58 protein-coding genes (2 of these 58 cut by a window edge) are annotated in these 56,855 nt (G+C 61.4%); 27 read left to right on the plus strand and 31 right to left on the minus strand.

The features are described from left to right. The 6 genes from C163_RS14685 to C163_RS14710 all read left to right on the plus strand — a co-directional run. Positions 1-214, plus strand: the final stretch of a protein-coding gene (locus C163_RS14685; RefSeq protein WP_025339464.1) for an ABC transporter ATP-binding protein. Its footprint begins 1,406 nt before the window's first position; 214 of the gene's 1,620 nt are visible here — the last part of the coding sequence; its start codon lies beyond the left edge, outside the window; the stop codon is at positions 212-214. Between the two features lie 72 nt (positions 215-286). After that, complete coding sequence (locus tag C163_RS14690) at positions 287-1,621, plus strand: LLM class flavin-dependent oxidoreductase (protein WP_025339465.1); 1,335 nt, start codon at positions 287-289, stop codon at positions 1,619-1,621. A gap of 31 nt (positions 1,622-1,652) precedes the next feature. Further along, positions 1,653-2,753, plus strand: coding sequence for an LLM class flavin-dependent oxidoreductase (locus C163_RS14695; protein ID WP_025339466.1), 1,101 nt, complete (start codon positions 1,653-1,655; stop codon positions 2,751-2,753). 435 nt (positions 2,754-3,188) lie between these two features. Then, a complete protein-coding gene (locus C163_RS14700; protein ID WP_025339467.1) occupies positions 3,189-4,751 on the plus strand; it encodes an FAD-dependent oxidoreductase in 1,563 nt (520 codons plus the stop codon). A gap of 19 nt (positions 4,752-4,770) precedes the next feature. Then, on the plus strand, positions 4,771-5,265 hold the full coding sequence (locus C163_RS14705) for a RidA family protein (RefSeq protein WP_025339468.1): 495 nt from the start codon (positions 4,771-4,773) through the stop codon (positions 5,263-5,265). Positions 5,266-5,299: 34 nt separating this feature from the next. Further along, entirely contained in the window at positions 5,300-7,711 is a 2,412-nt protein-coding gene (locus C163_RS14710; RefSeq protein ID WP_025339469.1) for a TonB-dependent siderophore receptor, read from the plus strand. 41 nt (positions 7,712-7,752) lie between these two features. On the opposite strand, the gene chrA is transcribed toward C163_RS14710, so the two are convergent. The 7 genes from chrA to C163_RS14745 form a co-directional block, all read right to left on the minus strand. After that, positions 7,753-9,123 (minus strand): chromate efflux transporter, encoded by a 1,371-nt coding sequence (chrA, locus tag C163_RS14715; RefSeq protein WP_025339470.1) that lies wholly within the window; start codon positions 9,121-9,123, stop codon positions 7,753-7,755. Further along, a complete protein-coding gene (locus tag C163_RS14720) occupies positions 9,116-10,057 on the minus strand; it encodes a chromate resistance protein ChrB domain-containing protein (protein ID WP_155951622.1) in 942 nt (313 codons plus the stop codon). Before C163_RS14720 ends, chrA begins: the two co-directional genes overlap by 8 nt. Before the next feature lie 291 nt (positions 10,058-10,348). Next, a complete protein-coding gene (gene aroE, locus C163_RS14725; RefSeq protein WP_025339472.1) occupies positions 10,349-11,167 on the minus strand; it encodes a shikimate dehydrogenase in 819 nt (272 codons plus the stop codon). After that, positions 11,164-12,396, minus strand: a complete 1,233-nt coding sequence (locus C163_RS14730) for a CaiB/BaiF CoA-transferase family protein (RefSeq protein WP_025339473.1) — start codon at positions 12,394-12,396, stop codon at positions 11,164-11,166. Before C163_RS14730 ends, aroE begins: the two co-directional genes overlap by 4 nt. Next, positions 12,393-12,848, minus strand: coding sequence for a MaoC family dehydratase (locus C163_RS14735; protein WP_025339474.1), 456 nt, complete (start codon positions 12,846-12,848; stop codon positions 12,393-12,395). The genes C163_RS14730 and C163_RS14735 overlap by 4 nt, the downstream gene beginning before the upstream one ends. After that, a complete protein-coding gene (locus C163_RS14740; protein ID WP_025339475.1) occupies positions 12,845-13,243 on the minus strand; it encodes a VOC family protein in 399 nt (132 codons plus the stop codon). The genes C163_RS14735 and C163_RS14740 overlap by 4 nt, the downstream gene beginning before the upstream one ends. After that, positions 13,240-14,187, minus strand: coding sequence for a ketopantoate reductase family protein (locus C163_RS14745; RefSeq protein ID WP_025339476.1), 948 nt, complete (start codon positions 14,185-14,187; stop codon positions 13,240-13,242). The genes C163_RS14740 and C163_RS14745 overlap by 4 nt, the downstream gene beginning before the upstream one ends. Before the next feature lie 93 nt (positions 14,188-14,280). Here C163_RS14745 and C163_RS14750 point away from each other — a divergent pair, with 93 nt between their 5' ends. Then, the gene (locus C163_RS14750) at positions 14,281-15,192 is read left to right on the plus strand and encodes a LysR family transcriptional regulator (RefSeq protein ID WP_025339477.1); all 912 of its coding nucleotides are present in this window, start codon (positions 14,281-14,283) and stop codon (positions 15,190-15,192) included. Between the two features lie 59 nt (positions 15,193-15,251). On the opposite strand, the gene C163_RS14755 is transcribed toward C163_RS14750, so the two are convergent. From C163_RS14755 to C163_RS14770, 5 genes are all read right to left on the minus strand, one after another. Beyond that, on the minus strand, positions 15,252-16,391 hold the full coding sequence (locus tag C163_RS14755; protein WP_025339478.1) for a glutathione-independent formaldehyde dehydrogenase: 1,140 nt from the start codon (positions 16,389-16,391) through the stop codon (positions 15,252-15,254). Between the two features lie 138 nt (positions 16,392-16,529). Continuing rightward, on the minus strand, positions 16,530-18,104 hold the full coding sequence (locus tag C163_RS14760) for a phospholipase D family protein (RefSeq protein ID WP_025339479.1): 1,575 nt from the start codon (positions 18,102-18,104) through the stop codon (positions 16,530-16,532). 198 nt (positions 18,105-18,302) lie between these two features. Beyond that, a complete protein-coding gene (locus tag C163_RS14765) occupies positions 18,303-18,845 on the minus strand; it encodes an AAA family ATPase (RefSeq protein WP_025339480.1) in 543 nt (180 codons plus the stop codon). A 147-nt stretch (positions 18,846-18,992) separates the two neighbouring features. After that, positions 18,993-19,394: a GFA family protein gene (locus C163_RS26520; protein WP_081742280.1), complete on the minus strand. Its 402-nt coding sequence runs from the start codon at positions 19,392-19,394 to the stop codon at positions 18,993-18,995. Positions 19,395-19,755: 361 nt separating this feature from the next. Beyond that, positions 19,756-20,262: a GNAT family N-acetyltransferase gene (locus C163_RS14770; protein WP_025339481.1), complete on the minus strand. Its 507-nt coding sequence runs from the start codon at positions 20,260-20,262 to the stop codon at positions 19,756-19,758. Positions 20,263-20,513: 251 nt separating this feature from the next. On the opposite strand from C163_RS14770, the gene C163_RS14775 reads away from it, so the two are divergent. Both C163_RS14775 and C163_RS14780 read left to right on the plus strand, forming a co-directional pair. Continuing rightward, complete coding sequence (locus C163_RS14775; protein WP_025339482.1) at positions 20,514-21,296, plus strand: SDR family oxidoreductase; 783 nt, start codon at positions 20,514-20,516, stop codon at positions 21,294-21,296. A 78-nt stretch (positions 21,297-21,374) separates the two neighbouring features. After that, positions 21,375-22,379 carry an AraC family transcriptional regulator gene (locus C163_RS14780; RefSeq protein WP_025339483.1) on the plus strand — a complete coding sequence of 335 codons (1,005 nt, stop codon included), beginning with the start codon at positions 21,375-21,377 and terminating at the stop codon, positions 22,377-22,379. A 22-nt stretch (positions 22,380-22,401) separates the two neighbouring features. Here C163_RS14780 and C163_RS14785 read toward each other — a convergent pair whose 3' ends face one another. From C163_RS14785 to C163_RS14825, 8 genes are all read right to left on the minus strand, one after another. Then, the gene (locus C163_RS14785; protein WP_025339484.1) at positions 22,402-23,118 is read right to left on the minus strand and encodes an SDR family oxidoreductase; all 717 of its coding nucleotides are present in this window, start codon (positions 23,116-23,118) and stop codon (positions 22,402-22,404) included. 42 nt (positions 23,119-23,160) lie between these two features. Continuing rightward, positions 23,161-23,646, minus strand: a complete 486-nt coding sequence (locus C163_RS14790; protein ID WP_025339485.1) for a DUF2165 domain-containing protein — start codon at positions 23,644-23,646, stop codon at positions 23,161-23,163. Between the two features lie 181 nt (positions 23,647-23,827). Further along, positions 23,828-24,907, minus strand: a complete 1,080-nt coding sequence (locus C163_RS26525; RefSeq protein WP_025339486.1) for a DUF3592 domain-containing protein — start codon at positions 24,905-24,907, stop codon at positions 23,828-23,830. A 136-nt stretch (positions 24,908-25,043) separates the two neighbouring features. Continuing rightward, on the minus strand, positions 25,044-26,030 hold the full coding sequence (locus C163_RS27145; RefSeq protein WP_218187080.1) for a GNAT family N-acetyltransferase: 987 nt from the start codon (positions 26,028-26,030) through the stop codon (positions 25,044-25,046). Between the two features lie 239 nt (positions 26,031-26,269). Further along, entirely contained in the window at positions 26,270-28,708 is a 2,439-nt protein-coding gene (locus tag C163_RS14810) for a TonB-dependent receptor (RefSeq protein ID WP_025339487.1), read from the minus strand. Positions 28,709-28,785: 77 nt separating this feature from the next. After that, positions 28,786-29,622 (minus strand): FecR family protein, encoded by an 837-nt coding sequence (locus C163_RS14815; RefSeq protein WP_025339488.1) that lies wholly within the window; start codon positions 29,620-29,622, stop codon positions 28,786-28,788. Further along, on the minus strand, positions 29,619-30,143 hold the full coding sequence (locus tag C163_RS14820) for an RNA polymerase sigma factor (protein WP_025339489.1): 525 nt from the start codon (positions 30,141-30,143) through the stop codon (positions 29,619-29,621). Before C163_RS14820 ends, C163_RS14815 begins: the two co-directional genes overlap by 4 nt. Positions 30,144-30,235: 92 nt before the next feature. Further along, a complete protein-coding gene (locus C163_RS14825) occupies positions 30,236-30,622 on the minus strand; it encodes a MerR family transcriptional regulator (protein WP_025339490.1) in 387 nt (128 codons plus the stop codon). 73 nt (positions 30,623-30,695) lie between these two features. Between C163_RS14825 and C163_RS14830 the strand changes: the two genes are divergently transcribed. From C163_RS14830 to C163_RS14840, 3 genes are all read left to right on the plus strand, one after another. Next, entirely contained in the window at positions 30,696-31,796 is a 1,101-nt protein-coding gene (locus C163_RS14830; protein ID WP_025339491.1) for an SDR family oxidoreductase, read from the plus strand. A gap of 160 nt (positions 31,797-31,956) precedes the next feature. Beyond that, the gene (locus tag C163_RS14835; RefSeq protein WP_025339492.1) at positions 31,957-33,468 is read left to right on the plus strand and encodes a sensor domain-containing diguanylate cyclase; all 1,512 of its coding nucleotides are present in this window, start codon (positions 31,957-31,959) and stop codon (positions 33,466-33,468) included. 24 nt (positions 33,469-33,492) lie between these two features. After that, positions 33,493-34,392, plus strand: coding sequence for a DMT family transporter (locus C163_RS14840; protein ID WP_025339493.1), 900 nt, complete (start codon positions 33,493-33,495; stop codon positions 34,390-34,392). A 48-nt stretch (positions 34,393-34,440) separates the two neighbouring features. On the opposite strand, the gene C163_RS14845 is transcribed toward C163_RS14840, so the two are convergent. The 4 genes from C163_RS14845 to C163_RS14860 all read right to left on the minus strand — a co-directional run bounded on the left by C163_RS14845 (position 34,441) and on the right by C163_RS14860 (position 39,647). Beyond that, the gene (locus C163_RS14845) at positions 34,441-35,694 is read right to left on the minus strand and encodes an OprD family porin (protein ID WP_025339494.1); all 1,254 of its coding nucleotides are present in this window, start codon (positions 35,692-35,694) and stop codon (positions 34,441-34,443) included. A gap of 58 nt (positions 35,695-35,752) precedes the next feature. Beyond that, entirely contained in the window at positions 35,753-37,057 is a 1,305-nt protein-coding gene (locus C163_RS14850) for a CitMHS family transporter (RefSeq protein ID WP_025339495.1), read from the minus strand. Positions 37,058-37,180: 123 nt separating this feature from the next. Then, positions 37,181-38,494 carry a C4-dicarboxylate transporter DctA gene (dctA, locus tag C163_RS14855; RefSeq protein WP_025339496.1) on the minus strand — a complete coding sequence of 438 codons (1,314 nt, stop codon included), beginning with the start codon at positions 38,492-38,494 and terminating at the stop codon, positions 37,181-37,183. A 73-nt stretch (positions 38,495-38,567) separates the two neighbouring features. Beyond that, a complete protein-coding gene (locus tag C163_RS14860) occupies positions 38,568-39,647 on the minus strand; it encodes a 4-oxalomesaconate tautomerase (protein WP_025339497.1) in 1,080 nt (359 codons plus the stop codon). A gap of 147 nt (positions 39,648-39,794) precedes the next feature. On the opposite strand from C163_RS14860, the gene C163_RS14865 reads away from it, so the two are divergent. Then, positions 39,795-40,688, plus strand: a complete 894-nt coding sequence (locus C163_RS14865) for a LysR family transcriptional regulator (RefSeq protein ID WP_013972231.1) — start codon at positions 39,795-39,797, stop codon at positions 40,686-40,688. A 60-nt stretch (positions 40,689-40,748) separates the two neighbouring features. On the opposite strand, the gene tcuB is transcribed toward C163_RS14865, so the two are convergent. The 3 genes from tcuB to C163_RS14880 all read right to left on the minus strand — a co-directional run bounded on the left by tcuB (position 40,749) and on the right by C163_RS14880 (position 44,434). Next, the gene (gene tcuB / locus C163_RS14870) at positions 40,749-41,930 is read right to left on the minus strand and encodes a tricarballylate utilization 4Fe-4S protein TcuB (RefSeq protein ID WP_025339498.1); all 1,182 of its coding nucleotides are present in this window, start codon (positions 41,928-41,930) and stop codon (positions 40,749-40,751) included. Further along, entirely contained in the window at positions 41,911-43,365 is a 1,455-nt protein-coding gene (tcuA, locus tag C163_RS14875) for an FAD-dependent tricarballylate dehydrogenase TcuA (RefSeq protein ID WP_025339499.1), read from the minus strand. Before tcuA ends, tcuB begins: the two co-directional genes overlap by 20 nt. Before the next feature lie 148 nt (positions 43,366-43,513). Next, entirely contained in the window at positions 43,514-44,434 is a 921-nt protein-coding gene (locus C163_RS14880; RefSeq protein ID WP_025339500.1) for a LysR family transcriptional regulator, read from the minus strand. A 425-nt stretch (positions 44,435-44,859) separates the two neighbouring features. On the opposite strand from C163_RS14880, the gene C163_RS14885 reads away from it, so the two are divergent. The 6 genes from C163_RS14885 to C163_RS14910 all read left to right on the plus strand — a co-directional run bounded on the left by C163_RS14885 (position 44,860) and on the right by C163_RS14910 (position 49,759). Beyond that, complete coding sequence (locus C163_RS14885; protein WP_025339501.1) at positions 44,860-45,216, plus strand: metalloregulator ArsR/SmtB family transcription factor; 357 nt, start codon at positions 44,860-44,862, stop codon at positions 45,214-45,216. A gap of 30 nt (positions 45,217-45,246) precedes the next feature. Beyond that, complete coding sequence (gene arsH, locus C163_RS14890) at positions 45,247-45,963, plus strand: arsenical resistance protein ArsH (RefSeq protein WP_025339502.1); 717 nt, start codon at positions 45,247-45,249, stop codon at positions 45,961-45,963. Between the two features lie 23 nt (positions 45,964-45,986). After that, entirely contained in the window at positions 45,987-46,991 is a 1,005-nt protein-coding gene (locus C163_RS14895; RefSeq protein WP_025339503.1) for an ArsJ-associated glyceraldehyde-3-phosphate dehydrogenase, read from the plus strand. Between the two features lie 9 nt (positions 46,992-47,000). Then, complete coding sequence (arsJ, locus tag C163_RS14900; RefSeq protein WP_025339504.1) at positions 47,001-48,245, plus strand: organoarsenical effux MFS transporter ArsJ; 1,245 nt, start codon at positions 47,001-47,003, stop codon at positions 48,243-48,245. Positions 48,246-48,809: 564 nt separating this feature from the next. Then, positions 48,810-49,403, plus strand: coding sequence for a GNAT family N-acetyltransferase (locus tag C163_RS14905; protein ID WP_025339505.1), 594 nt, complete (start codon positions 48,810-48,812; stop codon positions 49,401-49,403). Further along, the gene (locus tag C163_RS14910; RefSeq protein ID WP_025339506.1) at positions 49,400-49,759 is read left to right on the plus strand and encodes a cupin domain-containing protein; all 360 of its coding nucleotides are present in this window, start codon (positions 49,400-49,402) and stop codon (positions 49,757-49,759) included. The genes C163_RS14905 and C163_RS14910 overlap by 4 nt, the downstream gene beginning before the upstream one ends. A 217-nt stretch (positions 49,760-49,976) precedes the next feature. Here the strand turns inward: C163_RS14910 and C163_RS14915 are convergent, their stop codons facing one another. Then, positions 49,977-50,927: an IS110 family transposase gene (locus tag C163_RS14915; RefSeq protein WP_025337292.1), complete on the minus strand. Its 951-nt coding sequence runs from the start codon at positions 50,925-50,927 to the stop codon at positions 49,977-49,979. Between the two features lie 432 nt (positions 50,928-51,359). On the opposite strand from C163_RS14915, the gene C163_RS26535 reads away from it, so the two are divergent. Continuing rightward, a complete protein-coding gene (locus C163_RS26535; protein WP_081742282.1) occupies positions 51,360-51,761 on the plus strand; it encodes a GFA family protein in 402 nt (133 codons plus the stop codon). A gap of 151 nt (positions 51,762-51,912) precedes the next feature. Here the strand turns inward: C163_RS26535 and C163_RS14920 are convergent, their stop codons facing one another. From C163_RS14920 to C163_RS14930, 3 genes are all read right to left on the minus strand, one after another. Continuing rightward, entirely contained in the window at positions 51,913-52,398 is a 486-nt protein-coding gene (locus C163_RS14920; RefSeq protein WP_025339507.1) for a glycine zipper domain-containing protein, read from the minus strand. Between the two features lie 348 nt (positions 52,399-52,746). Next, positions 52,747-53,430 (minus strand): DUF2238 domain-containing protein, encoded by a 684-nt coding sequence (locus C163_RS14925; RefSeq protein ID WP_025339508.1) that lies wholly within the window; start codon positions 53,428-53,430, stop codon positions 52,747-52,749. 313 nt (positions 53,431-53,743) lie between these two features. Beyond that, on the minus strand, positions 53,744-53,977 hold the full coding sequence (locus C163_RS14930; RefSeq protein ID WP_004376302.1) for a PLDc N-terminal domain-containing protein: 234 nt from the start codon (positions 53,975-53,977) through the stop codon (positions 53,744-53,746). A 187-nt stretch (positions 53,978-54,164) separates the two neighbouring features. On the opposite strand from C163_RS14930, the gene C163_RS14935 reads away from it, so the two are divergent. The 7 genes from C163_RS14935 to C163_RS14960 form a co-directional block, all read left to right on the plus strand. Further along, entirely contained in the window at positions 54,165-54,668 is a 504-nt protein-coding gene (locus tag C163_RS14935; RefSeq protein ID WP_025339509.1) for a CinA family protein, read from the plus strand. A 24-nt stretch (positions 54,669-54,692) separates the two neighbouring features. Continuing rightward, positions 54,693-55,199 carry a hypothetical protein gene (locus C163_RS14940; RefSeq protein WP_025339510.1) on the plus strand — a complete coding sequence of 169 codons (507 nt, stop codon included), beginning with the start codon at positions 54,693-54,695 and terminating at the stop codon, positions 55,197-55,199. A gap of 9 nt (positions 55,200-55,208) precedes the next feature. Further along, positions 55,209-55,652, plus strand: coding sequence for a DUF421 domain-containing protein (locus C163_RS14945; protein WP_025339511.1), 444 nt, complete (start codon positions 55,209-55,211; stop codon positions 55,650-55,652). Between the two features lie 148 nt (positions 55,653-55,800). After that, a complete protein-coding gene (locus C163_RS14950) occupies positions 55,801-56,265 on the plus strand; it encodes a hemerythrin domain-containing protein (RefSeq protein WP_025339512.1) in 465 nt (154 codons plus the stop codon). After that, a complete protein-coding gene (locus C163_RS14955) occupies positions 56,265-56,510 on the plus strand; it encodes a hypothetical protein (RefSeq protein WP_025339513.1) in 246 nt (81 codons plus the stop codon). Before C163_RS14950 ends, C163_RS14955 begins: the two co-directional genes overlap by 1 nt. Before the next feature lie 45 nt (positions 56,511-56,555). Next, positions 56,556-56,699, plus strand: a complete 144-nt coding sequence (locus tag C163_RS27150; protein ID WP_155951623.1) for a hypothetical protein — start codon at positions 56,556-56,558, stop codon at positions 56,697-56,699. Between the two features lie 86 nt (positions 56,700-56,785). Beyond that, on the plus strand, positions 56,786-56,855 hold the 5' end (the start) of the coding sequence (locus tag C163_RS14960) for a mechanosensitive ion channel family protein (protein ID WP_025339514.1). It continues 1,040 nt past the right edge of the window; 70 of the gene's 1,110 nt are visible here — the first part of the coding sequence; the start codon lies at positions 56,786-56,788; its stop codon lies beyond the right edge, outside the window.

Below are 56,855 nucleotides of genomic sequence, written 5' to 3' on the forward strand. Positions count from 1 at the left end.
GCAGCGCGAGCTGGGAATGGCCTACGTGCTGGTCTCCCACGACCTGGCGGTGGTGGCGAGCATGGCCGACCAGGTGCTGGTGCTGCAGCGCGGCCAGGTGGTCGAGCAAGGGCCGGCGGTGCAGGTGTTCGGCCAACCGGCCAGCGCCTATACGCGGGCGCTGATCGAGGCGATACCCGGGCATTCGCGCAGCGTGCTGCCCGTGGCGGTTTGACCGTTTTGCCGTGCGGCACGGGCGTGCCGCGCGGATCAGACATTGAGGCCTATCTGGCAAGAGGTATTGAACATGAGCAAAAGACAGATCCATCTCGGCGCAATGATCCACGGTGTCGGCCACGGCTGGGGCGAATGGCGCCACCCCGAGGCACTGGCCGACGCCAGCGTCAACTTCGGTTTCTACAAGCAGCAGGCGCAATTGGCCGAGGCGGCCAAGTTCGATTTCGCCTTCATCGCCGACAGCCTGCACATCCATGCCCGTTCCAGCCCCCACTACCTCAACCGCTTCGAGCCGCTGACCATTCTCTCGGCACTGGCGGCGGTCACCACCCATATCGGCCTGGTGGCCACGGTCACGGTCAGCTATACCGAACCGTTCCAGGTCGCCCGCCAGCTCGCCTCGCTGGACCTGATCAGCGGCGGCCGCGCCGGCTGGAACGTGGTCACCTCATGGCTGTCGGGCACCGCCGACAACTTCGGCAAGGACCAGCACCCGCCCCACGCCGTGCGCTATCGCATCGCCCGCGAGCACGTCGAAGTGGTCAAGGGCCTGTGGGACTCCTGGGAAGACGACGCCTTCACCCGCGACAAGCAGAGCGGCGAATTCTTCGACCCGGCCAAGTTGCACACCCTGGGCCACAAGGGCGAGTTCTTCAAGGTCAAGGGCCCGCTGAACATCCAGCGCTCGCCCCAGGGCCAGCCGCTGATCTTCCAGGCCGGCGTGTCGGAGGACGGGCGCAACTTCGCCGCGCAGAACGCCGATGCAATCTTCGTCAACCCCGAGTCGTTCAGCGATGCCCGCGCCTACTACCAGGACCTGAAGCAACGCGCCGCAAGCCATGGCCGCGACCCGGACCAGCTGTTCATCCTGCCGGGCATCCGCCCCATCGTCGGCCGCGACGAAGCAGAGGTGGAGCGCCGCTACCAGCAGGCCGTCGACCTGGTAAGCATCGAGGACGCCCTGGTCGCCCTCGGCCGCCCGTTCAACGACTACGACTTCAGCCAGCACGAGCTGGATGCACCGTTCCCCGACCTGGGCACCCTCGGCGACAACAGCCACAAGGGCACCGCCGACCAGTTGAAGCAACTGGCCCGCGACGAAAGCCTGAGCCTGCGCCAACTGGCCTTGCGCTTCTCGCGCCCAAGACGCGACTTCACCGGCACCCCCGAGCAGGTCGCCAACGCCTTGCAGGACTGGTTCGAAGACGGCGCCGCCGACGGCTTCATCATCAACTCGCTGCTGCCCGATGGCCTGCAGTATTTCACCGAGCTGGTGGTGCCCCTGCTGCAAGCGCGCGGCCTGGTGCGCAGCGAATACAGCGGCAGCACCTTGCGCGAAAGCTTTGGCCTGAGCGTTCCGACCAACCGCAACACGCTGCGTCGCGGGCAGATCGCAGCTGCCTGAATCCGCCCCACACGAAAAGGAGTTCCATTGCATGAGCCTAGAATTCATCGGCCTCATCGGCCCCCAGGAAAGCAGCGAATCACAGGCCCCGCGCGGCCCGCTGGTCGACCTTGATTTCATCAAGGCCTTCGCCCAGGCCCAGGAATACGCCGGCTTCGACAAGGCCCTGCTGGCAGTCAACACCAGCGCGCCGGACTCGATGATACTGGCCAGCTACGTAGCCGCGCTGACCGAGCGCATCGGCCTGCTGGTGGCGCACCGCCCCGGGTTCCAGGCGCCAACCTTCGCCGCCCGCCAGTTCGCCACCCTCGACCAGCTCAGCCGCGGTCGCGCCTCGATCAACGTGATCACCGGCGGCGACAGCGGCGACCTGCAGCGCGACGGCGACTTCCTCGACAAGGACGCCCGCTACGCCCGCACCGACGAATACCTGCAGGTACTACGCAACACCTGGACGCAGACCACACCCTTCGACCACCACGGCGAGCATTACCGGGTGGAAGACAACCTGACCCTGGTCAAGCCGGTGGGCAAGCTGCCGGTGTACTTCTCCGGCGCTTCGGACGCGGCGGTGGAGGTCGCGGCGAAACACGCCGATGTGTACATGATGTGGGGGGAGCCACTGGAGCAGGTGCGCGAGCGCATTGCCCAGGTGCGCAAGGCCGCGGCCCGTCACGGGCGGGAGAATCACATCCGCTTCAGCCTGTCGCTGCGGCCAATCCTGGGGGCCACCGAGGAAGAGGCCTGGGCGCGGGCCGAACGCATCCTGGCCGATGCCAGGCAGCGCATCGGCATCCGCCAGGGCAACCGCCGCGAGAAGAATTTCGGCAAGAGCAATGTCGGCTCCGAGCGCCTGGTACAGCTGGCCGGCCAGCGCAAGGTGCACGATACCCGGCTGTGGACCGAAATCGCAGCTTTGGGCGGCGGGGCCGGCAATTCCACCTCACTGGTGGGCACGCCCGAGCAGGTGGCCGAAGCGGCGCTGGCCTACTACGAACTGGGTGTGAGCACCTTCCTGTTCCGTGGCTTCGAGCAGTTGTGCGATGCCGTGGAGTACGGGCAGGAGCTGATTCCGCGGATCCGCGCGCTGGTGGCCCAGCGTGAGGCAGGACGCAGTACGCGTTCTGCATAGGCCCTGCCGCCTGTGCAGGCCCTTTCGTTGCCTTGGCAGGGACCTTGTGGGAGATTGCCCAGCCCTTTGGGCCGCGCTGTCGGACAGATAACTGAGTTCGCAAGCGATCCTCGTACCCTGTGGGAGCGGCTTTAGCCGCGAAGAATCCAACACGGTGCATGGCACCGGCTGCGCCGGTGTTCGCGGCTAAAGCCGCTCCCACAAGGCCCCTCTAAAACATCAGTATTGCGCATTTCTACTGATGCGCTTTATCAGCAATAAACATAATTAACATAGAACCAAAAAGCCTTTCACAGCACCGTGAAAGTCCATTAGGTTCTGTAAACCGACCCCAACATGGCGGAGGCAAATGGATTTGTGCCAGCCGCCGTCGGGTCCCTCCCTTCGATCCGCCCGTTGCGCACATCCGAACCCAACCTTCTCGGAGCATGCGACATGGGATTGTCCCGTAGAGACCTGATCACCCGCCTCGCCGCCATTGGCGGCTATTCGGCAGCCCTGGGCGCGCTGGGGCAGAATGCCCTGGCTGCCACCTTCCAACCCCTGCAACTGGCCGCAAGCGGCGGCAACGGCAAGCGCGTGGTGATTGTCGGCGCTGGTATTTCCGGCCTGGTTTCCGCCTACGAGCTGCGCAAGGCCGGCTTTTCGGTCACCGTGCTGGAGGCCCGCGAGCGGGTCGGTGGCCGGGTCTGGACCTTGCGTCAGGGCGACCGCGTCGAGCACAACGACGGCAGTTTGCAAACCGTCGAGTTCGACCCGGGCCACTTCTTCAACGCCGGCGCCGCGCGCCTGCCCAGCCATCACCTGACCATCCTCGGCTACTGCCGTGAGCTGGGCGTGGAGCTGCAGGTGCTGGTGAACAGCAGCCGCAACGCCCTGGCCCAGCCAGACCTGGCTCGCCCACCGCTGCTGCTGCGCCAGGCAGTCAACGACACGCGCGGGCACTTCAGCGAACTGCTGGCGCGCAGTGTCAGCCGCAACTCCCTCGATGCCGAGCTCGACAGCAGCCAGCGCAAGGCCTTGCTGGACTTCCTCAAGGTCTACGGCGACCTCGACAGCCAGCAGCAGTACCGCGGTTCGGTACGCGCCGGCTACACCCGCTTCGCCGGCGCCGGCGACCAGACCCCGATCCAGCGCCAGCCGGTGCCGCTGGACCAGCTGCTGGACAGCAACCTGCTTTTGCCGCTGGTGTTCGACGAAATCCCCGAGTTCTCCTCGACCATGTTCCAGCCGGTCGGTGGCATGGACCAGATTCCCAAGGCGTTCTATCGCCAGGTCAAGGACAGCGTGCGCCTGGGCGCCGAGGTGCTGGGGGTGGACACCGGTGACAACGGTGCCAAGGTGGTCTGGCGCGAGCGCAAGAGCGGCCAGCAGCATGTCGAACAGGCCGACTACGCCATCGTAACCCTGCCCCTGCCACTGCTGGCCAAGCTACCGAACAACTTCGACAAGGCCTTCAGGCAGGCCATCGCCAGCGCCGAAGGCGACAAGGCCAACAAGGTGGCCTGGCAGTCGCCGCGCTTCTGGGAAACCGACTTCCAGATCTATGGCGGGCTCAGCTACATCAACCACGAAGCCCGCACCCTGTGGTACCCCAGCGATCACCTCAATAGCGCCCAGGGTGTGCTGGTCGCCACCTACAACACGGGCGCGGTGGCCCAGCAGTTTGCCGCCAAGCCGCTGCAGGCCCAGGTCGCCTCCTCGCGCCAGGCGGTGGAATCGCTGCACCCGGGCCACAGCCACAAGCTGGCCAGGCCGGTGGTGGTGAACTGGTCGAAGATCCCCTTCAGCGAAGCGCCGTGGATCGTCCATGACGAAGTCGCCCAGCCCGGCTACGACCTGCTCAACCAGCCCCAGGGGCGTACCTGGCTGGCCAGCGACGCCCTGGCCCATGGCGGCGTGGGCATCTGGCAGAACAGTGCCGCCGAGTCCGCCCGCCGGGTGGTCGGCCTGATTGCCAAACACGCCAGCCAGACCACCCGTGGCGTTGCCGCCTGACCTGCAAGGAACCACCCCCATGCCTCGTCTTCTTCTGCTTGCCGGAGTACTCATGTCGCTCACCCTCAACGCCCACGCCGACGGCATCAAGCGCGTCGCGCCACCCGGCTCGAACTTCCCCATCTCGCAGCTGGTCACGGTACCGGCCGGCAGCCAGCTGACCTTCATCAGCGGCACCCTGCCGGACGTAGCCGACCCAAAGGCGCCCAAGGGTAGCGTTGCGGCGCTGGGCAACACCGAAACCCAGGCCCGCTCGGTGCTGAACAAGCTGCGCACGGCGCTGCGTAGCCAGGGCCTGGACCTTGGCGACATCGTCCAGTTGCGGGTGTTCCTGGTAGGCGACCCAGCCAACGGCGGCGCCCTCGACTTCGCCGGGCTGCAGGCGGCCTACACCGAGTTCTTCGCCACCGCCGAGCAACCCCGTACACCGACCCGCACCGCCATCCAGGTGGTGGCCCTGCCATTGCCGGGCGCGCTGGTGGAAATCGACGCGATCGCGGCCAAAGCGCCGTAAGTGCGCCAGCCATGCCAGACAAGGAACTGCGTGCATGAAGCCAGCTTTTAAAACTGCCTCTTTTTTCGGCGTGGCCCTGGCCGCCGGGCTGCACAACACACCCAGCCTGGCCGAGGAACCCGCCGCCCAGGCCTTGGGCACGGTGATCGTCACCGGCAACCGTGGCAGCGAGAAACGCACCGTAACCAGCAGCCCGGTGCCCATCGACGTGATCAGCGCCAAGCAGTTGCAGGAAACCGGCAAGCCCGGCCTGATGGAAGCCCTCAGCGCCAGCGTGCCGTCGCTGACCTTGCCGGAAAAGACCGGCTGGGACGCCAGCGGCATGGCCCGCGCCCCTAACCTGCGCGGCCTCAACGCCGCCCAGGTGCTGGTGCTGGTCAACGGCAAGCGCCGCCATACCAGCGCTACGCTCAACATCAGCGGCATCAACGCCGGCGCAGCCCCCGCCGACCTTGACCTGATTCCCATCAGCGCCATCGACCATGTCGAGGTGCTGCGCGATGGTGCGGCCGCCCAATACGGCTCCGACGCCATCGCCGGGGTGATCAACGTGATCCTCAAGGCCGACGCCAGCGGCACTGCCGTGACCACCGCAGGCCAGGGCTACGACGGCAAGAAGCAGACCGTGCAGCAAAGCCTGAACAAGGGCTTCGAGATCGGCCGCGACGGCATCGTCCAGCTGGCACTGGACGCCCGCAGCCAGAACGACGACAACAAGGCCAGCGCCAATGGCTACAGCCAGGCCGAAGCCCTGGACCGCGCCGGCAAGGTTACCTACGGCGGCTATGGCACGCCGAAGATCAACCTTCTGACTCTGGGCTACAACGCCGAACTGCCGCTGCAGGACGACCTGACGCTCTACTCGTTCAGCACCTGGTCGTACCGCAAGGCCGAGCAGGGCCAGAACTTCCGCCTGCCGACCATCGTCAACACCATCACCACCGGGCCCAACGGGCGCCCCTCGGGCTACACGCCCACCTGGTACATCGAGGAATACGACTACCAGGCGGCGTTTGGCGCCAGGGGCCTGGCCGGCGAATGGGACTGGGACCTGTCCAGTACCTACGGGCGCAACGAGGCCGAACAGGGCACCTGGAACAACCAGAACCCGTCACTGGGCGAGGCCACGCCCAACCATTTCGAATCCGGCACCTGGGTCAGCTCGCAACTGACCAGCAACCTCGACCTGCACCGCAGCTTCGAGGTTGGGCTGACCAAGCCGCTGGACTTCTCCTGGGGCCTGGAACAGCGCCGCGATACCTACCAGGTGCAGGCTGGCGACTGGGCCAGCTGGGCCGACGGCGGCTACTGCAAGGCGCCCGGCAACTGCGCCGCCTCCGGCGCCCAGGTCACCAACGGCATCTCCCCCGCCGAGGCTGCCAGTGCCAGCCGCAACAGCTACGCCGGTTACCTGGACGTGGGTTTCAACCCGCTGCCGCAGTGGTACTGGGGCGCTGCCCTGCGCTACGAGCACTATGATCGCAACATCGGGGCCACCCGCAGCGGCAAGCTGACCACCCGCTACGAGCTGACCCCCGAACTGGCCGTGCGGGCGACGGTGAGCAACGGCTTCCGCGCACCGTCCTTGGCCAACAACCTGTTCAGCGCCCGCTCCACCACCTACGGCGTGGTCGACGGCGTGTACCAGTCGATCAACTATGGCGTGCTGCCGGTGGATTCGGCCGCCGCCAAGGCGCTGGGCGCCGAACCACTGAAACCGGAGAAGTCCACCAACTACAGCCTGGGGCTGGCCTGGCAGCCTGGCGAGCGCCTGGCCTTCACTGCCGATGCCTACCTGATCAACGTGCGCGACCGCATCACCCTCACCGGTACCCTGCTCGGCCCCGAGGTCACCCAGGCCTTGCTCGCCAACGGTATCGACTCGACCTCGGGCGGCCAGTACTTCACCAACGGCGCCGATACCCGCACCAAGGGCCTGGACCTGGTGGGCAGCTACGACCAGGACCTGGGTGGTGCCGGGACGGTGAAGTGGACGGCGGCCTTCAACTGGAACGACACCGAGATCCTCGACTACAAGCAGAGCGTGAACATCCTTGGCACGCCCTACGAGCTGATGAATCGCCAGGCGCGCAACCTGCTGACCGAGGTACAACCGCACACCAAGCTGATCCTTGGCGGCAACTGGCGCCTGGATCGCTACCGGGTCAACCTGGGGCTGACCCGCTACGGATCCTGGCGCGAGGTGAATGCCGCCAACGACCGTTCGCTGGACCGCGAGTACAAGGCGCGCTGGATCACCGACCTGGATGCAGGCTACCAGTTGACCAAGGACCTGGAGGTGGCGATCGGGGCGCGCAACCTGTTCGATATCTACCCCGAGCGCCAGGCACCGAGCAGCAAGACCATGGTCAAGGGATACGGGGTGTACTCGCCCTATGGCTTTACCGGCGGGTATTACTTCGGGCGGGTGACCTACACCTTCTGATTCGTGACAAGCCGGCCGACGATGTCGGCCGGCAACCGGTATCAACCACGCAACATATGGACCGCCACGCCGGCCAAGGCGCAACTGAACAGTACCTGGATCACGCCACGCTTGAAGCGGAACAGGGCCACTGCGGCAGCAATGGCGATCAACGCCGAAGGCCAGTCGAACGCCCCACTGAAACCCTTTGGCCAGAGCACGTGATAGCCGAAGAACATGGCGAGGTTCAGGATCACCCCCACGACCGCGGCCGTGATCCCCGTCAGCGGTGCGGTGAACTTCATCTCGTTGTGGGTCGATTCCACCAACGGGCCACCGGCGAGGATGAACAGGAACGACGGCAGGAAGGTGAACCAGGTGACGAGGCTGGCCGCGACTGCACCGGCCAGGAACGGGTTTTGCTCACCGAACATCGGATGCACGTAGCCACCGACGAAGCCGACGAAAGCCACCACCATGATCAATGGTCCTGGTGTGGTTTCTCCCAAGGCAAGGCCATCGATCATCTGAGTGGGTGACAGCCAGCCGTAATGCCCGACGGCGCCCTGATACACATAGGGCAGGACGGCGTAGGCGCCACCGAAGGTCAAAAGTGCGGCCTTGGTGAAGAACCAGCTCATTTGCGTCAGAGTGCCGGCCCAGCCAAACGTCAGTGTCAGCAGCCCCATGGGCAAGGTCCACAATACGGCGCCGATCAGCACCAGACGCAGCAAATGCCCCACCCGAAAACGCGCATGCTCAGGCGTTGGTGTGTCGTCGTCGATCAGGGCCGGGCCGTAGCTGTTCCTGGCAGCCCCATGACCACCACCGATCACGAATTTGCCGGGGGCGAAGCGACCGCCCACATAGCCTGCGATACCGGCAACCAGCACGATCAACGGGAACGGCACATCGAGGGCGAAGATGGCCACGAACGACGCTGCGGCCATGGCCCACAGCCAGCCGTTCTTCAGCGCGCGCGAGCCGATCCGGTGAGCCGCGTGGACGACAATGGCCGTGACTGCAGGCTTGATGCCGTAGAAGCCCCCCGCCACCACCGGCACCTCGCCAAAGGCGATGTAGACCCAGGACAGGCCAATCAGGATGAACAGTGAGGGCAATACGAACAATACGCCGGCAATCACCCCACCCCAGGAGCGGTGCATGAGCCAACCGATGTAGGTGGCCAGTTGCTGTGCTTCGGGGCCTGGCAACAACATGCAGTAGTTCAGCGCGTGCAGGAACCGCTTCTCGCTGATCCAGCGCCGGCGCTCGACCAGTTCCTGGTGCATGATCGAGATCTGCCCGGCGGGCCCACCAAAACTGATGAAGCCCAGCTTGAGCCAGAACAGGAATGCTTCGAACAGTCCGATCGGCCGCTGAACCGCTTGCGATGGTGGCTGTTCGCCCACTGCGGAGGTGCTATCAACCATTTTGCGCTTCCTCACTCGCGAAAGCCGTCAGAAGGCCATCGAAGATACCCCCGGCGACCGTTGTCAGTTGATCGTCATCGCCAATGCTTTGTCTCAAGCCCGCGAGGACACGTTCGATACCTGGTGCTTCCGAGGGCTGGTTGCCTCCCACATCCAGGTAGTGAATGACCGCAGCCAAGCGTGCCAGGCCCGGCTGCTGTAGGGCAAAGCTCTCGATGAGGGTTTCGAGGGACACCCGCTGGCCGACATGGCTGAACCTGGCCCCATCAAAATCGAAGCCCAACGCATCGCCCGGGCAGTCTTCAGGCCTGTCCAGCCAGATGAATCGAGCGTCGGCATCGATGAAGCGACGAATCAACCAGGCACATGCCAGCCGATCCACCCATGGGCGCTTGCGGGTGGCCCAAAGGCGCCCCTGGTAGTCGTTGCGTTCCAGTCGGGTGATCGCCTCGTCGTGGGCACTCGGCTCATCGGAAGACAGTGCGCGACCAATCGCGGCTTCGAGCTCTTGCAGCGCCGCATCGGCTTGTGCCTTGGGCACGCCCGGGAAAAAATCGGTCGCCGCCAACTGGCTGAAGGCCTTTCTGAGCTTGCGCACCTGCCGTGCGGTCTGCAGCGCATTCTCTGGCGCCAGCTCGGCCCTGCAGCCTGCAATTTCTTCCATCAGGCTGGCGTACTCGTCGTTCCTGTCGAACAGCTTGCTGAAGCGCTCTTCACGCTCAGGCAGCGACAGGAGAAATGCGGTGCCGTTGATAGCCAGCACGTCACGCTCGACTGCCTCGAAAACTTCCCGACCCGCACATTGTTCGGGCAGCAGGTAAACACCATCCCTCAGCACTGCGGCTCCGGAGGCCTTCAGGCTTCTCCAGGCACGCATGCGCTCGGTGGCATTGGCCGTCGGCAATCCGAGGATCAGTAGCGACCAGTGGATCATGTAGAGTACTCAACACAATATGTCTGTACCTCTACATTAAACTGAAACTGTGCAAAATCAACAGGCCCGTAGCTTTTGGGGCTGCTGCGCAGCCTCATCGCCGGCAAGCCGGGCTCCCACAGGGACCGCGAAAATCTTGAGGTCTGCGCCGTACCTGTGGGAGCCCGGCTTGCCGGCGATGGGCCGCAAAGCGGCCCCAAATCGCTCAGCTGACTGGCACTAGGGTAAACCCGCTCCCACAGGGTCCCTGCTAAATCAAGGAGTTATGTGGAGTTCCATAGGAGCGGGATCCTACTCCAGTGGAATGGTCAGGCGATCGATCACGGCACGGGTTTCAGGCCGCACCCCGCGCCACCAGGCGAAAGCCTCCGCCGCCTGCTCGACCAGCATGCCGACACCGTCGGCCAGGCGCGCCACACCCTGCGCCTGGGCCATGTGCAGGAAAGGCGTCAGGCCTTTGCCATACGCCAGCTCGTAAGCCAGCCGCGTCTCGCCCAGCACGCCTTCAGGTAGCGGCGGCAGCTCGCCGGTGAGGCTCGCGGAAGTGGCATTGACCACGATGTCGAAGGACTGTCCCTCTAGCTCCTCATAACGGCTGATGCGCAGCCTTGGGTGGTCCAGTTCGTTGCGCAGGCTGAGCGCCTTGGCCATGTCACGGTTGGCAAGCACCAGCTCGCTTGGCCCCGCCTGCAGAAACGGCAGCAATGCACCACGCACCGCGCCTCCGGCGCCGAGCAACAGTACCCGCCGATTGGCCAGTGGTTCACCGAGGTTTTCCTCGATATCCCGCAGCAAGCCGATGCCGTCGAAGTTCTCGGCAAAGATACGGCCATTTTCGAACTTCAATGCATTGGCCGCCCGCGCCAGCTGTGCGCGCTCGCTGCGTTGGTCAGCCAGCTCGAAGGCGCGCAGCTTGAACGGCGCGGTGATGTTCATGCCCAACCCGCCATCGTTGCGAAAGTTCAGCACCTGGGCCTCGAAGCCCTCTAGCTCGCCCTCGATGGCGCCGTACTCCAGGCACTGGCCACTGGCCTGGGCGAACAGGCCATGAATCAACGGGGACTTGGTGTGGTTGATCGGTCGGCCGATCACTGCATAGCGGTCGCTCATCGTGCATCTCCATGGGTGAACAGCACACCGTCTGCCTGCATGGCGGTGATTTCTTCAGGGCTGAAACCTAGGCCGGCGGCCACTTCGGCATTGTGCTGACCGAGGTCCGGGGCCACTTGGTGGATCGTGGTGTCGCACTCGGAAAAGCGGAACGGCAGGTTGGGCAGGCGCAAGGTACCGTAGCGCGGGTGCTGCTGCTCGATGACCATGTTGCGCGCCTGGATCTGCGGGTCAGCCACGACCTCGTCTATGCGCTGCACCTTGGCGCTGGGGATGTCGATGTCATCGAGCAATTGCAGGATATCGGCTACCCGGCGCGCACCAACCCAGTCACGCACCACGGCCAGGATCGCCTGGCGGTGGGCGTTGCGGCCATTGAGTCTGTGGTAGCGGCTGTCGCTGCCGAACCCGGGCGGGCCACCGTTGGCTTCGAGCATCGCGGCAAAGCGCTTCCAGGCGTCGTCGACCTGGGCGGCGATTACCAGGTCGCCATCAGCCGCACGAAACACGCCGTACAGGGTGGAGGTGGGCATGTCATGGCCGGTCTGCTCGGGCAGGACGGTGCCATCGGACAAGGTATAGCACTGCACCGCGTATTCATGCATCGACACCAGCGTGTCGTACAGGGCCATGTCGATGTGCTGGCCACGACCACTGCTCACCCGGCCCAACAGCGCCGCATTGATCGCCGCCACGGCATGGATACCGGTGTACATGTCACCCAGGGAAATGCGCAGCAACGGCGGCGCTTCGCCCGGCACGCCGACCATCTGCATGATCCCGCTCTTGGCCTCGGCGATCAGCCCGAAGCCGGCGCGGTGGGCATCCGGGCCGGTATGGCCGTAGGCGGAGATGGAGCAGTACACCAGACGCGGGTTGCGCGCTGACAGCTCGGCATAGCCCAGGCCCAGCTTGTCCAGGGCGCCGGGGCGATAGTTTTCGATGAACACATCGGCCGAGTCGGTAAGGCGCTGCATGAATGCTTTGCCACGCGGGTCCTTCATGTTCACGCTGACGCCCTGCTTGCCCATGTTCAGCTGCAGGAAGTAACCGCTCTGCTGTTCATCAAGGGTAAACGCGTGCTGGCGGCCGGCATCGCCGCTGCCCGGCCGTTCGACCTTGATCACCTCGGCGCCCAGTGCTGCCAGGCAACGGCCCACATAGGGCCCGGCCAGGAAGTGGCTATAGTCGATGACGCGAATACCCGCCAATGGCAATGCCTGGCTCATGCCTGCACTCTCCTCGGCACCATCAGCCGGTGCTCGCCACGCTGCACGACTTCGCCATGCTGGTTGATCAGCTCCGACGGCAAGACCACGATGCCCCAGCCCGGTCGGCTGTTGCTCGGGCGCATCGCCCCCACGCGCATGCGCACGTGCAGCACATCGTCGACCTTGATTGGCAGCACGAAGTCCCAGGTCCAGCCCAGCGACATGCCCGGTACAAAGCGGTATTCGCACTGGGTCTTCAGGCCGTCGGCGATCGACAGGCCGAACAGGCCATGGGCAACCAGGCAGCCGAAGTGGCTCGCGTTGGCGTACGCCTCGTCGACATGCACCGGGGTGTGGTCGCCGGTGAGTTCGGCGTAGGCCAGGATGCGTTCGCGGGTAACGTTGTAGGTGGGGCTGATGCATTCATCGCCTTCGCAGGCATCGTCCCAGTATTTTTCCACCACGCTCATGCCACCACCTCTGCACGTGGATCGATGGCCAGTGCCTGGGCGACGCATTTCGCCGGCAATGCCTGAATGAACTCGACCGCCAGGCCGTCAGGCAGGCGCAGCCAGTTGCGGCCCTGAGGCATTTCGCTGACGCCGAAACGCTGTGCGGCGGCCAACGCGGCTTCGAGGTCCTCGCACATGATGCCCAGGTGTGCCATGCGCCCTTCCGGGCCGGCAAAGTCCGGCTGGTGGATGAACTGCAGGCCACCAAGGGTCCAGTACTGCGCAGGCTGCTCGGCGTCACCCTGCATCTCGCGCATGGTCATGCCGCACACCTCGCTGAAAAAGCGGATGTGCCACTGGATGTCCCGCACCCAGAACGCAACGTGTTCAAGGTAGGCTTTCGGCTGGCTCATGGATTACTTCCCTTCTGCTGATCGGCCATGGCGCGCTCGATACCCTTGATGCAGGCAACCAGGGTCGCGTTGACCGGCGTAGCCACGCCGTGGCGCTGGCCCCAGCGCACGACGGAGCCGTTGATGAAATCGATCTCGGTGACCGAGCCCTTTTCCAGGCTCTGCAGCATCGAGGTACGGAAGCTTGCCGGCAGGCCTTCAGCTGCCAGGCACCACGCAGCGTCCGGGCTGGTGAGGCTCAGGCGGATGCCGGCCCGCTCGGCGACGGCGATGGCTTCGCTGACCGCTGCCTTGGCGGTGCTTTCCAGCAGCGGCTCGCTGTACAGCTGGCCATAACTGAGCATGGTGATGCCGCTGAGCGCGCCTGTCGCGACGTTGACCAGCAGCTTGTCCCACATGGTGCCGAGAATGTTGTCGCTGACCGTGGTGGCGAGCCCGGCGCCATTGAAAGCCTCGGCGATGGCCTGCACACGCGAGGTCCGTTGGCCGTCGAGCTCGCCGATGAAGGTGTGTTTGCCTGCCACGCCGGCACGGATCGAACCCGGCGCCAGCAGCACGCCACCGACGTAGGTCTTGCCGGCCAATACCCGCTCACGCCCCACGGCCTCGGCCAGGATGTCTTCGTGGCCAAGACCGTTCTGCAGCGATAGCACCAGCGTCTGCGGCCCGATCAGCGCCTTGGCACCGGCAATCGCCTCGCTGGTGTGGAACGACTTGACCAGCACCACTACCAGGTCGGCCACGCCCACGGTTGCCGCGTCGCAAGCCGCCTTCACCCGGACCTGCCGCTCGCCGCGTTCATCCTGCACCCGCAGCCCGCGCAAATTCATCGCCTCGACATGCGCCTGGCCACGATTCAACAGCCAGGTTTCGTGCCCCGCCTCGCTCAAGGCCGCACCAATGGCGCAACCCAGGGCGCCGGCGCCCAGAATGCAGATTTTCACATCGCTGACCTCCTGTGGTTTGCGACCACCTTATGCAGCGAGGCTTATTTCGACTATACAATGGTCTCAATATACTTATTGAGTTTCGCAATAATGAGCACGCTCGATGCCTTGCCTGATCCCAAGCTGCTGCAGCTGTTCGATGTGCTTTACCAATGCCGTAGCGTGACCCGTAGCGCTGAACAGCTCGGCCAGAGTCAACCTACCGTGAGTATCTGGTTGGGGCGCTTGCGTGAAGAACTGAACGACCCGCTGTTCGTGCGCACCCCCGGGGGCATGGCCCCTACCCCGCGGGCAGACCAGTTGATCGGGCCATGCCGCGAGGTGCTGGAATCGCTGCGGCGCCTGACTACCTGGGAGCCGCAATTCGTTCCGGCCGCGGCCCAGCGTCGCTTTCGCCTGTGCGTCAGCGATGCCAGCCATATCACCCTGCTGCCCAGCATCCTCAACCACCTGCGTACCCATGCGCCGGGTATTCGCCTGGAGGCGGCGCGCATAGATGGCAATACCGAAAGCGCGCTGGAGTCCGGCGAGGCGGACCTGGCCATCGGCTTTGTGCCTTGGCTGGGTGCGGGGATGTATCAGCAAGTGTTGTTCGAACAGGACTGGGTCTGCCTGAGCAACCCACAACACCCTCGTTTGGGCCAAGGCATGAGCGTGGCGCGCTACCAGGGCGAGGGGCATGTACAGATCAGTGCCGGGACCGGGCAAAAGTTACTGGAGGCTGGTTTGGCGCGGGCCGGCATCGAACGCAGGATCATGCTGGAGCTGCCGGCATTTCTAGGGTTGGGGATGATTGTCGGGTCGACCGACCTGGTGGCAACGCTGCCACGGCACATCGGGCAGACACTTGCAGACATGCATGGTCTGCAGGTGCACGATTGCCCGTTTGCAGTGGAGGGCTTCACGGTCAAGCAGCATTGGCACGCGCGCTACCAGCAAGACAGCGGGAATCGCTGGATGAGGGAGGTGGTTCGGGGCTTGTTTCAAGCAGGTGCCAGTTAGCACACCAGACGAACGCCTCCCTCGCCGAGCTTCCTTGCCTGGAAGCATCGGGGTGCGAGTCAGGCAGCAGGCTTGAGCACCACCTTCGTCCAGCCATCATCCCGCGCATCAAAGTGCTTGTAGGCATCGGGGCCTTCAGCAAGCGTCAAACGATGGGAAATTATCTGGGAAGGCTTGGCACGCCCATGATGAATGAGCTGCGCCAGGCGGCGATTGTAGGCCTTCACGTTCGCCTGGCCTGTGCGGATGAATTGGCCCTTGAACCAGAACGCCCCGAAATCGAAGGCCATCTTGCCCTGCTTCGCCAGGTCGTTCTTCGCACCCGGATCCTCTGGCACGAACACACCCACGACGCCTATGCCACCGGTAGCCTTGGTGGAGGCAACCAGGTTGTTCATCGTGAGGTAGTTCGCTTCATGGCCATGCTTGTCGCAGCACTGGTAACCCACGCATTCGCATCCCCGGTCGGTGCCTTTGCCGTGGGTCAGGTTCATGATCTCGTCCACAGCCTTCTGCTCGACCGCGTTGATGGGGGTTGCCCCAAGCTGCGCGGCCAGCCTCAAACGATCCGGCTGGTTGTCGATCACGAACACCTCGGAGGCACCTTTGATGATTGCCGAATAGGCCGCCATCAACCCGACAGGGCCCGCTCCATAAATCGCAATGCTCTCGCCCGGCTGCAGGCCGGCCAGCTCTGTCGCATGCCAGCCAGTGGGGAAAATATCCGAAAGCATGACGTAGTCATCTTCACGTTCCTGGGCGTCCTCCGGCAGCACCAGGCAGTTGAAATCAGCGTATGGCACACGCAACAGCTCGGCCTGGCCACCTTGGTAGGGACCCATGTCGGCAAAACCATATGCGGCCCCGGCAGCACCCGGGTTGGCAGTGAGGCAGAACCCTGTCAGGCCTTTTTCGCAGTTTTCGCAGAACCCGCAGCCGATGTTGAACGGCAGGCTGACCCAGTCACCGACTTTGACGCGGTCCACCCCTGCCCCCACCTCGATCACCTCACCGAGGTTCTCATGGCCGAACACACGCCCGGCTTCGAACGATGTGCGCCCCTCATACATGTGAAGGTCGGACCCGCAGATGTTGGTGGTGGTGATGCGCACCAGCGCATCGGTAGGTTTCTCGATCCTTGCATCGGCAACATTCTTGACGGCGACGTCGCGCGGTGCGTTGTATACGATTGCTTTCATGCTGAACTCCCAGAAGTCAGGGGCGATGGAAAAGCGCCCTACCCTGTTGGGGTAATGGATTTACCTCAGGTGTTCAGTGCTGTACGTGAATAGCAGATCAGTGGCGCTAATCATCGTCGCGCCTTGGATCTAACCACGCTATAGCATTTTCTCCAGCCCGATCGCGCTGCTGAGCCAGGAATTGAAGTGTCGCCACCAACTCCCCGGTTCCTTGGTCAATGTATGTTGCTTGCCATCGTCTTCGGTGACCCATACCAGCTGATTCTTTTCCAGCCGGGTGTGATAACTGAGAGCCGGTGCCATCCCCTCCAGAGCCAGTTCGCGCACCCGTCCAGCAAGCTCAGGGTCATCGACCAACACGCCGACTTCGGTATTCCACAACAAGGAGCGCGAGTCGAAATTGAACGAGCCGATAAACGCTTTCTGCTGGTCGAATATCATCGCCTTGCTATGCAGGCTGGATTCGGAGCTATTGGAGGATCCACCTTGAAACAGGCCCAGCCCACTGTCGCTGTCGCCATTGTCACCGGATTGGCTGCGTAATTCGAACAACTGCACACCATGCTCCAGCAAGGTTTTGCGATAAGGCGCGTAAGCACCGTGCGCGGCGGGTACATCGGTGGCTTCCAGTGAGTTGGTCAGCAAGCTGATCGACACGCCAGCGTCGGCACGACGGGTCAGGTACACCACCCCTGGTTGGCCGGGCACCATGTACGCCGAGACAAGGATCAGCTCCTTGGATACCCCATTGAGCTCGGGTGCCAATTGGGTGGCCAACAACAAGTACGGGGCTGGCTCGCCACTCGACAAGACCTTGCTCGGTGCATCCCACATCGCTTTGTTCCAGGCCCAGATCAACTCCCTGCGCCAGTCATTCAGGCGTGGCTGGGTGGTATAGCTCATCAGTTGTTGATAGAGCGCATGATTCTGTTGGCGTACTTTCTCCAGGGACTCGTCCAGCCGAGTCCGGAGGTTTTTCAGGTCCCCGGTCGTCGGCCTGGTCGAGATGAACTGTTCGATGGGCTTGCTCAGGGCACTGTTCCAGTACTGGTCGAAACTATGTCCCAATTGTTCTGCAACCGGCCCGACGCCGAGCATGTCGATGTCGGTGAAATTCCTGTTGGGCTCGGCATCGAAATACTCGTCCCCCAGATTGCGCCCGCCGACGATGGCCGCACTGTTGTCCACCACCCACAATTTGTTGTGCATGCGCCGGTGCTGCCTGGCCAGGTTGAACAGCCGGCCCATGGTACGCGTCACGACGGTACTGCGGCCCAGGTGCAGTGGATTGAACACGCGGATCTGTATATGCGGATGCGCTGCCAGTGTCGCGATAATTCGCTCCAGGTCATCGCTGGTGGTGTCATCGAGCAAGATCCTGACGCGCACGCCACGGTCGGCGGCGATGAGCAGCTCGCGCACCAGTATCCGAGTACTGATGCCGTCGTGGACGATGTAGTACTGCAAGTCGATGCTGCTTTGAGCATTGCGAATCAGCTCGGCGCGTGCGGCGAAAGCCTCGGCACTATCGGAGAACAAGCGAAAACCCGACTGGCCCCGATGGGGGGCTGCCTGGGCCTGGATAGAACGACCGAACGCCGAATCGTTCGCAGGCAAGGCCTGACTGGGTTCGTGAGAGACAGTGGGCGTTGTACAACCACCAGACAGCAGGGCGAGTAACAGCAGAGCAGTAAGGGGCTGTTTGATTGTCACGGAGGCTACCCCGGGTGATGGCGATGAGGGTGCCGGGTCCCGAAGAATGGCCAGTCCCTTATCACCAGCATCCGGCCGTATCGACCTTGTGCAATGTTTCTTCGATCTGCGGTGTTGTTACAGAAGCGTAGTTCATCTCCTGCTGACCGCGGTGCCTTCACCGAGGGCGCCTGCCGCCAATCAGTCGCGATCCAGCATCTAAGGACCTTGCATAACCTGATCAGGCTGCGTGCCCATACTCGCGAGAAAAATATCGGTATCCCGATTAGTCCGCAGGCAGACAACGCGACAGCTCGAAGGGGCCGTTACCACGAATCGCTTCATCGCCTCCCGCGACGAGGTTTTCGTCCGCCACATGAACCTCAAGAACTCCGGCAGGTTGCCCAGCAATTCCGGACAGTTGTCCGGCAAGTCAGGTCGGGATCGACCGCGGTTCAGCATTGTTCTAAGGAGCACGCGCCAGAATCGAAGCGGTGCCGAGCGATCAATCCAAATCAACATGTCAGCCCGGGCCAGCCGGTTGTTCCATGTGGTCGAATGCCCACCTTCGAAGATCCAGCGCTCACGGGCCTCGACCTCATGACAAAGACGCGTCTTCTCGTCCCGACTCCGCTCGACCCACCCTGGCTGCCAGTGAATCGTGTCGATATGCACGACCGGCAAGCCTGTGCGTTCGCCGAGCTTGCGCGCCAGGGTACTTTTCCCAGACCCTGGCTGACCAATGATCATCATCCGTTGCATTTAAGCTCCCTCTGGCCATCCCTGCGGAATTTCGGGCGCGCGATTGTACGGCAATGGACGACGAGGTCAACTGCAAGCGCACTTATGCTCTTGGCGTCCGTTGCAAATCGGCTGCTCCTGTTGATAGCGGGTATCAACCTGTGTCGGTCAGCCGAGCTGGATCCGAATGCTGGCCTGAGTGTACCAAGGCGCAGCGGAGTCGACATGCACATGTCTCTGCTGCTTCGGCTCGAAGGGGGTATCAAGTGTTCCTAGCGCTATGGATATCCAGCCGGCATATTCACCTTGAGAACGTGACCAGAATAAAGTCGAACCGCACGCCAGACAAAATTCGCGCATTACTGTCGGTGAAGACGCATACGTCCTGATGCTATCGGCGCCACGTAGTACTCGCAGGTCGCTACGCGGGACGCTTCCGTAGGATGCGAATGCAGCCCCGTGACCTTTGCGGCACTGGCTGCAATGGCAGTGAGTAATTGCCTTTGGCGCAGTGGCTAGTTCGAAACTTACTGCTGAGCACAAGCAGCTACCTAGGTAAGTCTTTTTCATTGACGCTTCCGTGCAAATGACGCGAGCGTAACTGTCTTGGCTGCATTGGTCGACAGGTTGTAATTCGCTCTCGGTAAATGGCTGCTATGGGTCGAAAGAGGTCTGCCGATTAGGGCCGCTTTCGACCCGAAGCGGACATCTGTAATCGGGGCCGCTTCGCGGCCCATCGCCGGCACGCGCGGCTCCCACAAGTACAGCGCATGCCTGAAGGCTGGTGATATTCCTGTGGGAGCCGGCTTGCCGGCGATGAGGCCTGCACTGACTACAGAGCTTTGGATCAGTGTTCGCTTTGGGTCGAAAACGGCCACTCGTGAACGGTCGCCTTCTTCCATGGCGAGCTTTCGCAGTCTGGCGTCGCCGCTCATTGGCTTGGCTGCGTCTCCTCCTGCTTGAAAACACGAAATCCGCGCGCCTGATAATTTCCAAGCGCGGCAGGATGGTCGAACGTGCATGTGTGTACCCACACCCGCTCTGTACCTTGCCATTCCCACGCAGATCGAACAGCGTGACTCAAGAGTGCCCCGCCGAAGCCGCACCCTAGAAACTGCGGTGCCAACCCGAAGTAGCGGATTTCGCAGTTACAGCCATCGGGGCGATAAAGCTCGTAATAGCCGGCTATCGCGCCGCGGTGATAGGCAACCCAGGTACGGTGGCACTCCTGTTCAACGAGTGCCTGCCATTCGGAACTGCTCCAGCTATCAAGATCGCCCCACTCCCAGGGCGTTCCTACCAGCTTGTAGAGAAACCGATTGAATTCCGCCTGAGGCACTTCACATTCGATGATCTGAAGGTCGTGACGCTGTGGTTTTTCCTGCAGCTCGGAAGCCGAGGTCATTTCCAGGTAATAAGTAATGCAAGACCGTTCCATCGTAGACTCCCTGCGTCTTCCCGCTAGCGATCAACAAGCATGCCAGCTGCGGCTCGACTGCGGCTACATCTGATGTCTGCTTCGGCTAGAAAGCAGTCGCTATCAAGTAATGGATAACGCTTGGCTCGCGTTGCGCGAACCACAGCTTGGCGCAATCGGAATCAGCCATGGCATCTTGCGCTAGTGCCATCCCCAAACCCGTACCGTAGCATCTCCTTGCCCAAACGTATTGCACCAAGCAAGGAGAAAACATGGTTACCGACACCGCATTGATCACTGGCGCCTCGGGTGGCATCGGACTGGAACTGGCACGCCTCCATGCGGCCAAGCGTGGCGATGTCGTCCTGGTAGCGCGCTCGCGTGACAAGCTGGAGTCCATCAAGCACGAACTTCAGACTCGATACGGCGTGAAAGTGTATGTAATCGTGGAAGACCTGGCCGATCCTGGCGCAGCAGATCGGGTATTCGCTGCCACCGAAGCATTGGGGTTGTCCATCGACGTTCTGATCAACAACGCCGGGTTCGGTGGCCACGGGAAGTTCGTCGAACGCGACATCGCTGCCGATCTAGCCATGATGCAAGTGAACATGACCGCGCTTACCGCTCTGACCCATCATTATCTGAAGGCGATGGTGTTGCGTCGACGCGGGCGTATTCTCAACGTCTCGTCGACCGCCTCGTTCATACCAGGCCCCCTGCAGGCGGTTTACTACGCCACGAAGGCATTCGTGACATCCTTCACCCAGGCTATCGCCGAGGAAACCCGGGAATACGGTGTAACCGCCACTGCGCTGTGCCCGGGCGCGGTCGCAACAGGTTTCGTCGCCGCAGGTGATCTGCAGGGTGTGGATGCCTGGAACAATGCCAGGACGGCACAATCCGTGGCGCAATGCGGTTACCAGGCCATGGAGCGCGGTGAACTGGTTGCGTTCAATGAAGGCAAGTTGCGCCTCATGCTCGACTGGATTGTTCCGCTGTTGCCTCGCAAACTGGTGCTCAGGATGTCCCGCAAGGCAATGGAAAAGGCATCCTGAGAAGGCCAGAGAAGCCCTACCCGTTCGCCTTGCTGACTTGCGTGCCAAGGCAATGCGTTGCAAAGAGATGCCTCGATAATGAAACAAGCCAAGAACTTCGCCGTGCATGCTGGGTGGAAGGTGATCATTGCTGATTTGGGAGTAGCGCCTGGGGACCTGCTGGCCTTGGCCGAGCTACCGGCTGATCTATTCAGCCGCAAGGACTCCGTGCTCTCGCCACCTGAGTATTTTCGACTTTTCGAAAGCCTTGAGCAGCTGGTCGGAGAGTCGCATCTACCACTGCGACTCGGTGGTGCCGTTTCAGTCGAAGCCTTCGATCCGGCTCTTTTTGCTTGCCTGTGCAGCCCGGACTTCAACGTAGCGCTCACCCGACTTGCCGAGTACAAGCGTCTGTGTGGTCCCTTGGCACTGGATGTGGTCTTCCACGACGCTTACACCGAGGTTTTTATCGAGTGCTATGGATACGACCGTCCGCTCCCGCGCAGCCTCCTTGCGATGGAACTGGTTTTCCTTACCCACCTGGCGCGCCTCGCCACAAGGCAAACGATCACCCCGCTGGAGGCAGAGGTGGTTGCGCTGCCCGAACCAGCAAAACCGTGCGAAGAGTTCCTGGGATGTAGCTTGCGACAAGGCAACTGCAATCGTATTCGCTTCGCCAAAGAAGATGCTGCGCGCCCTTTCCTTACCGAGAACGTTGCCATGTGGCAATTCTTCGAGCCTGAACTCCGGACGCGGCTTTCAAAGCTCGAAGCCGGCGCCACAACCCAAGAACGAGTACACAGCGCGCTGCTCGATATGCTGCCGAGCGGGCGGAGCAGCATCCATGATGTCTCCAGTCGTCTGGCGATGAGCAAGCGCTCACTCCAGCGTCATCTTGCAGACGAGGCGCTGAACTATCAGGAGATACTCAATGACACGCGCCAGGGCCTGGCTTGCCATTACCTGTCTCGCTCAACCCTGTCCCCAGGAGAAATTGCGTTCCTGATCGGGTTCATGGATGCCAATTCTTTCCTGCGCGCCTTCAAAGTCTGGACAGGCATGACACCGGGCGAGTACCGGAGGCAGCACAGCCACCAAACGTGAGTGCTGAATGGCAGCTTTGGCGTCAGAAGCGCTCATCGCCGATCGCCGGCAAGATCAGCTCCCTTACGAACGAAGCCTCGGACAAGCGCAACAGCGCGTCGACCATGGTGACCACATCATGCACCGGTACCTGGCGCCGTTCGCCTCGTGCTGCGGCTTGCGCCAATGGCGTGCTCAGGGAGTCGTCGGTATTCAGGTAACCCAGGTGAAGCACGGTCACCGCCAGGTTGTCATCCCTGAAGCCTTCGCGTAGCGCATCAGCCATGCCGTTGAGGGCGAACTTGGAGGCGCCGAATGCCACCTCCGGGCGCCCGCTCTGGCGAAGGGCCGAGGTCGAACCGGTGAGGATCAACTGCGGTCGGGGCGCACCTAGCAACTTTGGCACCAGCCGCTTGAGCAGAAGCAGCGTGGCGGTGATGTTCACCTCGACCAGCCTGGTGATCGATTCGTCGCTGTCGTCGAGGAATGCGTAGTGCTCGCTGAAGGCGTGTTCTTCCCAAATGCCCACGTTGCAGATCAGGACATCCAGATCGGCAGGTGTTCGATCCGCGATCTGTGCTACAGCCGCCGTTGGCTTGGCAAGGTCGGCATCGATCCAGTGCAGATCGATGCCCGAGGCAAGGGCCAGGTCGACCGGCTGTTTGCGGGATACGCCGATCAGCGTGTCCCCTGGCTTGCCGAGCCCTTCGAGCAAGGCACGGCCCAACCCTCTGCTGGCACCTACGATCATCGTCTTCATCTGGTGCTCCTTCCTGGCATCCTGCAAGTATCCATCGACCGATCAACTCCACCGGACATTGAGTACGACGAAGTGCAGCAGGACCCAGACCATCAGCAGCAGATGGGTCAGTTGCAACCCTTCCTGACGGATCCAGTAGCCGAACCATATCCCGCCCAGCAGCATGGCGAGCAGGAACCCGAGCGTTGCGCTCAAGGCCAGGTTCAACCAGGGCAGTGAAGCCTCCAGGCCGGCGCCAAGCACCAGTTCATAGCACCCGACCCAGGCCGTGAGGGCGGCGGCTGCCTGTATCAGCACGATGATCGACAGGGCCAGGCGATGGAGGGAGGGAGAGGTCATCGCTCGCCCCAGCAGTGGGAGGCTGATTGCGGGCGGTTGGGCCAGCGGCGCCATCGACATGGTCGCCCCGATCGCCCCAGCCGAACTGGCAAAGGCATGCAGGTTGTTGATCAGGCTGATACTCAGCCACAGGCTCAAGCCGATGCAGCAGGTGATCTGGAAAATCAGCAGTGAGGTCGGAGTGTCCATTCCTGGTCCTTTGTGAGTTCGTTTCCGGAAGCAGCGAGAGTCCGGACGACACTCTAGAACCTAAACTTAACCTGAGGTCAATACCGTCGGGATCCGAATAACCGGTCGAGGTCATCGAGCCACTGAACATTGAACTCACAGACTCGGACCGCCACTCGGACAGTTCCGTCAGCATGACGGGTCAGTCCGTAAAGAAGTACTTGCCTTTGACTTTCCTGGGGGTGACGAAGGCGAAGTCCGGAAAGATTTTTCCTCTGACGTACCAGACAAAAGCCAGCATAACAATACTGATAACCAATGAGACAGTGGTTGTTGCCGGATTGGATGAAAACCCAGCAAGTGTCTTTGGGAATTGGGGTAGCGCAAGGAGTATATACGCGTTGTAGGCAACGACGCGATGGTTGTAGAAACCCCAGACCCACAGCAAGGGGATCAAGATCATTGAGATACTCACAATCCATTTGGCCGCTGGCCCGATCCCGGCGCCTTGAGTCATTCCCAGAATAAATCCAATCAAAGCCTGAACAAGCATGATTGTAATGAGAATGTTGACCTTGCGATCATGCTCGTCACAGCGAACTGGATCTGCATACGAAGCGATAAAGTAGGCAAGTTGACTGTCTTTCACACCTTGCCCTGAGAGTTGCGAGAACACTTCCGACTTTGCAATGTTGGCGTCGAGTAATTCGCGAACTTTTTTCTGAACCTCTTTCTTGCTCAAGGCTGATTGTGAAACGCTTTCTGATTGAGTCAACCTGACCGGTTTCCTGGCAGGTTTCCTGACAGAGCTCCTGACAGAGCTCCTGACAGAAGACCTCAGAATAGCGACAGCCCCAATAGAGGCTAGCGCGCCCAAGACGGTGACAAGGTAGAAGGCTCCACCTAGTGAGAGAGACCCAGGCTTGACCCTGCCCGGCTTTGCTGGATCGACAAGAACCTCGATCACTTTTCCCTCCCTGAATGTTGCAATTGATCTTTCAACCGACTCCAGGCTGCTCCTGCAGGGCCGATTTGATGTTTCGAGAGGATACGTATATTGCTGTCCGTCCAACTCGAAGGTCACATTTACCAGAGCGCAATAGGTCGTACCCTTACTGTGCACCTCCTCGGAAATGGAGGCAGTAGCGACAGTGGCGTTCAATTTCCACCAAGTCTTCGTCTCATCTACTTCCTTGTATAAATTAAGAGACGCGAGCAGGCAGAGCAAGGCAAAGATAAATAAAACAACGAACAGGACCGCCCTTAGCAAAAAGGTCTTCATAAGGCTCCTTGACCAACGTCAAATGGCGGCCGGTCGGAAGATGACACCTTTGCAGCAAGTCCCCCTGAGGTTAGTCCATGAATACTCGTATGCAATGCTACTTCCCGCACTTCCGCTCTTGGCCAAGCTCTGCCGCTTACCACCGCGACTTTGATTCGATAACCTCGACAAACCCCTCTGACCTGCAAGGCGGCTCGAATGCAGCCGCAACTGCCTCGATACTCTCCCGCGGCACTTGATGATCCGCGCGGCGTAACGCATTGCGTGCCAGCGCCTGCTCCACCGAGGCACGAACCCAGACCGCCGAGACCGGCACGCCAATGCGCGCGGCCAACGCCAGGATTGGCGCACGATGCACCTGCCGCGGCAGTGCTGCATCGAAATACAGGCAACCGTTATCATCCCCTGCCCCACGATGCTGCTCGATCCAGGTGGTTTTCCCCGCAGCTTGCATGCCGACGACCAACAGCAATCGCGCTTTCGGGCCACTGCGCGTTAGCGCAGCCTCCAGCGCCAGCAGGGTGAGCCGCCAAGCGTCGGCGTTGCGCGATTGGCTGAACACGCGCCCACCGAGCGTTTCAAGGTAATGGTCTGGATTGAACACTCGGGTATCGGCTGGAGGGGCAGACGACCAACGATAGCCAGTCAGCGGCCATGATTGCCCTGCCAGTTCAATGGACCGTACAGACGCCTCCCGGCCACCGCAGCGTCGGTAGAAGTACCGACTCGGGTTATCCGTCAGCACCCAGGCGAGCAAACCTTGCCGGCCCGGCGCTTGCAGCTGCATCGCCACGGCCAGCAGCAGCTGGCGCCCAACGCCCTGTCCTTGCCAATGCGGCAGCAGATAAAGACCATAGAGCTCGTTAGCCTCCGCGAACGCCGGGCTTCGGTTCGGCCCCCCCGAGCAGAAGCCGACGATCTCGCCCGCTACCTTGGCCACGTGGTAGCTCACTCCACTGACGGCGAACAGGGCCTGATGCCGTTGTTGCTGAGCCTCGATGGTCAACCCGGCCAGAAATGCATCCGGCAGAATGCCCTGAAACGTTGTCTGCCAGGCCTTCACCGTCACGGCCGCGATGCCTGCCAGGTCCTCAGGGGCTGCCGCGGTAATGAGCAAGTCCATGTGCGCTCTCCTTTGATTCGCCATGCAACGATCAACTGCCGCTTTCAGTGGGTAGCCCGCAGGCTTTACCTGTACAGCAGCAACGCAAACTGTCCGGACACTGTCCCCAGGCCGACAGCATTGGCACTGAGCGCTATCTGCCCAATATAGATAGCCCGCTCCACCTTCCTCATGCCTGGTAGAGCGAAACATGTAAATGACCACCGGGCTCGATACCGGCCCGGTGATTGCTCAGCACCTTACCAATTGTGCGTATAGCTGGCAGTCAACACAGTGCCGGGTGCCGGCAAGTGGCTGGTGTTGTTGTTATTGCGCAGCAACTGGCTGTAGAGCGGGTAGTAGTCGCGGTTGAACAGGTTCTGGATGCCAACGCTCACCTTGTCGTCAGCGGAGATCTGGTACTGGCTGACCAGGTCGACTGTCGTATAGCTGCTCACCTGATGTCGACCAAAGCTGTCCACGCCATCGAGCCTGTAGTCCTTGGCGTCGAAGAACGTGGCTTGCAAGCGGTTGCTCCAATCCAGGGTCGGCTTGTATTGCACATAGGCGGTCAGCTTCAGCGGCGGAACGCGATAGCCGGTCATGTCTTGCCAGCCTTTGCCGTCCGGTTTTTCTCGCCCGCGCATCCAGGTCGCACTCCCCCCTGCGCCCCACACCGCATCGTCCGATAGCCAATCGGCACTTGCTTCAGCGCCGTAGATGCGCTCCTTGGTGCGGGTCAGAATCAGGCCATTGTTGAAACTTTGCACATCCCCCAGCTTGGAGGTGGTGTAGAACAGCGCCAAGGTGCCGAGGGTGTTGCTGCCCAGCTCTCCTCGCCAGCCAAGCTCGTAGTTGTTGGTCTTGACCGGTTCCAGATTCGATGCGTCGATGTCGAAACCACGGCGCGCATTGCGCAGCTGAATGCCCACATCGGGCAATTGGAAGCCCTGGCTGAAGGAGGCGTAGATTTCCTGGCCGAGTACCGGTGAGTAGACGATGCCCAGGTTCGACAGAACCGCATCGTAATGAATGTCGCCACCCTTCACCGCCACCGGGGAAGCAGCCGTGGATTCAGACAACGGAACGAAGTCATCGAACTCGGCGGTGGAGTATTCGTAGCGCAGGCCGCCGTCGATAGACCAATGCTCGTCGAAGCGATGCTGCAGCTGGGCGAACGCACCGGCGCTTCGCGTCCTCAGCGGGGGCATGTAGGTGAGCTTGCCGGTCTTGTCGAATACCAGGCCGCCACTGGCGTCATAAGCCGCCGGGTCGAAGACGTCGAGCGGCATGTCGCTGCGCTCCTGGTTATAGTCGCCACCCCACACCAGCTCGGTACTGCCGCTGTCGCTAAGTGGCGTGCGCAGGGTCAGGCGGCTGCCGAAGACTTCACTGTTCTGCATGATCTGGTCGATGTTGCCGCCGCGGGTGGCAACGGCTCGGGCGTCGAACGGGGTGAAGCGGGTGAAGTAGTCCCGGTAGTACATCTGGGCAGAAAGCCGGCTTCCGAGAATGTCGAGATTCTCGTACTCCAGGTTCACCAGGGTGTTGCGAATACGGTTCTGCTCGTCGAGGTCCAGGCCCTTGATGGCATTGGCCGGCACAGAGCCTGCGGGGAGTTTCGCGACGCTTGGGTCTGTAGCGTAGTCAGTGTCCTGGCGGGCGTCGTAGTGGCTGACTGCAAGCTGGATTCGCTGGTTCTCGTCGATGTGCAGCCCCAGCTTGCCGCCAATGTTGTAGATGTTCGAATCGAACAGGTCGCCTTGACTGGGCTCCGGGGCGATCCGGTCGCCATGCGCATCGTACGAGGCACCAATGTGGCGGGTACCGAAGTCGAACGAGTAGTCCACCGCGCCCTGAGAGCCTGCGAAATACTGCTGGAACTGGCCCCCCAGGCCATCGCTGCCCAGGCGGGTGAGTGGCGAGGTGGCGCTCAGGCTGGTTTCGGCACGGTTTTCGCCACCAGCAGGCCGTGTGGTGATGGAGATGATGCCCCCCGTGGCGCCGCTGCCGTAGATGGCGCTGCTGCCGCGGATGACTTCGACCCGTTCGATCAGTGCCGGGTCGATGTTGGCCAGGTTGCGCGAAGAGTCGCGATTGGTATTGAGCGGCACCCCGTCGACCATGACCAGCATGCTGCGCCCGCGCAGGGTCTGGCCATACTCGGTGACGGTGCGGCTGGAGTCGGACATGCCCGGAATCGCCTTGGCGAGTACCGTGGCCAGGCTCTCTGAACCCTGGCGCAGCTCCTGCAGTTGTTCATGCTCCAGAACGGTGGATTGCCGCGTTGCGGAAACCAGGCTGCTGCTGGTGCGCGAGGCGGTGATTTCCATCTGCGCCATTTCCACGGGCACGCTTTGGGTTGCGGGGCTGGATGCAGGGGCACCCTGCGCGACGATGACGAACGTGCGCTCATCCTTGGCCTGTACCTGCAAGCCACTGTCCTTGAGCAGCGTTTGAAGTGCTTCCTCAGGTGTGAACCGCCCTTTCACCGCAGGCGCGTTTCGGCCTGCACCGAGATCGCTGGCAAAGATGATCTGCACCGAAGACTGCTGTGCGAGCGCATTGATGGCCTCGCCCAGCGGCGCGGCGGGGAGATCGACGTTCACCTTTTCCCGGCCCTGGGCCGACATTGCGATGAGCAGGCTACTGGCGAGCAATGACAAGCGTAGTTGGCGACTGCAGAGGGGGAAATGCACTTCTCGAGTTCCTTCTTATGGTTGGGCTTTTTCAGTAGCCGCCATGGGGATCGAGAAACCCTACCTGCGCCTGAGAATTATTTTCTTGTCGATTTGGGTTGAATCCGGACGCTGCCATCCCCTTGTTGCAGCACGGCGACGGGCAGGATGCTTGGCAGCAGATCCAGTAGCAGGTCGACATTGTGCGCCTCGAACACCCCTGTCACCTTGAGTGCGGCCAGGCTTGGGTCGCTCAGCTCGATGGGGGCCTTGCGATAGAGACGCAGCAACGACACCGCTTCATCCAGCGGCGTCTGCTCGAACACGATGCGATCATCTTTCCATGCCATCGCCCTGGAGGCGTCGGCTTTCGCAACCGGCATCAGTTGCCCGCCAATCGAGTCGACCTGTTGCCCTGGCCTGAGGGTGACAGGCGCTTGTGCTGCAGCCGCCGCGGTGACGTCCACGCGCCCACGGGCCAAGGACACACGCACCGCGTCGTTATCCAGGCGGCGAACATTGAACAGCGTACCGAGCACCTCGACTTTCGCCAGGCCAGCGGACACCACGAAGGGGCGGTACACGGCCGAGGACACATCGAAAAGCGCCTGCCCTGCGCGCAGGTCGACTTCGCGGCTGAGCAGACGCCAACTGATATCGACATGCGTGCCACTGTCGAGCAGCAGCTTGCTTCCATCGCCCAGCAGCACAGCGCGCCGCTCACCAATGGCGGTAGCGAAACGCTCGCTCTTGTAGGAAGGGTTAAGCCACGCCAGGGCTGCAAAGGCGATCGCAAGCGCCAGCGTGATACCTGCCGACTTTACCGCTTTCGAGGGCGCAGGCCTGGACGGCGGCATGGGGAACCGCTGCTTGAGCTCTTCACGATGTCGCCCCAGGGCCTCGTCCAGTGGCGCCTGATCGGGCTGCTTGGTCATGGATGCACCTCATCGCGCCCAAGCCGTTGCCTGCACGCCGCCAACCCCAGGCGCAGGTGCTTTTCCACTGTCTTGATGGAGATACCGAGGCGAGCGGCTACTTCTGCCTGGGGGATTTCGTGAATCTTGTGCATGACGAAAACAGCCTGACAGCGAGGTGGGAGGTCTGTGATAGCGTCGACGAGCAGTTGAAACTCGCGCTCGCTGTCATACCTGGTCATCGGGGTGGCTGCCGGGCAGGCCACCTCAGGCAGCTCGGAGATAGCCTCTACCCAGGCGCCTCGGCGGCGATCGCTACGATAGCGACTCACAGCGGTGTCATGGGAGATTTTTCGTAGCAAGGCCAGTGGGGTTCGGACGTCGTCTTTCTCACCGCGCTCAAGCAACTGCACGCACACGTCATGCACTACATCGCGCGCCATGCTTCTGTCGCCGAAGCGTCGGCGAATGTGGTCCACCAGATCGTCATAGTGACGTACCAATGTAGACAGCAGCGTCGGTTTGGCGGGATCGAACGACACGATGCATCCTGAATAAGAGGTAGGCCCCGAAACAAGACACAAGTGTAAATGAGAAATAATTGCGAATAAACAAGCTACGGCGTCGAGCCATGCTAAATCGCAGGAAGGTCAGGAATGGTCAGCCCGTTGGCAATGGCACTGGCTTCAAGCTTTGCACGCTCCGCGTCCAGAAGGACATAGGCGGCTTGCAGCGTGGTGATCTTCGCTTGAATGTCGGCCATCTTGCTGGCTACCAACATCGCGCCCTGCGCGCAATCGATCGTATTACCCCGCTTGGCCGCAAGGATGGCGCCGATCTCGGCGAGCGAAAAACCGCCGCTCTGGGCACTTTGAATAAAGGCCAGATCAACAACGGTCTGGTCGCTGTAGCTACGGTAGTTGTTGGCTTGGCGATGGGCCACGATAAGCCCGAGTTGCTCGTAATAGCGCAATGTATGGCGGCCGACGCCACTCCGGCGCTCCAACTCTCCAACATTCACAGTAAAAATTCCTTGACTGTAGAGTACGCTCTACACCTTAGCCTGCGCTGATCATCCAGACAAGGATTCAGATATGAGCGTGGAATGCTTCGTCACCGGCGGCAGTGGGTTTGTCGGCCAACACTTATTGGCCCGTCTTACTGCGACAGGGCACAAGACCTGGGTGCTCATGCGCAACCCTGAAAATATTGAACGCCTCAAAGAGCAGGTAGGCCAACTGGGAGGTAACCCTGCATATATAAATGCAGTTGAAGGAGACATCAGCAGGGATGGGCTTGGACTCAGCGAAACAGGCAGGCAATGCGTAGCTTCAGTCGCTGTGATCTTCCACCTCGCGGCGCAATTTACCTGGGGCCTGACAATGGAGCAGGCCCGCGCAGTCAATGTACAAGGTGCGCTGAGAGTCGCCAGGCTCGCGGCGAGCCAGCGTATCCGCTTGCTGATGGTGGGCGGCTATATGCTGCAGAACCTTACTCATCTTTCAAGTATCGGGGTTGATCACGAGCGCCCTGAAAACACCAATTGGCCCGCAGTCTACGGTCGTGTGGGTGGCTACGAAGGCAGCAAGCTGGAGTCCCATTTTGCAGTCATCCGCTACATGCAGGAGGCAGGCGCGGATTACACGATCGTTCATCCTGCTACGGTGTGTGGCCATAGCGAGAGCGGGCATATCCCTGAAGGGCAACCTCTGGCCGACCTCATTCGAAATCTGGCACTGGGCCGGTTCAAGGCTGTCCCCGGCTCCGCCAGGCACTGGTTGCCATTGGTCAGCGTCGATTACCTGGTAAAGATGATGACCTGCGTGGCGTTCGACCCGTCGATGGCCAACCGGCAGGTCCTGGCGCTGTATGAGCACACCCCGAACCTGCAGGGTATGCTCGAGCAATTGGCACAAACGCTGGATATAAAGGCCCCCCGCCGCCATGTACCCATAGGGTTGCTGAAGTGGCTATTGGCGATTCCCGGCCTGGCCACCCGATTGTCGATCAGCGCCGAGTCACTGAACTTCATCCAGACGCAGCGCTTCGACATGAGTGACAGCCAGCAACTGGAACGAAAGTATCAGTTGGCACATCCCGACATGGCGCGAACTTTGGAAAAGACCGTGCGCTACGTCCAGGGTTACTTGCCCTCTCGTCATGTTCACACTTCTGCAAAACCTGACGGAAGATAACAAACGGGTTCTGACAGAGCGCGTAATTCTGTCGAACACTCCAGCAACTTCGGTGTTATATTATTGCGCATGAACCGGATGGTTACTTCCTGACCGTCTGGTTAGTTAAAGCGTGTCGACGCTCAACTTGGTCTTTAGGGAAAAAGGCGTGTGAATTGACGTGAAGCGTGACATCCACCTCGTTGTGCTACTGCTATCGGTCATCGGTTGCTCTCTCGCATCGTTAACGCTGTGGAAGGTCATGGCTTCTCGCGAGCGCGCCCTGGAAGACGTCAATGTCCATGGCCTGAACCTGACCCAGGCACTGTCCACCTATTCGGAGGGTATCGTCCGGCAGAGCTCGATGCTGCTGCTCGGGCTGGTCGAGCGCCTGGAAACCGAGGGCGCCGGGCCTGCGCAGATCGAGCGGCTGGATCAACTGGTCAAGCGCCAGCAACCATTGATGCCGCCAATGAGCGGCATCATGATCTACGCCTGGGACGGACGCTGGCTGATGTCGTCCAACCAGCCGACCCCCGTCGGTGCCAACAGCAGCGACCGCGCCTTTTTCATACACCATCGTGACGACCCGTCCCGCGACCCTTTCATCGGCCTGCCAATCCGTAGCCGCGTCAACCAGGAATGGGTGATCACCATCAGCCGACGGTTCAACGATGACCATGGCGAATTCGCCGGCGTTGTCGCCATGACGCTTGGCGTGGAGAACTTCCTACAGCTATTCGGCAAACTCGATGTCGGCCATGAGGGTGCCATCGGGCTGGCCTATACCGACGGTTCCATGCTGGTGCGCTACCCGTTTCGGGAACAGGACATGGGGCGCAACTTTTCGAAGTCGCCCATCTTTACCAAGTATCTCGTCGACCAGTCAGCAGGCACTGCATCGTTCACCTCCAGCCTGGACGGCGTGGAGCGCCTCTATGCGTTTCGCAAGAGCGACAAGCTACCTTTGGTGACAACGGTCGCGCTGGGCAAGCAGGAGGCACTCTCGGCCTGGCGGCTCGAAGCGCTGCTGTCAACGCTGGTGGTCGCTGTGCTGCTGGCACTGACCGGGGCCATTGGCTGGCTGTTGATTCGCGCCATGAGCCGGCGAAATGCGGTCGAAAGCGAGCTTCGACTGACCCAGCAACGGCTACTCGACAGCAACCAGCAGCTCGAGAGCCTGGCGATGCACGATGCGCTCACGGGGCTTGCCAACCGGCGCTGCTTTGACGAAGCGCTGACTCAGGAAATCCGCACGGCCCATCGCAATGGCACCACGCTGGCTTTGCTGATGATCGACATCGATCATTTCAAACCCTACAACGACACCTACGGGCATCCGGCGGGCGATGCCTGCCTGCAGCAGATAGCCTCCTTGCTCTCCTCCTGCATTCGACGCCCTCGCGACCTGCTGGCACGCTACGGGGGTGAGGAAATGGCGGTAATCCTGCCCGAGACCGACAACGATGGAGCGGCCGTCGTCGGCAGGCTGATGCTCGAGCGCCTGGCCTTGCAAGCCATCCCTCACAACGGCAGCCCATTCGGACACATAACCGCCAGTATCGGCATCGCCTGCTCCGATGGTACGGCCCTGGACAGCGCGCCATCACTGATTGAGCGCGCCGACCGGGCGCTCTATATCGCCAAGCAGGCCGGCCGCAATCGCCTGCATGTCGACCGGGCGAAGACATAAAGCCAAATAACAAGGAATGTATAAATGCAATCTCATTTCAGCAAAGGCTTGCTCTTTGCACTCTGCGCCGCTGCACTGAATGCAACGATCGGTGTACTCAGCAAGGTATTGATGAACAGTGGATTCAGCTCCAGCAGCATCGCCCTGATAAAAACAGTCCTCGGCTGCCTGTTGCTGTCAGCACTGCTACTGTTCCTCAAGCGGCCACTGCATACGGCCAAATGGTTCCATGCCGCCGTTTGCGCCTTTCTCGGCATTTTTGTGCTGTTCCACTTTGAGACTTCGGCCTATAGCCATTACGCCGCGGCAGGCGTCGTGGTGATCCTGATGGCAAGCGCCTCCATTTCTTCGATATTACTGGGACGGATAGTCCTCAAGGATCCAATCACCGCCAATGCGACAGTAGGCGCCGGTTTGACCATAGCTGGCATTGCCGTGATTTTTGGCGCCGACCTGGAACAAGGTTTTACGCTGCAAGGTGCAGTGCTCGCTTCGATCGGAGGCTGCGGTTATGGCGCATTTTCGGTTGCCATGAAGCGCATGGGCGTTTCCGGGGGGCTGCATTTCACCCGGCAACTATTGTTTTTCGGCAGCCTCTACCTGCTGATGCCGGCTGCAACCGATGGGTTCAACATTGGCGAGCTGTCGCTGGTGGCGGTCATGGCACTGCTGGCGCTAGCCGCGTTGCCGACCATCCTCGGCTTCTTCTGTACCACCAAGGCCATCGAATACCTGAAACCCTCGCAAGTCCAGGCGCTGGAGCTGACCGAGCCGCTGTTTGCCGCACTGCTGGCGTTCGTGGTGCTCAATGAAGTACCGCGGGACACGTTGTACCTGGGGGCCGGGCTGATTCTCTTCGGCCTGTGCTTCTCCAATGAGCTGATCCGACTGGGCAAGAAAGCGCCACAGCCGTCCAAAGCATGAAACGCGTGCGAGCAAGCACCTCGAAGCATGCATGCTCGCACGGCCGCATTACCAGATCGCAATATCGTAGGTCAGGTAGATCCGGTTGCTGTCGCGCCCTCGGGAAAAGTCAGAGCGGTAGACGTAGTTGCGAAGCTTCACACCCAGACCTTTCACAGGCCCGGATTGCACCACGTAGGCAAGCTCCACATCACGCTCCCACTCGCTGAGCCCGGCATCACCGGAACGACCGTTGTCCCCGCTCAGGTAACGCGCCATGAAGGTCAGCCCGGGCACACCGGCCGCTGCAAAGTTGTAGGCGTAGCTCGCCATCCAGGTTTTCTCTTCCTCCTCGATGAACTTGCCTATGCCAACGTTACTGAACGAGTAAACCGTCGCGCCGCTGATGTACGGCAGCCCAGCCTCGCCGTCGAGCACCTGGTAACCGGCACCGACAGTGTGCCCGGAGTGGGTATAGGACAGCTGCCCGCTGAACATGTCATTGTCGATCTGGCCGCCATGAGCGGCTCCGCTGTCGCGGCTCTTGAAATAGCGCAAGTCGGTGGTGAACACCCCTCCACCCAACGGCAGATCGTGTACCAGGCCGGCATAGTCCTGCCGATAGAAGTGTTCGAGCTGGCCGTGGAAATAGCTCAAGCGCAGCTGCTTGCTGATGGCATAGTCGGCCCCGGCAAAGCTGAAATCGCCTGACTCGCCGCCACTGTAACCATCGAGGAACAGACCGGTGCTGTCCGAGGAGTCCCGCTGCTTGAAGCGGTCCAGGTGGCCGGCGGTCAGGGTCAGGCCATCGACATCGGTACTGGTCAGCTGCGTACCCTGGTAGGTCTGAGGCAACAATCGCGCATCGTTGTACACCAGCACCGGTGTCTTGGGCAGCAAGGTGCCATGCTTGACGATGGTCTGCCCCAGTCGCGCCTTGGCCGTCACACCGGCACTGGCGAACTCGTCCGCGGCACGGCCATCGTCATGCACCGGCAGCAAGCCGGTACCGCTGCGCCCGCGGCCCGAATCGAGCCGTACGCCTACAAGCCCCAGGGCATCGAGCCCCAGCCCCAGCGGGCCTTGGGTGAACCCTGATTGGTAGTCGAGCAGAAAACCCTGTGCCCATTCCACACGCTCGCTCTTTGCAGTTGCAGCAGCGCGGGCGCTCATGCCTTGTTCGTCGCGGAAGTTTTCGTTGAAGTAAACGTTGCGCAGCTGCAGCTTGAGCTTGCCGTCGTCGATGAATCCGGCAGCGCCGGCCACAGGCAGCCAACCGCAGAGCAGGCCACAGGTGGCCCCACGGAAAACAGTTCGGGACATTTTCGATACTCTGTTGTTGTTCTTGGATGAGGTGGGCGCCAGCGGCGCCCGAAGCAGATCAGACGAAGAAGGACAAGGCACCCGTGACCAAGGCCAGTGCGGTGATGACCAGTGATGTCAGCACCGCCCATTTCACGGTGGCCTTCTGGAAGTCGCCGATGTCGCGATCGACCATGCCCACCAGCAGCAAGGTCGAGGCCACCAGCGGGCTCATCAGGTGCACTGGCTGCCCCAGCACCGAGGCGCGGGCGATTTCAACCGGGTCGATGCCGTAGGCGGCCGCAGCGTTGGCAAGGATCGGCACCACGCCAAAGTAGTAAGCGTCGTTGGACAGTACGAAGGTCAGCGGCATGCTGGTCAGCGCCACCACCAGCGGGAACCAGTGGCTCCAAGCCTCGGGAATCCAGTCGACCAGGGTCTGCGCCAGTGCATCGACCATCTTGGTGCCCGAGAAGATCCCCGCGAAGATGCCTGCGGCGAACACCAGCAGTACCACTGTCATGGCGTTGCCGGAGTGGGCGAGGATGCGCTCTTTCTGCAGATCCAGTTGTGGGTAGTTGATCATCAGCGCTGCGACGAAACCGATCATGAACAACAGAGCGGAGTGCATGACGCCCATCACCAGCGCCGTCATGACGGCAATCACCAGCACCAGGTTCACATACGCCAGGCGTGGGCGCTTGTGCGGGTTGTCGCCGAGGATTTCCTTGATGTAGCAGTTGCCGCCACCCGACTCCAGGGCGATGTTGCCGATGCGTCGGCGCTCGGCACGGCCCAGCAGGAAGGCGGTGAACACCACCCAGGCCGCACCGCCGATCACGGTCGGCAGCATCGGGATGAAGTACTCGGTCGCATCCAGCCCGAGCGCGGCAATGGCCCGGGTGGCCGGCCCACCCCAAGGGCTCATGCCACTCATGATGCTCAGCGACAGCATGGATACCGTGGCCAGGATCATCGGGTTCATGCCGATGCGCTTGTACAGCGGCAGCATGGCCGCGCAGGTAATCATGTAGGTGGTGGTGCCGTCACCGTCGAGCGCCACCAGCAGCGACAGCAGCGCGGTACCGATGGCGATCTTGACCGGGTCGCCATTGACGCGCTTGAGGATCTTGCGGATCAGCGGGTCGAACAGGCCGGCATCGATCATCAGGCCGAAGAACAGGATGGCGAACAGCAACAGCGCTGCCGAGGGCGCCACCATTTTCAAGCCATCGAGCATCATCTTGCCCAGTTCGGGGGCGAAGCCACCGATCACAGCGAAGACAATGGGTACCACGGTGAGCGCAACGATTGGCGACAGGCGTTTGCTCATGATCAGGTAGGTGAAGGTCACCACCATGATCAGGCCCAGGAGTGCGAGCATGGTCTTTTCTCTTGTTTTTATTCTATTGCGGCCATCGGCAAGGCAGACGGCCCCCTACCCCACTCGGCATCGCCAGGATGCTGAGTGGGATTTTAAGTCAACAATGGGAGATGGAAGAGGCTTTCAGCTGTGATGCCGAGGCTCGGCAGACCAGTCGGCCTGCGCAATATCCGCCTCGTCCGGTGCAGCCGGAATGCCGTTCAGGCGGCGCAGCAAGGTTTCCCGTTCACAGGCATTCTCCGACAGCGAGATGACCACGGTGGCCACGGCGTTGCTGGCCAGGCTGGTCAGGGCACGCGCCTCGGACATGAAGCGATCGATGCCGATCAGCAAGGCAAGCCCTGCCAACGGGATGTCGTGAATCACGGTCAAGGTCGAAGCCAGTGCAACGAAGCCACTGCCGGTCACACCCGCTGCGCCTTTTGACGACAACAGCATGATCGCCAGCATCGTCACCGTCTGGCCCAGGCTCAGGTCGATGTTGCAGGCTTGAGCGATGAAGACTGCCGCCAACGACAGGTAGATGGCTGTACCGTCGAGGTTGAAGGAGTAACCGGTTGGCAATACCAACCCGACCACGCCTTTCTTGCAGCCCAATTTCTCCAGTTTCTCCAGCATGCGCGGCAGCACGGGCTCGGTGGACGAGGTGCCGAGCACCACCAGAAACTCCTCGCGGAAATAGCGCAGCAGCTTCCACAGGCTGAAGCCGTGAGCACGGCAGATACCACCGAGCACCACCAGCACAAAGAACGCACAGGCGATGTAGAGCGTACCGACCAGCTTGGCCAGTGCCCCCAGGGACGTCACGCCGTACTGCCCGACGGTAAAGGCCAGCGCACCGAAGGCGCCGACCGGGGCGAAGCGCATCAGGTAGCCAAAGATGCGAAACACCATGGTCGAGGCAGATTCCAGCACATCGAGTACCGGCTTGCCCTTCTCGCCCATGGACGACAGGGCAAAACCGCTGAGCACCGCGATGAACAGCACCGGCAACACTTCGCCCTTGTTGAACGCCCCGATGAAGGTGTCGGGAATGATGTGCATGAAGAAGTCGACCACGCTGAGCTTCGCCGCAGATGCGGCGTACTGGCCGAGCCCCGCGGTGCTTAGCGTGGCAGGGTCGATGTTCATGCCGACACCAGGGCGGAACAGGTATACCGCTGCCAGGCCGATCATCAGGCTGATGACAGTCAATACCAGGAACAGCAGCAAGGTCTTGCTCATCAAACGCCCGAGGGAGCGCTTGTCGGTCATCCCGGCGATACCGGTGACGATGGTGCAGAAGACCACCGGCGCGATCATCATCTTGATCAGCTTGATGAACGCATCACCCAGGGGCTTGAGCGCAACGGCCTGTTGCGCCCAGAAGTGACCGACCACCACGCCCAGCAGGACGGCGCAGAGGATCTGGAAGTACAGCGATTTGGCGAGTCTCATGAGGCATCACCCATTGTTGAAATTGTGCGGATGCGCTTGTTGCGAATGTACAGGTCTGGACTACCGCCTGGGCCTACCCCGCCAACCTGCGGAATGTAGGCGCGTAAACGAAGCCTGAGAACAGCCGCCGGGCGGTTCGCACCACAGAGGCCTGAATCGTCTTGCCATCGGCGCCGCTGCGTGACAGCGCGACATCGATACCGCCGCTTGGGTGTTCCAGGCGAACCTCGGCCAGCTGTTCGGCACCCTCGCCCAGCAGTTCGCCGATTACCGTACCTGGGCTGACGCAGGCAGTCGCCAGCCCTATCGCACCGGTGATGGCCAAGGCACGATGGCAGTTGTGCGGCATGAAGTAGCGAACCTGCAATGTGCCGTCATAGCGGGGCTTGGACACCAGCACAGGCTTGGGGATGACCATGCCGCTGACATCGCCCAGGCCCATGGCCTTGCCTGCCTTCAGGCGCAACGCCTCGAGGCGCTCGAGCAGTTCGCCGTTGGCGTCGAGTTCGGCCGGGGATTCCGAGCCGGTGACGCCCAGCTGGCTGGCCTCCACCACCATCATCGGCATGGCCATGTCGATGCAGGTGACCGCAACGCCGTCGATCACATCCTTGGCCTTGCCAGTCGGGAACAGCTTGCCGGTCTTGCTGCCGACCGCATCGAGGAAGGTCAGGTGCACCGGGGCGGCAGTACCCGGTACGCCATCGATCGCCGTGCGGCCTTCATAGCGCACGATGCCGCCGGGGGTTTCCACCAGCGAATTGACGAAAGTGCCGGTGTTGAGGTTGCGAATACGCACCAGCGTCTTGCCGTCCTGGCCTTTGACAAGACCTTGCTCGATGGCGAACGGGCCAACGGCGCACAGCATGTTGCCGCAGTTGGGCGCGGTATCGACCCGGCGCTGGGCGACCATGACCTGCACGAACAGGTAGTCGACGTCGGCGTCGGCATGCAGCGAGGGGCTGACAATCGCTACCTTGCTGGTCTGCGGGCTACCGCCACCGATGCCGTCGATTTCCAGTTCATGCCCGGCACCCATCAGGTTGATCAGCAATTCGTCGCGTTCGACCACATTGGCAGGAAGGTCCCATGCATGGAAAAAGGGGCCCTTGGAGGTGCCACCGCGCATGAGTACGCAAGGAATTCGTTGCATGATTTCGCACTCTTGTTGATCAATGGACATCATTGATGCTGTGGACAAAAGATTGACAGGGATGGATAAATCAATCCAATGCAAATATCGTAGCTATTATTGCGATCTAAGCATCAATTCAGAACTGACTGCCAAGAGCGATCCGAGATGGAATATGAGCTGCAAGACATACGATCTTTCGTGAAAATCGCCGAACTCGGCAGCTTCCACGAAGCCGCAGAAGCGTTGCACCTGTCGCAGCCCGCCTTGAGCCGGCGGATCAAGAAGCTCGAGGAAGGCTTGGGCACTTCGTTGCTGGAACGCACTACTCGTCGCGTCAGCCTGACCAGCGTCGGGCGTGACTTCCTGCCCAAGGCAAGGCGCCTGCTGGATGACTTCGAAGACTCGATACTGAGCATTCGCGAACTCGCAGAACGACAGACCGGTCAGGTAACCCTCGCCTGTATTCCGACTGCAGCGTTCTATTTCCTGCCGTCGGTGATCCGTGACTACAACGAGCAATACCCCAAGATCCGCATTCGTCTGCTGGACCTCAGTGCCAACGACGGGCTCGAAGCCGTGCTGCGGGGTGAAGCCGATTTCGGCATCAACATGATGAGCGGCCAGCACCCGGACATCGAGTTCGTCTCCCTGGTACAGGAACATTTCGTCCTGGCCTGCCGCAGGGACCACAAGCTGGCGAACCGTGAAGCCGTCACCTGGACAGAACTGGCCGACTACCGCCTGATTGGCGTAGGCCGGCTTAGCGGTAACCGGATGCTGCTGGACCATGCCCTGTCCGGTCTCAACCTGCGGCCCAAGTGGTTCTACGAGGTTCAGCACCTGTCCACCTCGCTGGGCATGGTCGAGGCCGGGCTGGGCGTGTCGGCCATGCCCAGCCTGGCCATGCCCAGCGCCGACCACCCGACGCTGGTCAGCGTGCCGCTGATCGAACCCCAGGTAACCCGTACCCTGGGGTTGGTCTACCGCAGAGGGGCGTCGCTGTCGCCGGCAGCGGAGAAGTTCGTGTCGATCCTGCTGGACAAGTGGCCCAACCGTTGAACGAAATGCCTTGCTTCCGGCTCGGCACGGCGCAGGGGAAATACGGGCTGAGTTCATGGTTCACTCCCCGCCCAGGCCCAGCTTGTTGGGGCGGCGCTTCTCGATTGCAAACTTGAGCAGTGCCGCGCTGCGGAACAGGCCATGGGCAAACTTGCCATAGGGCAGCGTGATGAACAGCGCCATCACCGTCCCCAGGTGAAGCGCCAGCACGATCGCCATCGCTGCGGTATCACGCAGGCCCAGCAAGGCGAGGCCTGTGGCGCTGACCAACAGCAGAAGCAGAATGAAGGCGCGGTCCATGGGGCGCTGGGCCACATCGCCCTGCTCCGGCGCCCTGCGCAGGTTCAGCGCCAGCAACCCGGCCGGCCCGACAATCAAGCCAATTCCGCCCAGGGTTCCGAGCAACACCGGTGCGCTCAACAGCGGGTACGGCGCCTGCTGGCCCAGCAGATAGTGATACCCGGTGGCGACCACCGTGGCGGCAAAGCACAGCATGAAGCCGTAGAAGGTGAAGTGATGGAAGCGACGGCGCCAGAGCGTGTAGCGATCATCGGCGTTGTTGCAACCTTGGCCGTGCCCGCCGTCCAGGTATTTCAGGGTCAACGCCGCGCTTGATGCCTCAAGCACAGCCCCTTTTGCCGGTTGCGCCAGCGCCTCGGCAGGCGAGACCGAACGCCAGAAGCGACGTACCGCCACCGCCAGAGCCAAGCCTGCAGCGACAAAGACGCTACCGAACATCAGCGCCAGGGTGTTGTGCGGGAAGACCGCATAGAAATTCCCAGCCAACCGCCCGGGCAGCAGCGTGCCGTTGACGAACAAGGTCAGCAGCAGGAACAGCGACAAGGCTACGGCCAATGCACTGGCGACATAGGTGCCGTTGTGCCTGTACAGCCGCCCGAAGAGGGCCGGCCAGGCGTACTCGGCGTATGTCTGCCCGCGCACCTTGGCCATCGCCTGGGGCACGTTCACCGCGAATTCGTGGGGCTGCGCGTACTGGCAGGCATGCAGGCAGGCGCCGCAGTTGTGGCACAGGTTGGCCAGGTAATGGATATCTGCCTTGCCGAACTCCAGCCTGCGGGTCATCGCCGGGAAAACGGCGCAAAAGCCCTCGCAGTAACGGCAGGCATTGCAGATCCGCATTTGCCGGTCCACTTCCTGCTCCTCGACGTTCAACACCGGGATCAGTTCGAGGGCCGGCCCGGCGGTGTCAGGCTGGCGTGGCTCAGGCAGTTGCGCAGTCATGGCTCTTCTCTTTTTCTGGATGTTCGTAACCCGCCGCCGCAGCAGCGCTGGTTCCGGCGATACGGCCGAAGGCGGTGCCGATGGACATGCCGACGCCTGCGGTGTAGCCCTTGCCCAGTACATTGCCCGCCATCATTTCACCGGCAACGAACAGGTTCGGGCTGGGACGCCCGTCGAAATGGACGGCGGCGGTTTCATCGGTGCGCAGCCCCAGGTAGGTGAAAGTCACGCCAGGGCGCAGCGGGTAGCCGTAGTAGGGGGGCGTATCGATCGGGCGCGCCCAGTGGCTTTTCACCGGTTCCAGGCCAACGGTGTGACAGTCGTCCAGCCGGGTGTGGTCGAAAGTGCCCACCTGGCAGGCTCGGTTGTAGGCATGCACGGTTTCGAGGAAGGCCTGCACAGGCAAACCGAGCAGGCCGGCCAACGCCTCCAGGCTATCGGCGGTGGCGCCCGGGAAAACCGGTGGCATGAAGCGCCCGAGGGCTTTCTGGTCGATGATAGAGAACCCCACCTGCCCAGGCTGATGCGCCACCAGGCGCCCCCAGATGGCATAGCGCTTGGGCCAGAAATCCTCGCCTTCATCGTAGAAGCGCTGGCCATCGCGGTTGACCACCACGCCCAGCGACACACAATCGATGCGCGTGCAGATGCCGCCGTCGTACAACGGCGCACGAGCATCGATCGCCACCATGTGCGCCTGGGTCGGGTCGCCAATCGTGTCGGCGCCCTGTTCGATCATGCGGCGCAACAGCACACCGTCATTGAAACGCGTACCACGGATAAGGAAGTTGTCCGAAGGCCACTCCCCTCGCTCGTTCTGCCCCCACGCTTCGCGCAACCACTCACGGTTGGACTCGAAGCCGCCGGCGGCAAGCACACAGGTACGCGCCTCGATGCGCTCGGCAGGCAGTTGTCGCCCCTGAACCTCGCGTGTCGGCACATGGGCCGCAACGAAGCGTCCGTCTCGCAGTTCAATGTCGGCTACCGGTGTGTCGTAGCGTATCTGTACGCCAAGGTTTTCGGCGCTGCGGAAGTAGGCATTGACCAGCGCCTTGCCGCCGCCCATGAAGAAGGCATTGGTCCGTGCGGTGTGCAGCGCACCAGACAACGAGGGCTGGAAATGCACGCCATGCCGGCGCATCCACCCACGGCAGCTGGAGGATGCGCGAATCACCAGGCGCGCAAGCTTTTCGTTGGTCTGGCCACCTGTGACCTTCAGCAGGTCCTGCCAGAACTCCTCTTCCGGGTACGCCTCGAGCAGTACGTCCTGGGGGCCATCATGCATGCACCGCAGGTTACGCGTGTGTTGTGAGTTGCCACCACGCCAGGCGCGGGGTGCGGCCTCGAGCAGCAGCACGCTGGCTCCGGCCTCTCGCGCCATCAGCGCGGCACAGAGGGCGGCATTGCCCCCTCCGATGACTAGCACATCGATCATTTCGCCTCCAGATCACGAAGAGCCGAATGTTCGGCTGCTCCTCGTGACCGGGGACTTTAATGAGCGCCCGCAGACCGCGAAACGCGATGGTCGGGGGGAGGCATTCAGTTTTTCTAAAGGGGCTGGATGAGCGTACCCAGAATCCGGGTCAAAGCAGCCGGGCCCCAGGCCATCGGCCCTGTTCCACCAGATCCCGAGCGACCTCCTGCAGTACGATCCGCGTTGCCAACGCTGCCGGCGAGAGCTCGTCATCGGTCAGGCTGACAATGACATTGCGACGCTGCGCCTGTGCTTCATCGATGGCAAACACGCGCAGGCCCGCCTGATGCGCCCGGGCCACCGTCGCGCCGGGCTGGATGGTGGCGGCATGGCCCGCACACACGCAATCCATCAACAGCGACAAACCATCGACTTCCATGACGATGCTGGCCTCCAGCCCTGCCCGCTCGAAAATCGAGCGCAACGTCGTTCGCAGACCGTGTTGCGTGCTTGGCATAACCAACGGCAGCGTCGCGATCTGTTGCAACGTGAGCGACTCGCCCCAGCCGTCCTTGACCAGTGGCGCGGGAACCAGCACGAACAGCCGCTCCGTCAGAAGCGCCCGTACCTCCAGCCGCGGCCCCGTCTCTGCCTGGAACAGCACCGCCAGGTCGAGGTGCCTGGCATTGAGCTGGTTCATAAGATAACCAGACAGCATCTCCACCAGGTGCAGCCGGATGTCGGGATAGCGTTCGCGCATCCTGTCGATCAACGCCAAGCCAAGGATCGATGCAGTGGTCGGTGCCAGCCCCACGCTGGCATAGCCGCTCATGCGACCACTTTGTGCCGCCAGGACAGCATGCTCCGCCTGACGAAGCGCCAGGCGCGCATGGTATTCGAAGGCCAGTCCGGCCGCGGTCGGCGCTACGCCGGTGCTCGAACGCGTCAAAAGCCGGGTACTCACCTCGCTCTCCAGCTTCGACAGTTGCTGGCTCAGTGCGGAGGCGCCGACCCCGAGCTCGACCGCCGCCCTGCCAAGGCTGCCGTACTCCAGAACACTCAGGAAATAGCGAAGCTGACGTAACTCCATACAGATCTCTTCAACGATGGGGGCAGGCCTGGAGCATGTTAAACGTATTTGCACAGCGTGGGCGGTCAAGCCTTGATCGACAGGACGCTACGGTGGAACGGACTGGCCCGCCCTCATGGAACTGCATATAGCTGGATGATTGAGCAGGGCCTCTGTGGGAGCGGGCGTGCCCGCGAACACCGGCGCAGCCGGTGCCAACCACCGCGTTGAATTTTCGCGGGCACGCCCGCTCCCACAGAGGCCGCGTCGCGCTTGCGAATTGAGTTCTCTGCGCGACAGCGCAGCCCAAAGGGCTGGGCGATCTCCTGCAAGGCCTTCTTTTCGTCTGCAGAAATCAATCTGGCAGGCCTTGCAATACATGCGAAAAATCGTATATTTGAAAAACCATATATATCAAGCATGAAAAGCAAACACCGAGAACTGCCATGACTGACTCGCTGACCCCGACCCAGGTCTTCAAATGCCTCGCCGACGAGAACCGCATTCGGATGATGCTGCTGATCGCTCGTGAGGAAGAGCTGTGCGTCTGTGAACTGATCTGCGCCCTGGAAGAAAGCCAACCCAAGGTTTCCCGCCACCTCGCACAACTGCGCACCTGTGGCCTGCTGGAAGACCGCCGTCAGGGCCAGTGGGTTTACTACCGCCTGCATCCAGAACTGCCCACCTGGGTACGCGATGTCCTGGTAACAACGCTGGGGGCCAATCGCGAATGGTTGAGCACCAGCGCCAAACGACTGGACACCATGGGTGACCGCCCTCAGCGCGTGGCTACCTGCTGCTGACCATCCATCACTGCCCTGCAGAGTGAAACCATGACCGAACACCACATTCCCAACATCGACAACGACCTGGTCGATGTGCCGACAGCCGAGAAACTGGCGATCGAGCAGCAGTCCACCCACAAGCCTCGCATCCTGCTGCTGTACGGCTCGACCCGCGAACGCTCCTTCAGCCGCCTGCTGACCGAAGAAGCCGCCCGCCTGCTGGAGCACTTCGGTGCCGAGACGCGAATCTTCAACCCGTCCGGCCTGCCATTGGCGGATGACGCGCCGGATGACCATCCGATGGTCAAGCAGCTGCGCGACCTGGTGCTGTGGTCGGAAGGCATGGTCTGGTGCTCCCCGGAACGTCATGGCGCGATGACTGGTGTGTTCAAGTCGCAGATCGACTGGATCCCCCTGAGCATGGGCGCCGTACGGCCGACCCAGGGCAAGACCCTTGCGGTCATGCAGGTATGCGGCGGTTCGCAGTCGTTCAACGTGGTCAACCAGTTGCGCGTGCTTGGCCGCTGGATGCGCATGTTCACCATCCCTAACCAGTCGTCCGTGCCCAAGGCCTACCTGGAATTCGACGAAGCGGGCCGCATGAAACCGTCCCCGTACTACGACCGTGTCGTCGACGTCATGGAAGAACTGGTGAAGTTCACCCTGCTGTTGCGCGACCGCGCCGACTACCTCGTCGACCGCTACTCCGAGCGCAAGGAGTCGGCCGAGGAACTGTCCAGGCGTGTCAATCAACGATCCATCTGAAGTCACAACTCGAGAACAAGACCATGGCAATCAAAGTAGGCATCAATGGGTTTGGCCGTATCGGTCGCCTGGCGCTGCGCGCGTCCTGGGGCTGGCCGGAATTCGAATTCGTCCAGATCAATGACCCGGCCGGCGACGCCGAGACTCACGCCCACCTGATCAACTTCGATTCGGTCCACGGCCGCTGGCAGCGTGAAGCCCGGGCAGAAGGCGACTCGATGGTGATCGAGGGCAAGCGCATCAAGGTCACCGCGAACAAGACGATCGCCGACACCGACTGGTCGGGCTGTGATCTGGTCATCGACGCCAGCGGCAAGATGAAGTCGGTAGCGGTGCTCCAGGCCTATCTGGATCAGGGCGTCAAACGCGTGGTGGTCTGCGCTCCGGTGAAGGAGAAAGGCGCGCTGAACGTGGTGATGGGCGTCAACCAGCACCTGTTCGACCCGGCGCAGCACCGTATCGTCACCGCCGCTTCCTGCACCACCAATTGCCTGGCCCCGGTGGTCAAGGTGATTCACGAGAACCTGGGCATCCGCCACGGCTCGATCACCACCATCCATGACCTGACCAATACCCAGAGCATCCTCGATACGCCACACAAGGACCTGCGTCGTGCCCGTGCCTCGGGCATGAGCCTGATCCCGACCACCACGGGTTCGGCTACCGCAATCGCCGAGATCTTCCCCGAGCTGCGCGGCAAGCTGAACGGCCATGCCGTGCGTGTACCGCTGGCCAACGCCTCGCTGACCGACTGCGTGTTCGAGGTGGCGCGCGAGACAACGGCTGAAGAGGTCAATGCGTTGCTGAAGACGGCTGCCGAAGGCCCGTTGAAGGGTATCCTCGGCTACGAAGAGCGCCCCCTGGTATCCATCGACTACCGCACCGACCCACGGTCCTCGATCATCGATGCACTATCGACCTTGGTGGTCAATGGTACCCAGGTGAAGATCTACGCCTGGTACGACAACGAGTGGGGCTACGCCAACCGTGCAGCTGAACTGGCACGCTTGGTGGGCACGGCGGAGTAACCGGCGATCATGAAGGCGTTGTCAGCCCTGCCTGCACAAGTGCGTCAGTACCTGCTGGTTACCGGCAACTATTGGGCCTTCACCCTCACCGACGGTGCGTTGCGCATGTTGGTGGTACTGCACTTCCATACGTTGGGCTACACGCCGCTGCAGATCGCGGCGCTGTTCCTGTTCTATGAAGTGTTCGGCGTGATCACCAACCTGGTGGGCGGCTACCTCGGCGCCCGCCTGGGGCTCAACCGCACCATGAACATCGGCCTGGGCATGCAGGTGCTGGCCTTGCTGATGCTCACGGTGCCAGCAGCCTGGCTGACAGTGCCTTGGGTGATGGCGGCACAGGCGCTGTCCGGCATCGCCAAGGACCTGAACAAGATGAGCGCCAAGAGCTCCATCAAGCTTCTGGTGCCGGACAGCCAGCAAGGCACCCTGTACAAGTGGGTAGCCATTCTCACCGGTTCGAAAAACGCGCTAAAGGGCGTGGGCTTCTTCCTTGGTGGTGCCCTGCTCGCCCTGCTCGGCTTCACCCTGGCGGTGCTGGCCATGGCGGCGGTACTGGCATTGATCTGGATCGGCAGCCTGATCCTGTTGAAGAAAGACCTGGGCAAGGCCAAGGCCAAACCGAAGTTCCGCGACATGCTGTCCAAGAGCCGGGCCATCAACATTCTCTCGGCCGCACGGCTGTTTCTCTTTGGCGCCCGTGACGTCTGGTTCGTCGTGGCTTTGCCGGTGTATCTGAGCACGGCTTTTGGCTGGGACTTCTGGCTGGTCGGCGGCTTCCTGGCTGCATGGATAATCGGCTACGGCATCGTCCAGTCGCTTGCACCCCACATCACTGGCAAGAAACGCGGCCATGTGCCCGACGGTCGCGCAGCCTTCATCTGGGCGATTGCCCTTGCCGGGCTGCCGGCGCTTATCGCCCTGGGCCTGTCGGCTGGCTGGTCGGCGCAGGTGGTGCTTCTGGGCGGGCTGATGCTGTTCGGCGTGCTGTTCGCCGTGAATTCGTCGCTGCACAGCTACCTGATCGTCAGCTATGCCAAGGAAGACGGGGTATCGCTGGATGTGGGCTTCTATTACATGTCCAACGCGCTAGGGCGGCTGGTCGGTACGCTGCTTTCCGGTTGGGTATTCCAGGCTTACGGGCTGGGAGCCTGCCTGTGGATCTCCACAGTATTTGTTCTGCTGGCTGCCCTGATTTCTATCGCATTGCCAAGGCATGCTGGCGGGGTGCTCCAGGCTAGCGAAGAGAAAAGGTAAAGGGGTGATCCACAGCTGCCCACAATCGATCCTTGGCTGTCGTTCTGCCCAACAGAAATCATTGTGGGAGCGGGTTCACCCGCGAACACCGGCACAGCCGGTGCCATCCACCGCGGCGCCTGCTTCGCGGGTAAACCCGCTCCCACAGAGTACGCGTCGCGCTTACAAAATCAGTTAGACCCAGCGCGGACACTGATCCACGCTCTGTTGCTTGTACCGGCCTCTTCGCAGCACAAGGCTGCTCCTACAAAGTACGTGTCAGACGAGCGATATTTGTTCTCTGCGCGACAGCGCAGCCCAAAGGGGCTGGGCAATCTTCCTCGGGAATATCACCAGCCTTCATGCATGCGCTGTACCTGTGGGAGCCGCGCTTGCCGGCGATGGGCCGCGAAGCGGCCCCGGTTACAGATGCCGGCATGCCTTTGCGCATGGGACAGCGTCGCACACCGTGCTGACGGTGTTCGCCCACAGCATGATGGGCACCGCTCAACCCGCCTACCCTGCCTCACTGCCAAAGGCGTAATCCTTGAAAACAAACCACCCGGTCCCATGGGAGCACTGTTCATGCCTATCGACTTCAGGCCCGCTCAAGCCTCGGACGCGCACGATATTGCGCGCTTCTTTCAACTGACATCGGAGGGCATGGCCGATTACATATGGAGCAAGCTTGCCGCACCTGGGGAAGCACTGCTGAGTGTCGGTGCGTCTCGCTATGCCAGGGAACAGGGCGACTTTTCCTACAAGAACTGCCTGATGGCCACTTTCGAAGGGCGTGTCATCGGCATGATGCATAGCTATGCCTTGCGCGAGACCCCTGACAGGCCTGTCGAGACAGACCCGGTCCTCGCGCCTTATTCCGACATGGAAATACCCGACACCTTGTACATATCCAGCCTGGCCCTGGATGAGGCCTGGCGCAGCCAGGGGCTGGGCGTCCAGTTTCTTCGCCACGCCCAGCAGCGCGCCGAGGAGTCGGGCCTGAATGGGCTATGCCTGATCGATTATGCAGAAAACCACGGTGCACGCCGCTTCTACGAACGTCACGGTTTTCAAATTGTTAAAACCTGCCAGATCGTTCCGCACCCGATGCTGGGCGTAACCGGTGAAGCCTATTTGATGTATCGCCCTAACCACAACGTGCTCGAGAAAAAGCCATGAACAAGAAACTGACCGTGTTCCGCGAACTGGATATCCAACCGATACGCGACCTTCCCTTTTTTGAAGAGGTGGTGGAAGGCACCCCTCATACGCTGACGTCCAAGTACTATCACGATGAACAGCAAGGTCGCATTTCCGGAGAATGGGAAGCCAGCACCGGAGCGTGGCGCATCGACTACAAGGTTTGGGAGTTCTGCCATGTCCTGAGTGGATGCTGCGTCATCGAGCTTGAGGGTTGCGCCCCCATCAAACTGGCCGCTGGCGACACGTTCATCATCGAACCGGGCGCCAAGGGCAAATGGACCGTGCTGGAAGACATGAAAAAGAACTTCGTGATTCTCTTGCCCGCGAACTAGGCGCGGCAGGCCACAACAGCCCTCTACCTCATGGCTGCGCTCTCGCGCATGGAACAAAGCCTTTGTGGGAGCAACTGTCTTGCTCAATTTCAAAAAGCTGGCGCGATCCCTGTGGGAGCGGGCTTGCCCGCGAACACGGGCGAAGCCCGTGCCATCCACCACGGTGTTGGCTTCGCGGGCAAGCCCGCTTCCAGGCGGCTCACGCTGCGTTCTGGATTTACGTTGTACCTTCAGGCTGCGGTAGCACTAGATCGAGCCATGATGTACCCGTTCTGAGCATGGCATTTAACCGCACGATGAACGTTCTCATGCAGGCCACGATAGCGACTTTGGGAAGTTTTCCGCGCTCCCGCAGTGACTGATAACGAGCCTTGAGTGCTGGGTTGTATTTCATCGCCACAAGGCATGCCATGTACAGCGATCGCCTGACCGCAAATCGCCCGCCAGAGATAGAGCGCTTGCCCATGAATTTCCCGCTGTCGTGGTTGAAGGGCGCCACCCCAACCAGGGAGGCAATTTCTCTGGACTCAACCCGACCTAGCTCCGGCAGCAGCGCTATTAGTTTGCCCGCTGTCACCATCCCAATACCTTTCACTTTGATCAGCTGGGCAACCCGTTCGTCGTTCAGCATCGCGATTTGCTGTTCGATCTCACACTCAACCCGTTTGATCTGCGCCTTGAAGTGTTTCAGGTTGGCATTCAGGTAGTTAGCAACTGCAGTCGATTGCACCTGCTTCAGGCGCCGCAGGTCGTCATCTCGCTGTTGAACCATCCGATCACGTTGCTGAAGCAACTCTCGCAGAAGCGCTCGTTCGGGGCTGACTCGCAGAGAGGGTTGATCTGGAATGACTTCGGCATAGTGCGCCAGAACCTCGGCGTCGATGGCGTCAGTCTTGGCCTTGATGCCTAAAGAGTCAGCGAATGACCTGGCTCGCCTGGGATTGACGCGTATGACCTTGTAGCCAGCGTCCTGTAGAAAACACATGACATCTCGCTCGTAGCCACCCGTCGCCTCTAACAGGACGCGCTTGATACTGAGCTTGCGAAGGCTCTCCAGTAGCGCCTCAAACCCTGTTGGATCATTGCTTAAATGCATTTTGATGCCCTGTGGCCGCACCGCAGCATCAAGGGAGAGACTGGAAACATCGATACCCAAGAAGGAAGCCATCACCAAAACCTCCTAAACTCAACACAGTGAGAGGACTTTGGCTTGGCCCACGCTTGTGATTCGAGATCAGAGCCGCATCCAACTGTTCGGGCTCTCGCCAAAGTGGAACGGTGAATGGCAGCTTTTGCTCCCACACGTGCTCAAGGCACCTACGGCATTCAGCTTGCCATTCACCGCTCTCACTCCAAATTCTAATCCCCCATCAAGACACAAGCGGCCTTGTGTCGCGAAAGGGCCGCAAAGCGGCCCCAATTTGCTTAACTGACCGGCATTAGGGTAACCCCTGTTGCTGAAGCCAAGCCCGCCACTTCATGGCAAGCCCCCCCCCACGAGATCACTACTGATCCTGAGGTCGAGAATGGCCACGAACGGCCAGTCGACTGATCCAGCCGAGGCGGTTACGCTGTTTTCCTTACCTGCACGGAAGCGCCTATGACAGAGACATTCCAGGGAAGCTGCTTGTGCGCAGCGGTCACTTACGAGCTACTCGCCCCGCCAAAGGCAGTGAGCCATTGCCATTGCAGCCAGTGCCGCAAAGGTCACGGGGCCGCATTCGCTTCGTACGGCAGCGTTCCACGCAGCATGCTGCGAATACTTCGCGGCGCCAACAGCATCAAGGCTTTTGCTTCATCACCGACGGTAGTGCGCGAGTTCTGCGCCGAGTGCGGTTCGACCTTGTTCTGGTCACGCCTCGAGGGTGAGTTTGCTGACTGGGTTTCGATAGCGCTGGGTACGCTCGATACCCCGTTTCTACCCAGGAAGCAGAAGCATGTTCACGTGGACTGCGCAGTCCCCTGGTACAAACTACCCAATGCCCATCCTCAGGTTGACTGAAGACTCAAGATCGATAGCGTCCCCTCTTTCATGCAGTTCAAATCTGGGGGGACTTCATAGCAGGTGCCTGGAGCAAGGGGCGCTGGAGGTATTGGCCTGGCTGGCCGCAATTGCTGCGGCCAGCCCTTGCGATGGGCCTGTAACGCGGGGGTCAGTCGTCGTGGCGGTGTTTGTTGCGCCAGCCGTAGTGATTGCCACGGTCGTGGCGGTGACGGCGCCAGCCCCGATCATCGTCATCGTCGTCATAATCACGATAGCGATGCCCGCTCTCGTCATCGTATTCCCGGCCCATGTGGTTGCCCAAGGCACCACCCACACCGCCACCGGCTGCTGCGCCGATCATGCTGCCAGTGGTGCCGCCCATCTTGCGACCCACCACGTTACCGCCAGCTGCACCCAGTGCGCCGCCAATGGCCGCCTCGCCACGGCTGTGCTTGTCGGCACCCACCGCACCACCGGCCGCGCCACCCAGGCCGGCGCCGATTGCCGAGCCGGTGCTGCCGCCGATCGACTGGCCGACTACCGAGCCCAATACTCCACCCAATGCGCCACCTATACCTGCTTCGGTATTGCCGCCTGCCGACGCAACGCCGCTCAGCAGGCCAAGTGACAACAAGAGAATCGAGGAGTACTTCATATGTGAAAGCCTCAGAGGGATACGGAGGCGATCCTGAGGCTCTGCACAGGGCCTTACAATGGAAATCCGACGAGTGACACGACTTGGAAAAATTCTCCAAGTTACTGTTTTCCCAACGGAAACTTTAGGGATTTTCGCTGGTCACAGGCTGATTGCGAAAGGCCTGTCCAGTGTCGCGCTGGATGCTACCTGCTGGCCCTGTAGGAGCGGCCTTGTGTCGCGAAAGGGCTGCGAAGCAGCCCCAGCAACTTATGCGTCTGCGCCGAAACCCTGGGGCTGCTTCGCAGCCCTTTCGCGACACAAGGCCGCTCCTACACTGCGATAAGTCCTGCCCCGTCAGCTGTGCCTCTACTCCACAAACACTACTTTTCTACCCCAAAGCTTGCGTGACCCAAACCACTGGATCAACAAGGTGAAAAGTGCGCCGAGCAAAGCCAAGGCCATGTCCTTTTGCGCATCCCAAGGGTCTTGCTGGGTCGCGAGAAAGGCTTGTGCCCGGTCATCGCCCAGGTATTGGCCGCCTATCCATTCCAGCAGTTCGTAGAGCGCCGATGTCGCAAGCACGAAAGAAACAGCGCACAACGCCAACCAGCCGCCCCGCAAAAGGGCCTGGCGCTGGAGCAGTTCCCTGATCGGCAAGACGAACAGAAGGCCGTAGCTCAGATGCACCAGACGATCGAACTGGTTGCGTTGCCAGCCGATCCAGGCATTCAGAGAGTGATCGGTAAGCGCACGCAGCCAAGCGTCATAGGGAACCTTGGCATAGGTGAAATGCGCGCCTAGCTCATGAATCGCCAGCATCACCATGATTGCCAGGTAGGCATGCCACGAAAAGCGCCAATAGCGGCTGGTTGCAGCCAAGGTGAGCAGGAGTGCCAGCGGCAAAACGTTTTCGAGCCACCAATCTGCACGGTCATGTGGCGCAACCCCCGAGGCAAGCACCATCAACGTGGCCGATGCCAGCAAGCCCGCAGCCTGCCGTGGCGTGGCCGACGGGGCAAAGCTTGTTTGCAACGCTGGATTCTTGGTCATGGCTTCACGCTCGGTTTGACGTGGCTCATGGCACCGGCTTCGCCGGTGTTCGCGGGCTTGCCCGCTCCCACAGGGACCGCGCCGAATTCACGAAGGCACTTTGCCCGTGGGCGCGGGTGAAGCCCTGCTGCACCGCTCAACTGCTCACGGCCCGCTCAACGCTTGCGTTGCGCTTTATCACGAGCTGTTTTCTGCGCAGTGGAATCATGGGACGTGCCAGTTGACCCATCAGGACGCTGCGCATCATTGTCCCGTTCCTCTTCGCCTTGGGTTCCGCTGCGAGGTGTCTCCGATCCTTTCTTCATCTCCCCTCCTACCCCTTGCTATGTTCAGGCGACGACGGCCCGGTACCGCGTTTGATTCCACGCGGTCCAAGCACGCCCCAGATGGCAAGGCCGACAATGGGCAGCGCCAACAGCAACAGTGCCCACATCGCCTTCGTCACATCGCTCTTGTCACTGCGGAAAACACTGACGATGGCCCACAGATCGAGCAACACGATGATCGCCGCAACAGCGATCCAGAAATACGTCACAGGCTCGGTCATGATCACTTCTCCTCCGGTTGTTCCGGCAGCAGCGCGTGGCCCGCGCTACCACCCTACTACCCAGAGGAAGCCAGCAAGCGGAACAAAGTTCAGGAAGCTTTCCCCACCATTGATGGGTGGTACACAAGCAATGAACCAATCCCGCAGGAAACACGTCCACCAAAAAACAACGCACGAGTGACCGGCCATGACGACCGACCCCGTACTCGCGGCCCTTGATTACCTCAAGGCCCACAAGCTGGTGCTGACCACGGCAGAATCCTGCACAGCCGGCGCCATGGTTGCGCTGCTGGCAGCAGTGCCGGGGACCGGTGAGGTACTGGAAAGCGGCTACGTGGTGTACTCGCCCAGTGCCAAGAAACGCCTGCTCGGCGTCAGCCCGCAGACTATCGAACGCTACGGCCTGACCAGCGAGGCGGTAGCCTGGGAGATGGCGCTCGGCGCATTGAAAGACAGCGACGCCACCGTCGCCATCGCCAGCACGGGTGTCGCCGGGCCGGAGCCGCAGGATGCCATCGCCCCGGGCACGGTGTGCTTTGCCTGGGCCTTTGCCGGCGAGCCCTTGGCCGTGTTCACTCGCAGCCAGCGCTTTTTTGGCGAGCGCGCGGAGGTAATCCGCCAAGGCGCGCTCTACGGGTTGTCGCACCTGGCCCATTACCACCAACGCTGGCTGCGCGGTGAGCGCGCCTGAGGGGCTACGTGAAGGGCTACGAGCATGGACGAAGACGAGTTGGCTTCAAGGCATTACCCCGTCGAAGAAGACATGCGAATGCAGCAGCGGGTCTGGCGTTTCGAACGGGTGGGATGGTACGCGCTGGTGCTGGTCGTGCTGCTGGGCCTGGCCGGGTTGTTCGGCAACGGTCCGCTCAGTGACGCCCAGGACATGAGTGAGGACGGCCGGGTGCATGTGGAGTATCAGCGCCTCAGCCGCAGCGGCACCACCGACAACCTGCGCATCACGGTTCGCGGTACTGCCGGGGAGCCTGTGATGTTGTTGCTCGGGGGGACCCTGCTACGCGAAGCCAGCATCGAAACGCTGCAGCCAGAGCCGCAAGTGTCGCGTTCCCATGGCAGGTCGCTTCTGCTCCAGCTTGGCACCAGCAAAGAGGGTATCGCCACCCTCTACCTCACCCTGCGCAGCGAATACGTCGGCACGCTCGAAGGAGTTGTCAGCGCCGGCCCGGGCAGCGCAGTGCATTTCTCGACCTTTCTCTACCCGTAGGAGCGCGACATGGACTCCATTCTCCGTGCGACAGGCATGTACATCGCGCTGATGCTGCTGTTTCGCGTGGCTGGCAGGCGCTCGCTGGCAGACTTGACCACCTTCGACTTCGTCCTGCTGCTGATCATCGGCGAAGCAACCCAGCAGGCATTGCTCGGCGAGGACTTCTCGTTCACCAACGCCATGCTGGTGATCGCCACACTGATCGTCCTGGATGTCGGCCTGTCGCTGGCCAAGCTCAACTCCAGGCGCCTGGCCCGGCTGGTCGACGGCCACGCGACACTGGTCGTGGACCATGGGCGCTTTCTCCACCACCGAATGCGGCGGGCGCGGCTGACCGAAGACGACATTCTCGAATCGGCGCGGGACAGCCAGGGCATCGAAAGCGTCGGGCAGATCAAGTTCGCCATCGTCGAGCGCAACGGCAAGATCTCGATCATCCCGCAGGAGTGACCCTGCCGGGCTCGTGCAACCTGCGTGGTTCCTTGTGGGTGCAGCCTTTCGCGAAACCAGTACGTTGATCATCCGCTTTGAACCTTGGCGCGCGGGCCCTACTCCATCGAAGGCAATCGTGATTTTTCCAGCCCCTAAGAGGTGTTGCATGAACGCTATCGATTTGTTGATCCAGGACCATGAGCTGGTGAAGAAGCTGCTGGAGGAACTGTCCTCCACCACTGAGCGCGCAGTGAAGAAGCGCGCCGAGTTGCTCGAACGCATCAAGCAGGAAGTAAGCATCCACACCGCCCTGGAAGAAGAGCTCCTGTACCCGGCCATCAAGCAGGCCGGCGGCAAGGAAGAAGCGAAGATGTATTACGAAGCCAAGGAAGAGCACCGCACCGTCGACTCGCTGGTGTTGCCGGACCTGCTGCAAACCGAGACCGGTACCGTCGAGTTCGCCGGGCGGGTCAAGGTGATGAAGGAACTGTTGGAACACCATATCGAGGAGGAGGAAAGCGAGCTGTTCCCGACCGCCCGCAAGCTGCTGGGCAAGCAGGAACTGGATGAGCTCGGCCAGGCCATGGAAGCGCAGAAGAAACTGCTCAAGGGCGAACAGCGTGCCGCGTGATGGAGGCCTGGATCGACTTTCTTGAATGGCCCGCCATGGTCCTGACGGTACTTGCCGCCTGGTGCATCGGCTCACGGCGCCCAGGCCGGCGCAAGCTGGGTTTCTGCTGCTTCATTGCCAGCAACGTGCTGTGGGCCGCCTGGGGGTGGCAGGCGCAAGCCTGGGCGCTGATCCTCCTCCAGGGCTGCCTGTGCGCCATGAACCTGCGAGGCTGGAAGAAAAACACTGCCGTGGAGTCGGGTTGAAAGCCCGGTTCCATGCCTGAAAGCCCAACGGCGAGGAGCCAGACCATGATCGAACCCAACACACCCGACCCGTACGTGGACGAAGTACCCCACAACCCAGGCGAGCCTGTGCCTGAACAGGAACAGGAGCAGCAAGCGCCCGACTGGCCCGAAGGCCAGGTGCCGCCAGAGGAGCAGTCCGACGGCTGAGGCTCACCTAACGAGTGGCGTTGCCTGCTTCGCCGGCAATGCCGCTCCCCCAGTCACCCAATCCTGCGCAAGGAGGCAAGTGTCCCATGAGTGATCGCATCATCGCCTTGTTCACCGATACCACACTGTTCGGAGTTTCCGTTCTCAATTTGTTGC

The organism is Pseudomonas sp. FGI182, from assembly GCF_000511325.1.
GTDB lineage: Bacteria > Pseudomonadota > Gammaproteobacteria > Pseudomonadales > Pseudomonadaceae > Aquipseudomonas > Aquipseudomonas putida_Z.

Bases quoted from the DNA above. Each gene is read 5' to 3' on its own strand.
- C163_RS14895 (WP_025339503.1), top strand. From the start codon at position 45,987: ATGGCAATCAAAGTAGGCATCAATGGGTTTGGCCGTATCGGTCGCCTG.
- arsH (WP_025339502.1), top strand. From the start codon at position 45,247: ATGACCGAACACCACATTCCCAACATCGACAACGACCTGGTCGATGTG.
- arsJ (WP_025339504.1), top strand. From the start codon at position 47,001: ATGAAGGCGTTGTCAGCCCTGCCTGCACAAGTGCGTCAGTACCTGCTG.
- C163_RS14845 (WP_025339494.1), bottom strand. From the start codon at position 35,694: ATGTCCCGAACTGTTTTCCGTGGGGCCACCTGTGGCCTGCTCTGCGGT.
- C163_RS14955 (WP_025339513.1), top strand. From the start codon at position 56,265: ATGGAGGCCTGGATCGACTTTCTTGAATGGCCCGCCATGGTCCTGACG.
- C163_RS14815 (WP_025339488.1), bottom strand. From the start codon at position 29,622: ATGACCAAGCAGCCCGATCAGGCGCCACTGGACGAGGCCCTGGGGCGA.
- C163_RS14850 (WP_025339495.1), bottom strand. From the start codon at position 37,057: ATGCTCGCACTCCTGGGCCTGATCATGGTGGTGACCTTCACCTACCTG.
- dctA (WP_025339496.1), bottom strand. From the start codon at position 38,494: ATGAGACTCGCCAAATCGCTGTACTTCCAGATCCTCTGCGCCGTCCTG.
- C163_RS14780 (WP_025339483.1), top strand. From the start codon at position 21,375: ATGAAACAAGCCAAGAACTTCGCCGTGCATGCTGGGTGGAAGGTGATC.
- C163_RS14700 (WP_025339467.1), top strand. From the start codon at position 3,189: ATGGGATTGTCCCGTAGAGACCTGATCACCCGCCTCGCCGCCATTGGC.
- C163_RS14940 (WP_025339510.1), top strand. From the start codon at position 54,693: ATGGACGAAGACGAGTTGGCTTCAAGGCATTACCCCGTCGAAGAAGAC.
- C163_RS14860 (WP_025339497.1), bottom strand. From the start codon at position 39,647: ATGCAACGAATTCCTTGCGTACTCATGCGCGGTGGCACCTCCAAGGGC.
- C163_RS14840 (WP_025339493.1), top strand. From the start codon at position 33,493: ATGCAATCTCATTTCAGCAAAGGCTTGCTCTTTGCACTCTGCGCCGCT.
- C163_RS14925 (WP_025339508.1), bottom strand. From the start codon at position 53,430: ATGACCAAGAATCCAGCGTTGCAAACAAGCTTTGCCCCGTCGGCCACG.
- C163_RS14865 (WP_013972231.1), top strand. From the start codon at position 39,795: ATGGAATATGAGCTGCAAGACATACGATCTTTCGTGAAAATCGCCGAA.
- C163_RS14695 (WP_025339466.1), top strand. From the start codon at position 1,653: ATGAGCCTAGAATTCATCGGCCTCATCGGCCCCCAGGAAAGCAGCGAA.
- C163_RS26535 (WP_081742282.1), top strand. From the start codon at position 51,360: ATGACAGAGACATTCCAGGGAAGCTGCTTGTGCGCAGCGGTCACTTAC.
- aroE (WP_025339472.1), bottom strand. From the start codon at position 11,167: ATGAGCGACCGCTATGCAGTGATCGGCCGACCGATCAACCACACCAAG.
- C163_RS14720 (WP_155951622.1), bottom strand. From the start codon at position 10,057: ATGATCCACTGGTCGCTACTGATCCTCGGATTGCCGACGGCCAATGCC.
- C163_RS27150 (WP_155951623.1), top strand. From the start codon at position 56,556: ATGATCGAACCCAACACACCCGACCCGTACGTGGACGAAGTACCCCAC.
- C163_RS14765 (WP_025339480.1), bottom strand. From the start codon at position 18,845: ATGCAACGGATGATGATCATTGGTCAGCCAGGGTCTGGGAAAAGTACC.
- C163_RS14880 (WP_025339500.1), bottom strand. From the start codon at position 44,434: ATGGAGTTACGTCAGCTTCGCTATTTCCTGAGTGTTCTGGAGTACGGC.
- C163_RS14915 (WP_025337292.1), bottom strand. From the start codon at position 50,927: ATGGCTTCCTTCTTGGGTATCGATGTTTCCAGTCTCTCCCTTGATGCT.
- tcuB (WP_025339498.1), bottom strand. From the start codon at position 41,930: ATGACTGCGCAACTGCCTGAGCCACGCCAGCCTGACACCGCCGGGCCG.
- C163_RS14735 (WP_025339474.1), bottom strand. From the start codon at position 12,848: ATGAGCGTGGTGGAAAAATACTGGGACGATGCCTGCGAAGGCGATGAA.
- C163_RS14930 (WP_004376302.1), bottom strand. From the start codon at position 53,977: ATGACCGAGCCTGTGACGTATTTCTGGATCGCTGTTGCGGCGATCATC.
- C163_RS14830 (WP_025339491.1), top strand. From the start codon at position 30,696: ATGAGCGTGGAATGCTTCGTCACCGGCGGCAGTGGGTTTGTCGGCCAA.
- C163_RS26520 (WP_081742280.1), bottom strand. From the start codon at position 19,394: ATGAAAAAGACTTACCTAGGTAGCTGCTTGTGCTCAGCAGTAAGTTTC.
- chrA (WP_025339470.1), bottom strand. From the start codon at position 9,123: ATGGTTGATAGCACCTCCGCAGTGGGCGAACAGCCACCATCGCAAGCG.
- C163_RS14935 (WP_025339509.1), top strand. From the start codon at position 54,165: ATGACGACCGACCCCGTACTCGCGGCCCTTGATTACCTCAAGGCCCAC.
- C163_RS14775 (WP_025339482.1), top strand. From the start codon at position 20,514: ATGGTTACCGACACCGCATTGATCACTGGCGCCTCGGGTGGCATCGGA.
- C163_RS14690 (WP_025339465.1), top strand. From the start codon at position 287: ATGAGCAAAAGACAGATCCATCTCGGCGCAATGATCCACGGTGTCGGC.
- C163_RS14885 (WP_025339501.1), top strand. From the start codon at position 44,860: ATGACTGACTCGCTGACCCCGACCCAGGTCTTCAAATGCCTCGCCGAC.
- C163_RS26525 (WP_025339486.1), bottom strand. From the start codon at position 24,907: ATGAAGACCTTTTTGCTAAGGGCGGTCCTGTTCGTTGTTTTATTTATC.
- C163_RS14710 (WP_025339469.1), top strand. From the start codon at position 5,300: ATGAAGCCAGCTTTTAAAACTGCCTCTTTTTTCGGCGTGGCCCTGGCC.
- C163_RS14920 (WP_025339507.1), bottom strand. From the start codon at position 52,398: ATGAAGTACTCCTCGATTCTCTTGTTGTCACTTGGCCTGCTGAGCGGC.
- C163_RS14785 (WP_025339484.1), bottom strand. From the start codon at position 23,118: ATGAAGACGATGATCGTAGGTGCCAGCAGAGGGTTGGGCCGTGCCTTG.
- C163_RS14755 (WP_025339478.1), bottom strand. From the start codon at position 16,391: ATGAAAGCAATCGTATACAACGCACCGCGCGACGTCGCCGTCAAGAAT.
- C163_RS14905 (WP_025339505.1), top strand. From the start codon at position 48,810: ATGCCTATCGACTTCAGGCCCGCTCAAGCCTCGGACGCGCACGATATT.
- C163_RS14910 (WP_025339506.1), top strand. From the start codon at position 49,400: ATGAACAAGAAACTGACCGTGTTCCGCGAACTGGATATCCAACCGATA.
- tcuA (WP_025339499.1), bottom strand. From the start codon at position 43,365: ATGATCGATGTGCTAGTCATCGGAGGGGGCAATGCCGCCCTCTGTGCC.
- C163_RS14770 (WP_025339481.1), bottom strand. From the start codon at position 20,262: ATGGAACGGTCTTGCATTACTTATTACCTGGAAATGACCTCGGCTTCC.
- C163_RS14790 (WP_025339485.1), bottom strand. From the start codon at position 23,646: ATGGACACTCCGACCTCACTGCTGATTTTCCAGATCACCTGCTGCATC.
- C163_RS27145 (WP_218187080.1), bottom strand. From the start codon at position 26,030: ATGGACTTGCTCATTACCGCGGCAGCCCCTGAGGACCTGGCAGGCATC.
- C163_RS14945 (WP_025339511.1), top strand. From the start codon at position 55,209: ATGGACTCCATTCTCCGTGCGACAGGCATGTACATCGCGCTGATGCTG.
- C163_RS14740 (WP_025339475.1), bottom strand. From the start codon at position 13,243: ATGAGCCAGCCGAAAGCCTACCTTGAACACGTTGCGTTCTGGGTGCGG.
- C163_RS14730 (WP_025339473.1), bottom strand. From the start codon at position 12,396: ATGAGCCAGGCATTGCCATTGGCGGGTATTCGCGTCATCGACTATAGC.
- C163_RS14705 (WP_025339468.1), top strand. From the start codon at position 4,771: ATGCCTCGTCTTCTTCTGCTTGCCGGAGTACTCATGTCGCTCACCCTC.
- C163_RS14950 (WP_025339512.1), top strand. From the start codon at position 55,801: ATGAACGCTATCGATTTGTTGATCCAGGACCATGAGCTGGTGAAGAAG.
- C163_RS14750 (WP_025339477.1), top strand. From the start codon at position 14,281: ATGAGCACGCTCGATGCCTTGCCTGATCCCAAGCTGCTGCAGCTGTTC.